Origin of the sequence: Pseudomonas sp. BGI-2 (assembly GCF_004310295.1) — a bacterium.
In the GTDB taxonomy this organism is placed as follows: domain Bacteria; phylum Pseudomonadota; class Gammaproteobacteria; order Pseudomonadales; family Pseudomonadaceae; genus Aquipseudomonas.
This window is the reverse complement of record NZ_SISB01000054.1, coordinates 1-40,636: the sequence shown is the minus strand read 5'-3', so window position 1 is coordinate 40,636 and position 40,636 is coordinate 1. Positions and strand designations below refer to the sequence as shown.

The window sequence follows — 40,636 nt, the reverse complement described above, 5'->3', positions numbered from 1 at the left end:
CGGTTTACGTTCCACGCTTCCTTCCCACACTCGGTCGCCCTCATGCAGTTGCGCTTCGCTTCATTCGCTGTGGCCAGCTCAAGAGAGGACTTTCACCTCTAGGATGGCGCCCATGCTGGGCGCACAAGTGACCCGCCGTAAGGGCGGAACCAATAGCCGCCGTTACCGCAGAAACGGATATGTCCCCCACCTCGAAGTCGGCAGCCCCCAGCCCAGCCGACGAACTGAACGCATCACTCATCATTTCGTTGGAACTCCCCATCACCCCCTTCGTCATCTGCAATGAGGGAGGCTGCACTCACTGCGAACTCCCGGAACGCTTGATTACAGACAGAAGGCGAGGGATGACATGAATACTTCAGACAGCACGACCGGGAGTCAGCCAGATAAGCCCAATTCCGCAGAGCCGGAGCCAGGCTTTGAACACTTGAAGGAGGACGTGACAGAAGCACTTGAGGGCGCGCGACAACAGGCAGACGCACAATTCGGCCAATACCGCGACACCGCAGCCGATCAGATCGAGGCCTTGGCCAAGGGAGCGAAATCAGTCGTCTCCGAACTCGAAAGCAAGGACACGCTCGGCATGTCCGATTACTTGGCAGACATGGCGGACTCCATGAGTGGCCTCGCCGGTAATCTGCGCGGAAAAAGCGCCGAACAGCTGCTCCATGACGGGGCCGAGTTGGCCCGCAGCAATCCGGGGCTGTTCATTGCCGGCAGCATTGCGCTGGGCTTCGGCCTGTCGCGGTTCCTGAAAGCCGGCAGTTCCCCAGCAGCAACATTCCCCGATGCCGACAACCCGGCAGCCGGTCACTCCATGCCACCGTCCGGCGGTTTTGGTGCACATCGGCCCTATGAAACCTCCGTTGCATCACGCAACGATCCAAGCCCTGGCATTACGCCGGCCTCACCGAATGAGCAAGACCACCCTTCGAACTTCGCGACGACCTCGACACCGGGTTCGACAAACTTCAATGGAGCACTGTGATGAACAGAGAAGAACCAGATTTTCCGGGCTCAAGACCCGTGTCTGCGCCTGATCATGACGCTTCCGTCGTCGGGCTGTTACGCCAGTTATCCCGTGAAGTGCCCGCGCTATTCACCAAGGAACTGGCGTTGGCCAAAGCCGAGCTTCAAGCCAGTCTCACGACGCTCAAAGCAGGGATTGCCGGTGTCGCCGGGGGTGCAATTGTGCTGTTGGCGGGGCTCATCATTCTGTTGATGTCCGCGGTCTACGGCCTCAGCACCATGATGGCGCCGTGGCTGGCAGCGCTGATTGTCGGCGTGGTGGTGATGATCGTCGGGTTCGCCATGCTGCAGTCCGGGAAAAAACAATTCGAGCCGTCCAACTTCAAGCCTGATCGCACACTGGATGCTTTGAACAAAGACCAGGAAGCGCTGCGGAGGAAAGTCTCATGAACAGTGAATTCGACACCGAGGCGGCAAAAAGCCCTGAAACCATCGAGCGTGAAATCGATGCCCAGCGGGCGAGTATCGGCAACATTGTCGATGCGCTGGAAAGCAAGTTCACCCCTGGCCAGATGTTCGATCAGGCGCTGTCGCTTATGCAGAGCAACGGCACGACATTCCTGACCAACCTGGGCACCAGCGTTCGCAATAATCCGGTTCCAGCTGTCCTGACATCCGTCGGATTGCTGTGGTTGATGATGAGCCAGAATCGCCCACCGTCACCCCGTCCAGCCTATCGCGTGGGCCCGGATCAGAACACCGTTGGAGAGTGGGCCGATGGCTTGGCTGACGGCATCGACAGTGCCCGCGACCATTTGCACCAAACGGCTGACACGCTCAAGGACGGTTATCAGAACGTCAAAGGCAAGGCTGCACACCTGGGCGATAACCTGGGTGCTGCCACCGACAACATCAGCCATGCCGTGCATGACGTCAGTGACCGATTGGTGCGCAATACACAGCTGCTGGGCAATCAGTTCAGCCAGTTGTTGAAGGAACAACCGCTGATGGTCGCCGCAGCGGGCATCGCGTTAGGCGCCATGTTGGGCGCGGCATTGCCTTCGACAGCGACCGAGCAACGCTACATGGGCAAAACCAGCGCAGGCCTTGCCGACAAGGTCAAGCAGCAGGCAAGGGAAGGATTCGAAGCCGTGCGCGACACCGTGACCAAAACCACCGATCACTCGGACGTAGAGACGAAACCGGAAGGTGAGTACCGCGCAGCCTCCGATACGCCAGCCGATGTGTCCCGAGGTTTGGGTACATAAAGGGCGGCGTGAAAGGCGGGAGGTCTGGCACACACTTCCCGCTTTTCTACCGATTGCCGAGGTCCGTTTAGCAACCGTCAGCCGCGACGCATTCTTTGTAGCAGTTGGCGAAGCCTGCGTTCGGCTGCGAAGCAGTCGTAAAATCAGACTATGCGGTGTATCAGGATACCCGCGCGACCAGGATTAACGACTGCTGCGCAGCCGAACGCAGGCTTCGCCAGCGGCTACAAAACGGCGTTAGCGCAGAAATTGCTTAACTGAGCGGCATCAGCCCTTGCGGGTATCACAAGACTGCAGTGCGCAAGCCGAGAAGAGCATCGATGGACAGACACCTGAAGTTTGGCATTGAAGAGGAATACTTCATCACGGACCTGGACACCCGGCGCATGTCCGAGAAGCCTCCCGACGCGTCCATCGAAGCATGCCAGGTGGTGTTGGGCGATTGCTTCGCGCACGAGATGTTCCGGGGGCAAATCGAAGTCGCTTCCCCCATCTTCACCAGCGTCGAGCAAGCAACGGAATACCTGTTTTCTGCCCGCACAAGGTTGCGGCAAACGCTCGAAGGGTACGGCTTGGGACTGCTCAGTGCCGGGAGTCATCCGTTGGCGGATTGGCGTCTGCAGCAGGCCACGGACCAACCTCACTTTCTTCAACTGTTCGAAGACTACCAGCGCGTAGCAAGGCGCAGCCTGCTGTCCGGCCTGCACGTGCATGTTGAAGTGCCAGGGCATCTGGATCGTATTCGGGTGATGAACGAAGTCTTGCCGTGGATGCCGTTGTTGTTGGCACTCAGCACTTCGTCACCCTTTTGGGACGGCGCCGACAGCGGCTTTATGAGCTATCGGCAGACGGCGTGTGATGAGTGGCCGCGGATGGGTATTCCGGAGTTCTTCGAAGATCAAGACGCCTATGACGCCTACGTCGCCTTGCTGATCCGCACCGGCACGATCAAGCAGGCGGGCGATTGCTGGTGGGGTTTACGCCCGGCCGCGAAGTACCCGACGTTGGAGATGCGGATGACGGACGCCTGTCCACGACTGGATGACGTATTGTGCATTGCCTCATTGTTTCGATTACTGGTTGCCCATGCCATTGATCAGCCCCGTCCGGGATCGAGCTATTCGCAAGCGTCGCAATGGATCCTCAAGGAAAATCGGTGGCGGGCGAAACGATCCGGCATCCATGCAGCCTTCATCATTGAAGGTTACGACCGGCCGTTCTCTGCCGGGCAATGGCTGTTCAGGGCGCAACAGATCCTTGGAGATACCGCGCAGAAGATGGGCGTGGAGAACGTGTTTGTTCAAGCCCGCCGGATTCTCCGGGATGGGACCAGTGCAGATCGGCAGCGGAGCGCCTATGCGCGAGCCTTGCGTGGTGGGAAGGATGTGCAAAGCGCTCTGTCGGACGTGGTGGGGCAGTTGCTGATGGAAACGTCGCAAGCGCCGTGCATCAGTGAAGTGGCGCTCGCAGTTTTTCAGCCCTGCAACGGCGGGGTCCGAGGCGGAACCAATCGCTTGGAGCCAACCGACTCAAACGCCGAAGCAAAGCGCAGCAGCGCTGAATCGTCATAGGCACGCCCGGCAAATGTCAGCCCGACTGGCATGCCGATATCCGCCATGACGCCCATCGGGACCGTGACCGTCGGAACACCGAGGTGACGAATGGCGAGGTTGCCGTTGGCGACCCACACCCCGTTACTCCACGCGATGTCCGCCGACTGCAGATCGACATCGGCATTCGCCGGCCCGACGTCGGCCACTGTCGGGAACAGCACCGCATCAAGGTTCAGCCGATCCATCCAGTCTTCAAGGTCGATTCGACGGGTCTCTTCCAGTCCGCGCAAGCCGTCAGGCACCGTGACGATCCGGTCCCACGGCGTGATGCCGCGCTCGGCCATCTTCACGTATTCATCCATGCCAGCGGCAAGGTCGTCTTCGCGATTGGGCAGGGTGCCCGGGTCGTGGGGGAAAATCAGCGGCCCGTCGACGTCGGCCAGACGGTTCAGTTTCGGATCACCGTTGGCCCGCAGGAAATCATCGAACGCCCAGGCCGACAGGTCCCACAACTCATGGTGCAGGAACTCCTTGGACACCAGGCCGCGGGTGAACACGGTCGGCGCGCCAGGACGATCACCTTCACAATTGGAGACCAGCGGGAACTCGACCTCGATCACTTCGGCGCCCGCAGCTTCAAGTGCCTTGCGCGCGTCTTGCCAGAGGCTGATCACGGTCGGACGGGTGTTGATTTTCTGCCCCGTCGGGCCACCGATGCCCGGCGCATCGCTGGTGCCCGCTTCGGGGTCCGCGTTGATGTACATGCGCGGAACGCCGAAGCGTTTTCCAGCAAGCACATCGGACTTTACGGCCAACTCGGCATAGGACGCAGGGCGCACCGAAGCGACACTCGGAATCGGCACCCAGGGTTGCATCCGCCACAGATCACCCCGTGTGTCGGGATCATTTGCCACCACCACATCGAGCACTTCGAGCAGGTCCGCCATGGTTCTGGCGTACGGCACGACCACGTCCATCGTCGGCGTCAGCGGCCAGTTGCCGCGCACCGAGATCACGCCGCGTGAAGGCGTATAAGCGCACAAGCCATTGTTCGAGGCCGGGCCGCGTCCGCTCGACCAGGTTTCTTCGGCAAGGCCGAATGCGGCGAAACTGGCAGCAGTTGCAGTCCCGGCGCCGTTCGAGGAACCCGAGGCAAAAGGGGCTGTCAGGTAGTCAGCGTTGTACGGGCTCTCGGCACGGCCATAGACCCCGCGCTGCATGCCGCCATTGGCCATCGGCGGCATATTGGTCTTGCCCAGGCAGATCGCCCCGGCGGCACGCAGCCGTTCGATGGTGAACGCATCGCGATAGGCAATCAGGTTCTTGAAGGCCGGACTTCCGGACGCCGCCGTGAGGCCCTTCACCAGATAACTGTCCTTGGCCGTGTAAGGAATGCCATCCAGCGGACCGAGCGTTTCGCCCTTGGCCCTACGGGCATCGGACGCCTGCGCTTCCGTGAACGCCTCGGGGTTGCGAACCACCACGGCGTTGAGCGCGGTCGGCGTGTCGGGGCCGTCGTAGGCGTCGATCCTGGCAAGATAGGCCTGGACCAGCTCAACCGCAGTGGTCTGGCCAGACTCCAGCGCCGCACGCAGTTGGGCGATGGAAACTTCGGTGACTTCGATCATGCTGTTGTCTCAAAATGGGTGTTCATATCGGTTTCTCGTTGCACGGCAATACGCGACAGGGTCTGGACTTGTAGCTTGGGCGTCTATTTAGCACTAAGGCGGGCGCAGAAGGAAACGGTGAAACGGTTTAGGCACTGTTTCGGGGGTGGCCGGGCACTTCCTGTTCCAGCCAGTCGAGGAACTCGGAGAAGACGCTTGAGCGCTTCACCCGCTTTGGATAGACCAGCGTGTAACGTCCACCCGTGATGATGCGGCCAGCATGCACGCGGGTCAGTTGCCCGGTGAGCAATTCATCGCGTGTGAGCACGGCGTCGACGAGCGCGATGCCCTGACCACATTTCACGGCGACGATGGCGGACTCCAGCGTGTCGAACGTCAGATGCGCGTTATCGGCCCCGGTCGAGCCCGGGTAGTACTCTTCCCAGCGGCGCCAGTCCAGGCGATCCATGCTCGAGTCCACCAGCCGCCCGGTCTTGAGCACCTCTTCCGGGGTCGTCCCGGCCAGCAATGCCGGCGAGCACACCGGAATCAATTCCTCTTCCCACCGAACACCAGTTGTCACTCGACAAAAAAGTCGTGGACGAAGCCAAGTATTATGGATTGCGCGCTGACCTCCTGGACCCTCAGGAGGTTCGGGAACTCGTGCCTTTCGCGGGCGATAACGTGTTGGCGGGCTACTACTATCATTTCGGCGGCCACGCCAATCCGCACCGCACCCTGCAGGCCTACGCATGGGCGCTGCAAAATCTCGGCGGCCGCGTTCTCGAACACACGCCTGTCGTCGCCATTGAACGCCAAGGCGACCACGTGACGGGCGTGCGCACGGCACAAGGCTTGATCGCCTGCGATCACCTGGTTTGCCGCCGGCCCGCATACCGGTGAATGGCCAAGCCCAACTTGGCGTAGAGATTCCGTTGGTCACCGCTCGAGCCGAGATGATCGTGACCGAGCCGCTGCCGTTATTGGAGGTGGGTGGTGTTGATGGCAACGGGCTGTATGGCCGGCAAACCCTGCGCGGCAACCTGGCGTATGGGGGTGGCCCGCACGAATGGGTCGAGCTCGCCGATCTGCGCGGCACACGTCCGCAGTCGACACCCCTGCAATGCAATATCGCCAAGCGGCTGGCCGAACTGTTCCCCAAAATCGCGCACAAACGGGTGATTCGCAGTTGGGCAGGGTTTATCGAAAACACCCCGGATGGTCGTCCCGTTATCGATCGTCCTGCGGCGCTGGATAACGTCACCGTCGCGACGATGTCCGGTGTCGGGTTCGGGCTCTCGCCGGCGAGCGGTCACGCCATTCGCGATCTGGTTGTCGACGGTGAGTGCAGTTTCGCCGACCTGTCCACGTTCTCGCTCTCTCGTTTTTGCGGCCCTCGAGTCGGACTGGCAAGCGATCCAGGGATGGCTGCCGTTGCCTATACCCGGGGCTTAGAAAGGCATTTTTGTACTGATGTTGAATCGTTCTGTTCGCAACCATCCTCCTGAAAAAAAGGATCGACCATGAAACGAATATTCCGAAATCTGGTTTTACTGGCCTCAATCGGCATGACGTTGAGTTCCTTCACAGCTCCGGCCAGCGCAGCAGACGACAAGCTGCGTTTCGGTGTGGCCGCCGAGCCGTATCCGCCGTTTCTGGTCAAGACACCCACCGGGCAATACACCGGTTTTGAACCCGACCTTATCCGGGCCCTTTGCGAGCAGATGAAAGCCGAGTGCGAGATCAAGGAAGTGGCCTGGGACGGCATCATTCCGGCACTGCTCGCCAACAAATTTGACGTGCTGTTCAACTCAATGGGCATCAGCCCGGAACGGCAGAAAGTCATCGCTTTCTCGCGTCCTTACTATGAGACGACAGGGATTTTCGTCGCCGCGAAAGACGTCAACCTGACGCTGACACCGGAAGGCCTGGCCGGTAAATCCATCGGTGTGCAGGGTTCGACCACCAACGCCGAGTTCATCCGCACCGCTTACGGTAAGGCATCGGACATCCGTATCTGCACCACGCAGGACGATTGCAACGCCGATTTGCTGGCAGGTCGTATCGACGTCATGTTTCTCGACAAGCTCGGCGACATCGATTTCCTGAAGTCCCAGGACGGGTTGGCGTACGAGGAGAAGGGCACCGGCAGCGTCAAGATGGACCCATTGCTCTATGGCCTGGGTATCGGGGCGCGCCTGCGCAAGAGTGACACCGCACTCAAAGAGCGAATCGATGTGGCGCTTACGCAGTTGCATGACTCGGGCAAGTACACGCAAATTTCGCAGAAGTACTTTCCGGTGGATCTCTGGTCTCACTGAAATCCAGCAGCGGGGAGCGCTTAACAATGTCTGGTTTCATCTAGCATCCGGCCGCTGCATCTGCCAATGCAGCGACCACCTGTTTCTCGATGTCCTTCTCATCGATCCCGCGACCGAAATGCTTGAGGTAGCGGCCCTGGCTGTCGAGCAGAAAAAGAGGGTCGAGTGGTCCATCATGTACTGGTCCGGTTTGAACTCGGGATTCTGGCGCAGCGGTGAGGACGCAGGCTCAGCAGAATGCTGTGTCGCACAACCGGTCAACGCCAGTGTCGGCAGGTATTTCCAACCCGCTGGTCGAGAGGCTGCGCCTCACTCGGCAAGACCGGCCGCAGAGGCTGATGGATCCTTCAAGGACGCCCGACGGCGCTCCTTGTAAACACTTCGACCGTTTGATTCAGAGGAGACGCAACATGGACCGATTCACCGGCGGCTGCCTGTGCGGCAATGTTCGAATCGAGGCGTCAGGACGGCCATACCGGGTCGGCCTTTGTCACTGTCTCGACTGCCGCAAGCATCACGGGGCTCTTTTCAATGCCAGCGCGATATTCCCTCAGGAGGCGGTGAAGATCGAGGGCGAAACCCGCGACTACGCCGGGCGGCATTTTTGTCCCCGTTGCGGCTCGTCCGTTTTCGCACGCACCGCCGACGAAATCGAAGTGAACCTGGGATCCCTGGATGCCCCTGATCAACTGATGCCAACCTACGAAAGCTGGATCGTGCGTCGCGAGTCCTGGTTGCCGGTGTTTGCGCTCATCAGACACTACCCGCACGATCGTGAGTGCACGGGGCGTTCTGAGGAGTAACCATCAAGCCTTGACCCAGCGTTGGCGGCTCCAGCTGCTCAATGAATCGACGGCGATGACCAGTAGCAGCATGGCCAGGATCACCGTGCTGGCTTGAGCTTCCTGGAACAGGCTGAGACTGACATAGAGCATTTGCCCCAAGCCACCGGCGCCGACGAAGCCCAGCACACTGGCCATGCGGATGTTGTTTTCCCAACGGTACAGGATGTAGGCCAGTAGCTGCGGCAACAGGTTGGGCAGTGTGCCGTAACAGAACGCCCAAACGGCATTCCCGCCCTGTAGGCGGATGGCTTCGGCCGGTTCTGGCGGGGTGTTTTCCAGTGCTTCGGCAAACAACCGGCCGAGTACGCCAGTGGTGTGCAGGGCCAACGCGAGAGTGCCGGCGTTGGGGCCGAGTCCGGCGGCCAGGACCATCAGCGCGGCCCATACCAATTCCGGAACCGCGCGCAAAGCGTTGAGCACCAGACGCGACGCACTCTGAAAAGGCCAGCCGAAACGCCCGGCTGCGGGCAGTGCCAACAGCAGACCGAACACCGCCGCGAGCAGGGTGCCGAGGGCGGACATGGCAATGGTTTCCAGGGCACCGTGGCCGATGGCTTGCAGATGACCCGCGCTCAGGTCCGGGCTGAGAAAACGTTGCGCATAGGCCCCCATCTGCTTCAGGTTGCCGGCGGCACCGAGCTCGCCAAGGTCGATGTTCAAGTAGATGAATGAAGCGGCGACCGCGATGCCGATCGAGAGGATCAGGGCCAGGTTGATCAGGCGATTCATGCCAGCCTCCAACGCAGCAGGCGGCTGAGTTGATCGGCGAGCAGCACCAGTAAGAGAAACGTCAGCAACAGACTGGCCACTTCACCACCGGCGAACATGCGCAACGACAGATCCATTTGCTGGCCCAGACCGCCGGCACCGACGAAGCCCATCACCACCGAGGCGCGGATGGCGCACTCCCAGCGGTACACCGTGTACGACATCAGCTCCGCCGCCACATTGGGCAGGATCCCGTAGCAAAACGCCGCGAGCCGACCGCTGCCTGAGCGCAGTAACGCGTGGGCCGGACGCTGGTCCACCGACTCGAAAATTTCCGCGTAGACCTTGCCCAACATGCCGCTGTAAGTAATGGCAATGGCCAGCACCCCGGCCGTCGGGCCGAGGCCGACGGCGCGCACGAACAACAGCGCCCAGACAATTTCCGGGACGCTGCGCAGGAAGATCAGTAAACCGCGAACTGGCCAACGCAGCAGCTGGCCGCCATAACTCGGGCGGCCCGCACGGGAGGCCGCCGACAGCGACAGGGCGCGACTGGCCAGCAGGCTGGCGGGAACGGCCAACAGCAACGCCAGGGCCATGCCGGCCGTGGCGATGGCCAGGGTCTGCAAGGTGGCTTGCAACAGCAGCTCAATGAACTCCTCGCCATGGGCCGGTGGCCAGAAGGCCGAGACAAACCGGACCATCTCGCTCTGACTGCCACTCGCCACTAAAACGCTGAGGTCCAACTCGCTGTAGCGGATGCCCGGCCACAGCAGGGCGATCGCCAGCAGGCTGAGCAGCAGACGGGGCAGGGCGGCGGGATCGCGGGTGGCAGACGTCAGCATCGGGGAATCTGCACACTCAAGGAAACGGGAGGCACCGGCGAGGATTGCAGCTGTTCGTTGGCGTAGAGCGTGTCGAGCAGCTCGCGGTCGACGTCGCTGGGCGCAAGGTCAAACAGGATCTGCCCGTCACGCAAGCCGATGATCCGCGAAAAGTGCGCCAGGGCCAACTCCACCGCATGCAGGCTGGCGACCAGGGTGACGTTGTGCTCCCGGGCATGGCGGCAGAGCACAGACAGCGTGTGCTCGGCCAACACCGGATCCATCGCCGAAACCGGCTCATCGGCCAGCAACACCGCGGGCGCCTGATACAACACACGGGCAATGCCCACGCGTTGTAGCTGTCCGCCCGACAGTTGCTGGCATTGCGCGAACAACTTGTCGCCGAGGTCCAGCCTGGCCAATGCCGCACGTGCGCCGGGAACATCCAGCGGATGCAGCAGGTTCAGCAGGCTCTTGCCCAGGCCCCACTGACCCAGTTTTCCGGCCAGCACCGCGGTGACCACGCGTTGGCGCGGTGGCAGGGGCGGCGATTGGTGGATCAGCCCGATGCGCGCGCGCAGACGCTGTCGCTGACGGGCAGACAGCTGCCACGCGCGCTCGCCGAGCACCTGCAACTCGCCGTTATCCGGTCGCAAAGCGGTGGCCAGCAGGTTGAGCAGGCTCGACTTGCCGGCACCGGACGGGCCGATGATTGCAACCTGTTCGCCTGCTCCGATGTGCAGGTCCACGTCACGCAACGCCTGGACGCCGTTGACGTGAGTCAGGCTGGCCTGGGTCAGACGCAATGTCATTTCAGCAGTTCGGCGGCGCGTGCGGCTTCCTCGATGCCTTTGTAATTGTCAGGACTGGTTTCTATGAACCGGCTGGCAGCCTGCAAATCGAGAATTTCCTTGTCCTTCGGGTTCGCCGGGTCGAGTGCGAGGAAGGCTGCCTTGATCTTCGCCGCCAGCGCCGGGTCGAGGGTCCCGCGCACTGTCCAGTTGTAGTCGAAGTAGGCCGGGGTGGTCGCAAACACTTTGACCTTGTTGGTGTCGACCTTGCCGGCAGCGACCAGTTTTTCCCACACGCTGGCGTTCAGGACCCCGGCGTCCACCTTGCCGGCCTGGACCCAGGCAACGGTGGCGTCATGGGCGCCGGAGTAGCCCACGCGGCTGAAGTAAGTTTCCGGCTTGATGCCGTCCTTCAACATGAAATAACGCGGCATGAGACTGCCCGACGTGGAGGACACCGAGCCGAAGGCAAAGGTCTTGCCCTTGAGGTCGGCGAGGGATTTGACGTTCGGGTCGGCGGTGATGAATTTGCTGGTGAACTGGGCGTCCTGTTCGCGCTGTACCAGCGGAATCGCATTGCCGGTTTTCAGCCGCGCTTGAACGAACGTGAAACCGCCCAGCCAAGCCATGTCGATGCGGTCAGTAGCCAGCGCCTCGACCACGGCCGGATAGTCACTCACTGGCACGAACTCAACCTTCATGCCCAGTTTTTGCTCCAGATAAGTGCCAAGCGGTTTGAACTTGCGCAGCAATTCAGTAGGGGCTTCGTCGGGAATCGCGCTGACTTTCAAGGTGTCGGCGGCCTGCGCCAACAGGCTGCCAAAAGACAGGGTAAAGCCGACGGCCAATGCCAGGGTACGCTTGAGCATGAAAGCTCTCCGGTGAATAAACAAAAAGAAATCGATGCGCCGGGCACAAGCTGATTGCTGCTTGGCGCTTTGTGAGGGTAGACGAAGCGCAGCGATATTAACCGCTTTTGACCTAATCAATATGTGTCGCGGAGGGTGGAAATCGACCCCGGAACAGACAAACTCGCTGCCCCTATCTGAATGCTTTGCGTAAATCATCAATGACCTGGTCAATTGATCGCCCTTGGACTGCCGGCGGCTCCGGGCTCTCTCCAAATTCACGCCAGATGAACAGCGTCAGTTCCGCTCCGTCAGTCAATGACTGGGCGTTTTCGAGGCTGGCGAATGTCTGCAAAAGCCTGTACCTGGCATCTTTCCAGAATAGCTCCTCGACCCAGGCGTACACGGGGATGAAGTGAAAGTGGATGGGGTAGCCAGGGTCATGACCGAATCGACTGATGTAGAGCCACTTCGGCTTCAGCTGCAATTCCAGGGTTTTCTGGATGTTGGCCAGCAGCCCACCCAACTCCGCCAGCGCTCGGTCGGGAAGTTCAGCCAGTGAGTTGACGTGAGTTTTCGCCCCCAGCATCACATAGCCGGGAAGCGCCGATGACAGGTGATGATTGAGAAGCCAGTGGGTGGTTTCAAGAATGATGAATTGGGGTGCTACTTCCATGTGCTGATGTCCATGATCGTGGGGCACGCAGAGTATCAAGGCATCGGCTGTTGTGAAGGGCGCTTCTGTGTCTATGCACTCCTCGCATCGGATTAATACCGATTCATCACTGTTCTTTCAAATGACCGAGGCACATTCTTTGCCGAACCCCGACGCCGTACTGTGCGTCTTTCTCACCTGACGAAGAGCTATAAAAATGAGCGTATTCACTCACGTTACAGTCGGTACAAATGACTTGAGCAAGGCCCGCGGTTTCTACGACAACGTACTGGGCGAACTCGGCCAGAAACGTATTGCAGACCTTGGCGACAACGGTTCTATCTGGGGCGAGAACGCACCGGCTTTCTTCGTTCTGAAACCGGCGAATGGCGCACCTGCCAGCGTCGGCAATGGTGTGACAGTCAGTTTCGAGGCACCGACGCGTGCCGCCATCGACGCTTTCCATGCCGCCGCATTGGCCGCTGGCGGGACGTGTGAAGGTCTCCCGGGACCGCGGGGCTGGGCGCCGAACGCCTACGCTGCGTATGCCCGTGATCTGGATGGCAACAAACTGGCTGCTTATTGCTTTAACCCTGTTTAAGCCTTGTATGAGGCTAATGCCGTTCACTTCAGAAAATCTTTAGTCGAGCAAAAAACTGTGGCGAGGGGATTTATCCCCGTTGGGTCGCGCAGCGACCCCAAAAAAGGGACCGCTGCACAGCCCAACATCAATTACCCGCTCAACACAGCAGACCGCACCTACTTGGGCAGATCAATTCTATCCAACACCCGGTTCGCCGTAATCTCCGCCACCATGATGCTGTTGGAAATGCCCAGCAGCGCATAACGCGATTCACCCTCCAGATGATCCACCAACTGATGGACCATCACATCGACCGAGGCCAGTGTCTCGACTAGAAAGACCGCCAGGGTTTCGGCCGTAGCCTCGGGGTCCACAGAAAACAGGGTGCTGCGTATTCGCGGGGTGGCTTTGATGTCGGCACTCGACGGGAAGTGGAAGTCGAGCGCCCGCTCGGCGGCTTCGTTGAGTTTTTTGGAGTCGGTGGATTCGTAGGGGGAAACGTCGTCCGTTTCCGGAGGGTTTGGCGTTGGTTTAAACATAGATGAAACTCCTAATTGAGATTAAGGAGCCCTCACCCTCGCTACCAAACGAGTGGGTGGTGGCCATACGCGGGTTGGTAGACCGGCAATTAGGACCCGGCGCCCCCGAAGGAGCCCTGCGCATGGCCACCATAAAAAACAGAGACCTGAAGAGGCCTGCAAACGGTGGCGCTATGCGCCTAATTGCCGGGCTACCAAACCCGATCGCTGATATTCAGCGACCTGGAAACGATAAAACCCAGGCCCAAGGCGCACAAGCCGGCGGATTCTGGCGCAGCCGTAGGCAACGGCGCAAGGTTATGTAGCTTTCAGGACGTAAACTTGATGGCGTTTAAACAAGCAATCTCCAGCCTGTTTAATAAGCGAGTGCGTACGCCTCGAGGCGAGCGAATCGAGGATCAGTTCCGGCCAACGACCAACTCGCCGAACCTGTCATGGGTCAGGCGCTAAAAGCCACGTATCCACCACCCGCCGATCCAGCTCCTCCCAATCCGCCATGCCCAACACCCGCGTGGTGTTCAACCCGCGTAAATAACCGCGCAGCTGATTGGCGGTGGCTCGCGCAACCTCCGGGGTGGGTGCGATTTCGCTTACCAGCACGGTTTCGTACTCGACCAAATACTCGGCCACCCGATCACGGAAATCGGGCAGGACAGCGTCGCGGATCAGGTCAAACGTTCTCAAGGAAAGGCCTCATCAATATTTTTCGGTTGTTATTGAGTGTGTACCAGTCTGCGGGGCACGCAACTATTGCTGGAAGTAATAGTGACAATCAAGAAACACAAGTTCTGCTTTGTCAGCAATGACCGGAAAATCGCCCCCATCGAACACCGCCCGTGACGCTGTCCCGTCGCGAGATGAGCGGACTATATATTTTTCAGGATGACCTCCATGCGCCCTTTGTTTGTGCCTGTCATGGCGTTTGCCTCTTTGTTGCTGGCCGGTTGCGCCTCCGCGCCGAACGACCCGACCCTGACCTTGCAGACCCACAAGACACCAGCCCAGTACGCTGACTGCGTCGTACCGAAATTGCAGGGCAGTGCGCTAAACCCTACCGTCTCGCAGACCCAGCGCAGCTACCGGATCGTGGTGCCGAGCAAAGTCTCCGCGGACAACGTGCTGGAAGCCTACAAGGCCGGCAGTGGCGGCAAGGTGTTCATCTACGAGCGGCACTTGCTGGCCTCGAACTTTCTGCCTTCGAGTTTTGGACGCGCCGCACAGGATTGCATCTGACCCGGCCCGTAAACGTTTTTCAAGCGCTCCTTTGGTTGGCCGCAACCAACCCATTTTTTGCCCCGCACCGCGTTTCGGTTGCGGGGCTTTTTTTTGCGTCGGCCCATTTGAATCGCCCCACACGACAGGGATCGCCTTATCCATATCGCACCGATGAAGGAAGGGTCCTGCGCCACAAAAAACCTGTTCTCAGGATGAAAATCAACGTAGTTTACGCGCCATAAATATAAGGACGTCTGGAGGGGTGGGTGGGAGCTTTTCGTCTGTTGTTGGCCGTTCTGGTGGCCGTTTCGCATATGGGCAAGACGGTCGCGGGGCTTAACCCAGGCGTGGTTGCCGTGATTTCCTTTCTGATTATCAGTGGTTTTGTAATGACCTCGCTCATCGAGCGCAACTACAAGGCGCCGGAGAAAATCGGCCTGTTCTACATGGACAGGGCCTTGCGGCTTTACCCTCAGTTCCTGTTCTACTTCCTCGCATCCTGCGCCGTGATTTATTACTTGCTGCCCGGCACGCCTCAAGCCGCCGAGCTGACGCTCAGGAATATCGCGCAGAGCCTGCCCATGGTGCCCCTCGGTTTCTACATGTTCGGGGTCGCGGGGTCGCTTGTTTTGCCACCGGCCTGGTCACTGGGGCTTGAGATGTGTTTCTACCTGGCGATCCCTTTCCTGATTATTTACAAGGCGAGGGGCGTTGCGTTTGCCTTGTCTGTCGCCGTGTTCATGACCGCCTGTTTTGGTTTCATCAACACCGATGTGTACGGCTACCGCTTGTTGCCGGGCGTCTTGTTCATGTTCCTGTGCGGCAGCTACCTGTACAAACCACAGGCGAAGGGCTTGGCAATCGCCGCCGGCACCGCCGTGGTGGCTGCCTTGATATTTGCGGCAATCGAAGCGGGACTGATTGAGCGCCGGCCGTTCAATGCGGAGGTGACTGCGGGCATAGCGTTAGGCATCCCGGCCGTGTACGTGCTGACGAAAATCAGGTTTCATCGGATTGACGAGTTCCTCGGCGACATCAGCTACGGCGTGTTTTTGAACCACTTTGTGGTGATGTACTTCCTGCGCGCTTTCTGGCCCGTTGCCTACGACGCGCACATCGTTGCCGCCGTTCTGATCCTGTCGTTCGGATTGAGCTGCGTTTCGTACTACTACATCGAACGGCCGGCCCTGAAACTCCGTCATGCGCTTCGGGGTGGCGCGAGGTATGGCGTGGGTAAACCGCAAGGCGGTGAAACAGCGGCTTAGTGCGTGTGGTGGTTGGCGTTCGTAGAGCGCAGGCCGAGTGGCAATCAACGGTGGTGCCTTGCGCTGAATTGCGGCCTTCTGGGACTACTGACCGCTTGTTGCGTCCGGACCTCCGTCCGGTCCAAGGCAGCCCGTTCCCGCTGGGTGTGGAGGCCGGGCGGAGGTTCCAGGCGTTGCGGGCAAGCTATCGAGAAATGCCGCAATCTGCCGAGTGCCGCGCAAGTGCAGCGTAGGAATGTGCGGACCCACGGCCAGGCGCACCGCCTCGATACCTGGGCGGTAGCCGCGATCGAAATTCCATACGAAGTTCAGAAAGGTCAAGAACTCCCGGTCTAGCTTCTCTGTACAGCCCGCTGCAAGGTCTGGGCGAGGGCGGTTCATTACGCTGCGCATGATCACCCGGGTGAAACAGGTGAGCCGCGGTGTATCGAGCCAGATGATCAGGTCGGCACGGGGCAGGCGAAGGTCGAAGGTTCTCCGCGCATAGTTACCTTCACATCCAGGCATCCGCTGCGATCGCTTCGCGGACCCGCACGCGGAATTGCTCAGCGTCCGGCTCGACCCAACCGGGCTCCCAGAACAACGTGTCCAGGTGCACCACGGGCAGGCTCAAGCGCTTGCCGAGGGCGCGGGCGAGGGTGGATTTGCCGCTGCCGGCATTACCCAGAATTACAATCCGTTGCATGGGGACATCCTGTCGCGAAAAAAGCCGGCGATTGTGCAGGTTTTGGATGGCCAGTTAAAGGCAGAAGTGGCACGGGACTGCATCAGGCTAAATACGAGTTCAGTTAACGCGATCTGCGGCACCGTTGTGCTGAAGAACCGCATGGTCATGGCACCCATGACTCGCACGCGGACGTCCGAGGGTGACGTCCCGAATGAATTGATGGCCGCCTACTACGGGCAGCGAGCCAGTGCCGGCCTGATCATCACCGAGGCAACGGACATTGCGCCGTCCAGCAATGGCTACGCCATGACCCCCGGCATCTATACATCAGCCCAGCGGCAGGGCTGGCGTCTGGTGACGGATGAGGTTCACCGCAATGGCGGCACGATATTTGTGCAACTGTGGCATGTCGGCAGGATGGCCCATCCCTCGCTCATGCCGAATGGCGAGGCGCCTTGGGGGTGACCGAGGAAAGGGCTGAGTCGCAGGTGTTCGCTCACGACCCGGATGGCAAGTTGGCCCATATCCCTGCGGGCAAGCCCCGGCGCCTGAGGCCGGAGGAAGTGATGGCTTTGGTTGGCACCGTTATGCATGCCTGCATCCATGCACAGAGGCTGTATTTGACGGGGTCGAAATCCACGGCGCCAACGTTTATCTGTTCGAGCAGTTCATGAACTCGGTGCTCAACACGCGCACCGATTTGTATGGAGGAGCTAGCGTAGAAAACCGCACACGGTTCCTGCTGGAAGTCGTTGAGGCGGCGGTGCGTGAATTGGGTCCAGGGTGCGTAGGTGTCCGCCTGTCGCCGTTCGGCAAGTTCAACGGCATCCCGGCGGACCCTCGCACCGAGGAAACCTTGCTGTACGTTGCCGAGCGTTTAGGTCGTCTTGGCGTTGCCTATCTGCATCTGGTCAACGAGCTGATACCTGAGGCGAACATGGAAGTTGCCGAGTTCAAATCGCAGCACCTCGACCACGCGCTGCTGGCCAAGGTTCGGGCAGCGTTTCCTGGCGCAATCATCTGGTGCGGCGGATTCACTGATCGAAAAAGCGCTCGGGATGCGCTTGATACCGGGTTGGTGGATTTGATCGCCTTCGGCAGCCCCTATATCGCAAACCCGGATCTGGTTGAGCGTCTCAAACACGGCTGGCCGTTGGATGAAGCGGACCGGTCAACTTATTACACCCGATGCGGGGAGGTGGGTTATACGGACTTTCCTGCATATTCCCTAGGTCGTGCTTCACGCCGGGTAGGCTGATAGCAGCGGTGGGGCGAGCAGGCGTTTGGTACTGGGTGGCTCTGCGAACGCCTGCTGGTCGCCGCCGTTGTCGGTGGGTCAGGCACCGCAATGTGTGTTGACGAACCTGCGTATCAGCGAGCTAACCAAAGCGGTGACCATGAGTGCGCGGCGCCGTCCCGAACATTTGTTCGAGAGACTATGTGACGTCGGCTGGGTTTGTTGGGCATGCCCGAGTCGGCGTGATCATAGTCGGCGTGTTCATAGTCAGCTTTTGGCCGATTGTTACTTTCGCGACGGGTTGCAAACGACCCATTGCAGTCAGTCGGATAGGGAGTAATCAGACGGTAATGCTCCCGACTTTTAAGTTATTTAGTAGAGAAAATGCCTGGCATTTGCAGGTGCTTGTAAATCGCAAGGAACCTCACGCTACAGATGAAGACTAGGGTTACCCAACCGCTGACCCAGATTGAGGGAATGGAGTCGCGCACCAGTACATAGAGAATGCAGCCGAGCAAGATTGGCGTGGCGTAGATCTCCCGTGACATCAGCAGCGAGACCCTGCCGGCCAGGGCGTCACGAACGATGCCACCCCCAATGCTGGTAAGGACACCCATCGTCACCGCCACAGGTTCGGTGTAATGCAAGCCCAGCACCTTCTCGGTGGCGACGATGGCGAACAACGCTCCGGCCAAGCCATCGAGATACAACAGCAAGCCTGACTGTTTTTGCATCCGTGAGGCGAGGAAAAATGTCACCAGTGCAGCCGCAAGGGCGACCCAAACGTAGTTGAAATCGTCGATCCAGAAAATCGGCACATCAAGCAGTAGATCGCGAACGGTTCCTCCGCCGATGGCCGTGATTACACCCAGTACAACGGCACCGAAAATATCGACATCGACCTTTCTGACTGCCAGCACACCGGTGATGGCGAAGACCGCCGTGCCGACCATCTCCTGAAGATAAAGCAGCATCGATCACTCCGTTCTCAGGTTGCCCATCAGGTGGTCGATTGCGATGTGTGCATGCAGCCTGACGCCTGTCTGCAAGGCGTCGTCATTGGCATAGAAATGTGGGTTGTGGTTGTAGCTGATGCCGCGCCCGCCCGGTATTGGCACAATGGCACCGTCTTTGAATTCGGCGTCCTGCACCCCGAGCAAGACATATAACCCGCCATACCGGTTAACGAACACTGAAACGTCGTCGTAGCCCAAGGTAGGCGCTGTCTGCACCAAGTTCTGCGACCCTACGACCGACTCTAAGGTAGGAATCGCAGCATGCACCCACTTCGCTTCGTTATGAACGGCCGGCACGTGCTGGAGAAATTCGGTCTCGGCCACGCATCCCTGGGCTTGAGCCAAGTGCGAGGCCAGTTGTTGCAAGCGCTGGCAAATATCACCCATGTCTGACTCCACGGAGCAACGCACCGTGCCCAGCAGTGTGACCGTCTCGCCAATTATGTTGAATCGGCCCTGATCTTCGATGTGCCCAAAACTGATGGTCACCGGGTTGTAGGCGGGCACTTGCCGGTAGATTTGCGCGGAGGCGCTGATGATCTCGGCAGCCACCGGCAAGGGGTCTTTGCCCATCCACGGGGTTGAGCCATGAACCTGTTGCCCGGTGATGACGATGCGTACGATCACCGACGCCGCATACTGATTGCCGATCCGATAGGCAACCACGCCATTCGGCAGCGGCCCAACGTGCATGCCAAACACCATCGTCGGCATCGGGTTCGCCAATGCCTGGGCATCATCCATCGCTGCCGCGCCACCGGTTTCACCCAGCGGCGGGCCTTCTTCAGCGGGCTGAAACACGAACAAGATCGTGCCGGCCAAATGCTCCCTCACACTGACCAATGCGTCGGCAGCCCCCATCAGCATTGCGGTATGGCAATCATGGCCACAGGCATGTGCAACCGGAAATGGCCCACCCGGATAGTCGTCGTCCACGACGGTAGAGGCGAAATCGATATCAACCAATTCTTTGACCGGTAGCGCATCAATATCGGCGCGCAATGCGATCACCTGATCACCGGGCTTGCCCCCGTGCAACACCCCGACGATGCCATGCCCTGCAATGCTGGTCCTTACTTCATCCAGCCCGAGTGAGTGCAAGTGCTCTGCAATAAAGCGCGCGGTGTTCACTTCGCGATTGGAAAGCTCGGGGTGAGCATGCAAATGATGTCGCCATTCGATCACTTGATCCGCCAATTCTTCAATGCGCTGGTCGATGAGCTGGTGAAGGTCTGTTGCAGGACGGGTTTCGCTACTGACGATGTGCCCGCAGACACTCTCAACATGACCTACACAAGACATACTTATTGCTCCCTGGTTCTGTCACATGCGCCTGCATGGCGCGGATCGTCGTAAAGATAGCCGACTATTTACGAGACATGTTTCTCGAAGGGCATTTGTCTGGGTAATCGGGAGGCTAACGGGGGTCGAGGGTAAGGGAATGTCTGCTCTTGGCCCGATTGCTGTCCGTCACGAAGGCCGCAATCGACCCGAAGCTCTCATCCCAGCGAAGTCACCAAGCTGGTTTCGATACCCGCCATACTCTCCGGCGGTTCGTTGATCAGCACGACTGCATCGTCACCCTGGTTCAGATAGATCAGGTAGTCGCCGGTCTCGAAGGTGATTTTGAAGGCTACAAGGCGAGTCTCCTGGTCCCATCCTTTGTCGACAACTCCTTCAACCTCAATGATGATCTTTCCTTCAAGAGAGCGGGCGGATAAGCCGCAAAGCAGATTTTCTCTACGCCACGAACAGGCGCTAGCGGCTTCAAGCTCGAAGGGCGCGGGGGGGGGGGCAGGTCTGATTGGTCAGCTCCAACACTTTCCCCATCAGCTAGCAAGTACATCGATACGGTCTGATGTTCGCCAAACCGCCATACTAACGATCCTATGTCTTCCGGACATTTCTCATCGTTGAAGTAGTACGGGTCATGCAATAACACGGAAAGTCGCTGACCCAGCAGCAAACGGGCATTTCCTAAGTCCTGGGTCATCCTCTCGCGGGAGGCTACATAGCGTTTAAACACTGAGCAGTGCCTCTTTAGCTAGTGAGAAGAAGTCGCAGATTCTAGCCGGGCAAATCGTTGAACGTCTCCTTATGGCTGCGGATTCAACCGGTCGATCCAGCCCAACCTGAAACAGCAGGCACAAAAACCACGTCAAGGCTGCCCGCACTCGCCGGGTTACACTCTGTCCCGATTCCTGATCCTGCTGCGGAGACGTGCATGAAAGTTGGTGTGATTTCCGATACCCATGGCCTGCTCCGCGCTGAAGCAATTGCTGCCCTGGCGGGTTGTGAACGGATCATTCACGCGGGCGACATCGGCAACGCCGACATTCTTGAACAACTAAAGGCTATCGCCCCCCTGTACGTTGTCCGCGGAAACAATGACCTGGACGCCCCGTGGGCAGAAAATCTCCCCGATCTTCTTCGTTTCGATCTCAACGGATGGGAGACGCTGTTGGTGCATGACATCGCCGATGTCCCAACCGAGCTCGAGTCGAGTACAAAACTGGTGATCACCGGCCATTCGCACAAGCCACGCATCGATTGGCGCGGCGATCAGCTCTATCTCAATCCGGGCAGCGCGGGACGGCGGCGTTTCAAGCTGCCGGTGACTCTGGCGCTGCTGGAGGTGCTCGACACCTCCATTGAGCCGCGCCTGGTCTCGCTGCTGGAGTGATTCTCGCGAACCGCGCTGAAGCAATAATGGGACTGGGTCTGCTCACGAAAGAAAAACGGCTCGTTCAAGAAAACGAGCCGTCGTTGTGCAGTTGCTTATCGGGGAAACTGCCCGGACATCAGAGCAACCTCACAGGTGATCCGCATCAATCACAGCCTTGGCAAACGCCTGCGGATCTTCCTGCGGCAGGTTGTGGCCGATGCCGCCGCTGATCAATCGGAACTCGTATTTGCCGGTGAAGCGCTTGGCGTAATCCTCCGGAGCAGGGTGCGGTGCGCCGTTGGCATCGCCTTCAAGGGTGATGGTCGGCACGCTGATCGACGGCGCGGTGGCCAGCTTCTGCTCAAGCGCCTCGTATTGAGGCTCGCCCTGGACCATGCCCAGACGCCAGCGATAGTTGAAGACGGTGATCTCGACATGATCGGGGTTGTCCAACGCCTTGGCGCTGCGGTCAAACGTGGCGTCGTCGAACGCCCATTTCGGTGAAGCCAGTTGCCAGATCAACTTGGCGAAGTCGTGGGTGTTTTTCTCGTACCCGGCGCGACCGCGGTCGGTGGCGAAGTAAAACTGATACCACCACTGCAACTCAGCCTTGGGTGGCAGCGGGTTCTTGCCGGCCGCCTGATTGCCGATCAGATAGCCGCTGACCGAGACCAGCGCCTTGACCCTTTCTGGCCACAGCGCCGAGACGATGCCAGCGGAACGCGCGCCCCAGTCGTAGCCACCGAGTACGGCTTGTTTGATCTTCAGCGCATCCATGAAGTCGATGACGTCACTGGCCAGCGCGGCCGGTTGGCCATTGCGAAGGGTTCTATCAGACAGGAAATGCGTATCGCCGTAACCACGCGCATACGGCATCAATACGCGATAACCCTTCGCCGCAAGCAGCGGCGCGACTTCGTCATAGCTGTGAATGTCGTACGGCCAGCCGTGCAGGAGAATCACCACCGGCCCATCGGTCGGGCCAGTTTCGGCATAAGCCACGTTCAGCAGTCCTGCCTTGATGTGCTTCAGCGGGCCGAACGGAGAGGGTGTTGAATAAGTGGCGTCGGCCTTGATCGCCGTCGGCTGTGCGGCGGCGGGCGTTTGTGCGTGGGCCGCGCCGAGCGCGCCGAACAGGGCAAACGCCAGCATCGACGAATTGACCAAGCGGCGGCGGGTGTTGCCGATGTTGTTTTGCATTGCCATCTTCATGCTGATGTCTCCGTTGCAAGCCGTTGGCCAGGGGATCTGGCTGAGCCCCTTGAAACCTTGAGTGCATTTGAACGCGGTGACGTATCTGGCCTGTGTCGAATCCCGGGACCGGTGAAAACTGATGTATCAAGAGGATAGCCAGACACAATGTGATGCACAGTGGCGCATTGAAAATTCGCGATATTGGCGCTGTGTTGCGACCCGACCGACGCGTACTCTTTTCCAGATCAACGGGCCGATCTGTGACAGCTTCGCTTTGAAGTGGACAGTGCTAATGCCGCGCGAGATTTCTTGCGAGGCCTTCACATCGCCGAAGGGGACATCGAGAAAGTCTGGAACGCCGTGCCGCTCCATACGACACCGGGCATTCCAGAGCACATGCATTCAGAGATCGCCCTGGTGCAGGCCGGCGCGGGGATGGACATGGAGGGGCGTGGGTTTGAGCTGTTCACAGACGAACAACGCGAAGCGGTGATCGCCGCCTGGCCCCGCGACACCGACTTTGCCCATCAGATGATCGACGCGTTTTATCACGGGCTGCGGTATCGGGCCCAGAGTACATTCGGGACCTTCAACGACGATTTCCTTGCCTACAAGGATCCAGGTTTCGAGCGGGTGAATCTTTGCAGCGTCATCTTGGGCTCAAGTTGGGAGCGGTGAGTTTTCCACTCAGCGCACCAGGCTTTTTGGCCGGGATACGTCGCGAGTGCGGATTGGTAGACACTTGTTCGCTCAAGCCTTGGTATTCCAGGCCACCGCACACAGAGCCAGTCCTGCCACATTGAGGGTGACGGGATTGAAGGCATCACGGAGCATGGATGGATTGAAAATCGCGACATCCAGCAGCAGGCCAGCCAGTGCGGTCGAGGCGACAATCAGCGGCCAGGCAATGCGTGGCGCGAGCAATATCCATAAGGCCAGGGCAATTTCCGCAACCCCGGCGGCATAGGCAAACAACTCCACCTGATGGATGCCATGGGCTTGAATCATGGTCCGCTCGCCAGGACTCAGCCACAGTAGCTTGGGCACCAGACCGTGGTAGGTAAACATGAACGCCAGGCTTCCCCGGGCGATCCAGTGGGTGCGTTTCAAGGTGCTCACGTGGGCGTTTTCAAGAATCGACGCTCATGGTCGGGATTGGGCAGCAGGCACGTGTCGTATTTCCCAAATAGCCGATATCGATTCAGCGCAACGCGATCGTAGGCCCAATCTCGCAACCTGCGCGGGCAGGCGCGCAACAGCCTCAGCGGGCGCCAGGCACCGGGCAGTTGGGCGATGACTTCGAAGACTGCATCCGAGCGCACCCAGTAGTGCTGGTCGCGGATCACCGCCATGGTATCGAATTGATCCAGAGGCAAACCGGCCCACGCCAGCAGCGCTTGCCCCTCGGGCGATTGCACTGCCGCCAGGCGGACGCGCCGATGGAGGTCGTGGCGGATCAGGAACCTTGCCCAGCCATTGCATAGCTTGCACACGCCGTCGAACAAGACCACGGTCTCGCCGGGTTGGAGTAATGGCGCGGGTGAGGGCCGGATTCTGGACGCTTGCATAAACATCGGTCCGTATGGGAGTGGTATCCCGGATCATACCCGCGTGCCAGGGCGAAAGTCTTTATGGGAAGCGGCAGCCTCTATCGAGACTGCCGCTGTCAGCGCGGGAACCCCCGTTTAAGCGGTTTTAATAAACCTGAGGCACGATGATTTCCGGTGGTGTCGGATTGCGCGAATAGTCTTCCTGGCGTTCGCGTTCCGGGAGTTCAATCATCGCCTGTTGCACCTCTTCATAAGGCATTTGCCCGAGCAGGTGACTGATGCAGTTAAGCCGGGCTTTTTTCTTGTCGTCGGCCTGCACCACCCACCACGGTGCTTCAGCGATGTGGGTGCGTTCGAGCATGATTTCCTTGGCCTTGGTGTAGGCTTCCCAGCGCCGACGGGACTCCAGGTCCATGGGGCTGAGTTTCCATTGTTTGAGCGGGTCATGAATACGGCTGAGAAAGCGCAGATGCTGTTCCTGGTCGGAGATGGAAAACCAGTATTTGATCAGCTGAATACCGGAGCGTGCGAGCATCCGCTCGAACTCCGGCACAGTGCGGAAGAACTCTTCATATTGGTCGGCGTTGCAAAACCCCATGACCTGCTCGACTCCTGCGCGGTTGTACCAGCTACGGTCAAACAGGACGATTTCACCGGCGGCCGGCAGGTGTGAGACGTAGCGCTGGAAGTACCATTGAGTCTGTTCGCGGTCATTGGGCGCGGGCAGGGCGGCAACCCGGCAGACCCGGGGATTGAGCCGCTGGGTAATGCGTTTGATCACCCCACCTTTACCCGCCGCATCACGTCCTTCGAACAGAATCACCACTTTGTGCCCGGTCTTGACCACCCAACTCTGCAACTTCACCAGTTCGCCTTGCAGACGAAACAGTTCGCTGAAGTAGCGTCGTCTCTCTTCCTTTTCGTCGTTGTCGCTCAGGTGCTCGTCAAACAGCGCGTTGAGGTCGTGTCCGTCCTCCCGTAATTCCAGTTCCAGCTCCTCGTCACTGTGATCGAGCAGCTCGCGATGGATGCGTTGCACCAGGGTGTCATTGGTTAAAAGCATGGCTGGAACTCCTGACGAGGGTGGAAGTGCCCATGCTAGGCCGGGGGATATGACGCAGACGTGACGATGAAGGGGCGGGGCCAATAAGGTGCGGTGTCATCTTGGTGTCACCTAAGGCATGGCAGGATCATCGCAAACCGTCTTGAACACCCAGCGCAACCCCCGCCCGCGGGTTGATGAATCTGCCAGGAATCCCACCATGAAAGGAGACGCCTCCCTGTTTGCGGCCATTGACCTGGGCTCCAATGCGTTTCGCCTCATGATTGGCCAGTCGGTCAAACGGAACCAGCAGATCGTGATCCAGGAAGTCAAAACCCTGCGCGAGCCCGTCCGTTTGTCGGAAGGATTCCAGGGTGGCGCGCTGGATGAGTTGGCGTTGGATCGGGGGTGGCAAGCGCTCGCGCGATTCGGCAAAAAACTGCGCGGCTTTGAGGCCGGACGGGTGCGGGCCGTGGCGACCAGCGCGGTGCGCGAAGCCGACAATGCCCAACTGTTTCTGACCAGTGCCGAGCGTCATCTAGGTTTTCGGATTGATGTGATCTCCGGGCATGAAGAAGCCCGGCTGGTGTACGCCGGTGTTGCCCATACGATACCGAGTGCCGCGAGTATGCGACTCGTCGTGGACATTGGCGGCGGGTCCACCGAGTTGATTCTGGGGCAGGGCACACAGCCGCTGTTGACCGAAAGTATCGCCATTGGCAGCGGCACTTTTGGCACGCGTTACTTTCAGGGTGGATGTATTACGGCTCTGGCCCTACTGGAGGCTGAACGTGTGGCCACGGTGCAATTTGAAAAGGTCGCACGTCGTTACCGTGCACTGGGTTGGCAGCAGGCCATCGGTTCTTCAGGCACCGCGCGGATGCTCGCCAAAGTCCTCAAGGCCAACGGCTTGAATGACGATGGCCAAAGCGGAATCACCTACGGCGGCCTGCTGCGCCTGTCGTTGCGCCTGCTTGAAGCGGGGCATGTCAATCATCTCAAATTGGCGGGCTTGCAAACCCATCGCCTGAGTACCTTGCCGGGCGGTCTGGTGGTCATGCTGGCCGCGTTCAAGGTCTTTGGCATTTCTCAGATGACACCGTCCGAGGCGGGGTTGAGGCTCGGGGTGCTGCATGGGTTGATGGCCAGGCACTGACTGGATGCTGAGCGCCAGGCTTTACCTGGGCGCACACCGTCAGTCAGCGAGACTCAAGCGGCGGGCGAGCGGCAACTATCCTGAAGCGGGCGAAACCACCCTGACGGAGACAGCAAACCCATGAAGAAGGAAACCATCGGCGTAAAGGAAGGAGAGGGACACCTCGCGAACGACTGCACGCGCCGAACCGGCGAAATGAGCGCCAAGGGCTAACGCCGATCAGATAAGCAATGTTCTGCGACAACGCAATTTCTGTAATTGGATGGACTCGCCCAAGCCGAGGCGTCAATGCGCCACGATGGCAGTCTAAACAGCCAACGACAGCGAGGGCGAGTCCATGAAAAAGCATACTTCGATTGATCAATCCCTGTCTTCTTCCGATTTGTCGGCCTGCACAACCGTGGCGGTCGATCTGGCCAAGCAGGTCTTTCAGGTCGCCGGTGAAGACGTCCTCGGCCAGGTGCACTACGAGCAACGGATCAAGTCGCGCGAGGCGTTTTATGAGTTTCTACGCCAGTTGCCGCCTCATGTCGTGGTTCTGATGGAGACCGGTCCGGGTGCTCAAGCCTGGGCCCGGCAGCTGCAAGACCAAGGCAATCTGGCCCGGATTCTTCCAGCCGGTTTGGTGGCCACCCATCGCAGCGGGCCTAAAAATGATCGCAACGATGCGCTGGCGATTCTGCGGGCTGGTCGCGATGAAAGATCTACGCAGTGCCGGTCAAAAGCGTTGCGGCGCTGGCAATGCAGGCGTTGCATCGCGCCCGCCAAGGCTATGTGCGTCGACGCACGGCGGTGAGTAATCAGATGCGCGGCCTGCTGCTCGAGCATGGCGTGGCCTTGGCGCAGGGCGATGTTGCGATCAGCCAGAAAATTCCGCGGGTACTGGAAGATGCCACCCAGCCGGTGCCGGGCCTGTTGCGTGAACTGATCGACGAACTGTTGGCCGAGTGGCGCCATTTGGGCGAACGCATCAGCGTGCTGACGGGGCGCCTGGAAGTGGCCGCCAACGCCGACATGACGGCGAAGCGACTGATGACTGTGCGCGGCATCGGCCCAGTCACTGCCACGGCACTGGTGGCCAAGGAAACCAAGCCTGAGCGATTTCCCAATGCCCGCAAGTTTGCCGCGTACTTTGGCATGGTGCCTGACCAGCACAGCAGCGGGCAGACGGTCAGGCTGGGGGACATGACCAAGCGAGGCGATGTTTATTTACGCAGCCTGATGATCCAGGGAGCCCATGCGGTACTGCAACAACTACGACCTGATTCCCAGCAGCCCGATGACCGCCGCTTGTTGCGCTGGATGAGCCGACTGGGCCGTAAGGAGGCTGCGGTCAGGTTAGCCAACCGCAACCTGCGAATCGTCTGGGTGCTTCTACAGAGCTGGCGAAGCCTGCGTTCGGCTGCGAAGCAGTCGTAAACCCAGAGTGCACGGTATGCCTGACACACCGCATTGCCTGATCTTACGACTGCTGCGCAGCCGAACGCAGGCTTCGCCAGCTGCTACGGATCGCGTGACGGCTTAACCGACGGGCATTAGGCAAGGGGACGGGGTTTTTCATGATCCTAAAATGAATTCGTTCTCAATTCTCCAGTTTTGATGATGCATTGGAGAGTTGATATGAGTAATTGATATAAAAAACTGTCATTTATTGCAGGTGCGGCTAAAAATCTTTTGCTTGATAGTTAAATCTGTTTCTTATAGTTCAAGCGCTCGCGAAGTTGAATCAAAATTCACAAGGTAAGAACCATCGGAAGCCAAGAGTTTTGGTGTCCGCACTTGAAAAAAGGAGAACTGCAAAATGGATCTTAATGTTTATGCAAATCAAGACTGGCAGAGTTTTGGCACGGTTAGGGAGGATGGTAATCTGTATGCAGACGGACTTTGGAACTTCAACAAAGATGACCGAGGTCGAAAGTGTGGAGCGAACGGTAACAATTCTAGTGGCCGCTACTACGTCATGAACGCAGATCCGAGCTGCCCTTTCCCCTCAGGGAGAATGGGTCAGCTCGTCATGAGGTCGGGCAATACCGTCACAGGTTATGAGAATTATTTTTCCTTGAAGGCAGGTCAGATTTTTGAACTGCGCATTAACGACGGCGGGCTCAACGATAATGAAGGTTCTCTGCTACTTAGGTTTGTGCCCAGCTCCGTGAGTAAAGAAATAAAGGACCGGGTAAACCCTGACAGAGAGCCTGGCCACTACTGGATTAATGCATAAAACAGAGGGGTGGGTTTATTTATGACTCTAAAATAAACCCGTCACCATTTGTCGCAGGGCCGTTGTATCCGCTCTGCGCCGAGGATCAGAAGCCCCGACAAAGTCGGGGCAAGCATCTGGAGTGGTTAGCCGCTATTTTGCGACTTTCATACTCGCTCTATCAGGTCGTGGCGTAACCGCTTTGACCACATCATCAATCACCGCCTTCCCCATTGCCGTCAAATAGTGCGCGGCCCACGAAAAACGGTCCGTTTCTCTGTCATAGGCGGCGTCTTTTGTAAGCGCCTTGGCCAGGAACAGTAAATCTGAAGCCATTGCCAGTGCTGCATCGACAGGAACGCCGGCGCTGACGTGGAACAGGGGACGGTCTACGCAATAGATGCAGGGGGTGAAGCCAATGGTTTTTGCTTCTGTTGGTTCGGTCATTGATCACCTCCATAGACGCAAAGGTGAATAGGTGACGAGCAGCACCGCTCAGAAGACTGGTGAGTGAGAAGACGTGTTTCGGACGGTTTTAGTTTGTTCATTATCAGTTCCCTTGATTGGAGGAACTGCCACTTAGCTGTCTCAAAAGCGTGGGTGGCAGCCGTGCGTGGTGTGAGACCCGGCAATCAAGGTAACCGGTAGGCCCGAAAGCCTTCCACGCACAGCCGCCATAAAACCTGATCGCTGACGAAAAAAAAACGCCGCAATAGGTTCTGTGGCGCTTTGCGCCTTGATTGTCCCCGGGGTCTCACGCCCGATCGCTGAATGTGCAGCGACGTCTGGAGAGTATCCCGACAAAGATAGGACCAACAAGGCGGTAGCAAGGCAAAAAGAGCACAAAGTGTACCCCCTTACGCAACTCTCGGATTTTGCCTACAACTCTGACATGAAGCCACCCAATATTCTGAAAAGAGCACCGCCAGCGACGAAGACGGCCCGCTGCTCGGCGAGGTGGCAGCGCTGGCTCCGGTGCAACGCACATGTCCAAGCCCCAAATGACAGGCGAAAAAAAACCGCCTTTGCGGGTCGGTTCTTTTGTAAGCCTCAGTTTGCGGCTGGGGCTTGGTGCGTCTCACGGGCAACACTAGCGTGGGGGCACAGTATTAACCTCTGCTTATCCTTGCAACGTTATTCAGCTTGCGGCGGATGAAGAACTCCGGATCGGCGTTCATCATTCGTTCCGGGGGCGGTGCGTCCTGGGTCATGAAAAACCAGTGCCAGGAAAATTTCCCCCACTGGCGCGTCACGTTGTTCAGCAAATAATGCTGCGGCAGCATGTCGACGAAGCCGGCCTTGAGCAGCTTGTCGCCGTGGTCCAGGCACATGCTACAGCACCCGCGCGCCACGGTCGTGACCGGCGGTATAGAACTGCTCGAAACCCAGCGACTGCACTTCGACCTAGTCCTGGGCCATGGCGCGGAAGGAATAATCCGAATGATCACCGCCCCTTTCCGGTTTGGAGCTGTCGCCGTATCCGCGCAAGTCGGTGCACACCACGGTGAAATCCTTGGCCAGGCGCGGCGCAATCTTGTGCCAGGACAGGTGCGACTTGATCATCTTCGGCTTCCTGGCTTCGATCATCGGCTTGATTCCGCTGATGTTCACCCACGACCTCATCATCTGCGCCTGTGGCCTGAGCTTCTCGTTCTTCTGATCGGAACTGGCGGACTCGCCGCTTTGGGTCATCGGCACCGAGGTGTCCCACGAACACTCCGCGACCTCCAGCGCCTGCACCTTCACGGGCATGGCCCTGGCGGGTGCCGTGTCGCCGGTGGTGATCGGTTGGTTGCTGGATATCACGGGGAATAACTGGGCGGTGGCGTTTGGTGCTTCGATCGCCGTGGTACTGCTGGGGCCGGTGTTGGCGATGTTTATCAAACTGGACGATGAGCCTGCTCTCAAAGCTGAGCCACAACGTTTTTACCCTCCAGAACCGGAAGCCGCCGCCAACCAAGGGGCGGCAATCGCCTGCTTTAGCTGATACCAATTGGCCACCTCTTCCGTTAGAGTGTGCGCCGCCCGAGAGATGGATCCCGGGCAACATCTCATGGAGTTTCTCAGTGAAGTACCTCAGTAAAGTGGTTGCCGTTACTCTGTTCGGTCTGGCTCTGGCGGGTTGCACCGGCACTCCGATGAACACTCAGCACTATGAAAGCAGCCAATACACGGTGATCGGCCACAGCGAAGCGACGGCCACTGGCCTGTTGCTGTTCGGCATGATTCCGATCCAGCAAAACAACCGTTTTGTTCGTGCCCAGAACGCGGCGATCAAAGCCAAGGGCGGTGACGCGATGATCAACACCCAAGTGCAGGAAAACTGGTTCTGGGCTTGGGTCCTGACCGGCTACACCACCACGATCTCCGGTGATGTGGTCAAGCTGAAAAACGTTCAGTAAGCGCAGAGCACCGCCTGTTGGCTGTGGCGAGGGGTAAACCCCCTCGCCACATGGAGGGTGAGTTGGGGCGCTCAGTGGCGTTGCGTCACGCGAGCCTGCTGCGCCACCCGATTCCTACCCGACCACTTCGCCTGATAGAGCTGCTGATCAGCGCGTTTGATCAGTGCGGTCGTATTGCTATCCGATGACTCGGCAAGCCCGATGCCGATACTCACCGTGACGTGCCCGACCGTGGCAAAAGTGGCCTCGGCAATCGCGGCGCGGATCTTCTCGGCAACGACCTCGGGGCTCTCGGGTTCCTCGACTTCCGGCAACAGCACCGCAAACTCCTCGCCACCGTAACGGGCCACAAAGTCAGTGGCGCGGGTGGTGTCCTGAATCAGCCGGGCGAGTTGGTGCAGCACTTCATCACCGACCGCATGGCCGTGGGTGTCGTTGATTTGCTTGAAGTGGTCAGCGTCTATGAACAGCAGCGCGAAGGGCCGGCCGGTGCGTTGAAACAGCAGGTTGCACTCGTCCAGTTTCTCGTCGAATCGCCGCCGGTTGTACACGCCGGTCAGCGCGTCGTGGGTGGCCAGTTTCAACAGATCGGCATTGGCCTGGGTGAGGGCGGCTGTGCGTTGCGCGACCGTGGCTTCCAGCGACGCATTGGCCTCCTGCAACTCGCGCTCCTTGCCGAGCAAGGACTGCGTCATGCCCTGGAGGGATTGGCCCAGTTGGGCAATTTCTCGCACCGAATGATCACGGGGGAAGGTCACGCCGGGTTGTTGGCTCTGTACCTGTTTGGCCGACTTCGCCAACTGCTCGATCGGGCGACTGAGGTACAGCGCGAGGTAGTAGGCCACCAGACCGAACACGATCGCGGCGATGACACCCAGCCCCAGCAACTTGTACAACAGGATACGTGCGGGTTGAAGCGCAATATCCAGCGGCTGCCGTACCGCGATGTACCACGTCAGGTCGGTGCTTGAAGGAGTGGGCACCGCGACAACGCTGGTCAGGTAACCGTTGCCCACTGACCAGCCAGAAGTGTCGGAATGGTTTTCCCGGGCCACCGGCATATTCGGCATGAGTTGCCCCATGAGCGATTCCGGGTAGAGCACTTTGCCGTTGTGGTCGACGATCAGCGCCTCCACTTCAGGCGTCATGTCCTTGCGCAGCACCGCCGCGTCAACAATCCGCGTCACCCAACTCCAGTGGGCATGAGCGCCCAGCACACCGATCACCTGGCCCTCGACATTGCGTATCGGCGCGGCGAAATCGATGAAGCGCAAAGGTTCACCTCTGGCGGTTCCCGGCAGCAGTTTGGCCAGCAACACCGCCTCGTGAGGATCACCGGTGTATGCACCTCGTAACCCGGCCTGAAACCAGGGGCGCTCCTTTACAGATTGACTCACCAAAAGGCCATTCACGGCTTGCCGCACACGTCCGCTGGCGTCCGCCACGCCCATCCAGGCGTACTCGGCGCGGGACTGCGAACGCAGCTCCATCGAGGTCAAGATATCCGGATCGTCCAGGTCACCATGTTTGAAAAACGGGGCCCGACTGAGCAGGGACACTTCGAGCTGACGTTCATGCAACTGAGCGCCCAACAGCTCGGCTGCGGACCTAGCCGTGCTCAACAACGCATTGCCGCTCGCTTGCTTCATCTGCTCGGTGGCGATGTGGCCCACGTAGAATCCCACGCTTACGAGCGTGAGCAGCGACAAACCGGCAAACCAGAGAGTCAGGTGGCTTCGCAGACTGGCTTTGATCATGGGGGCCTATCTGAAGTTTTTGGAGTCGTGGCATGGTATGCGCAATGGTCGGGTGGTTGCCAGTGGCGGCGCTTTCATGGCCCTGGTGGATCGGGCGCTGGGGAGCCGCCCAGGTCGATGTCGCGAAACATTCGCCAGCGCGATGACGTGAAGCAGATGCAGCGTTACAAACCTGACTGGAAGGCGGTCAAACCGCGTTTTTGAATTCCGTCAGCAACCGCTCAATCTGCGCCAACTCCCAGGTGCTGAGCAAACTGACCGGGTCTGTGCCGTAACGTTGCCAGCGGTCGAGTTCACCCTTGCGGCCGTCCGGGCTCTGGCAACGTTGGCAATGCAGCAGGCGATGGCCGTCGAAGTCGAGGCTTAGCCGCCAGCCTTCGATATCGACGTGCATGTGGCCGGGCTCGGGTTGTTCGGCGAGGCGAATTAGAGGCCGAACTTCCATGGCGGCGTCGCGCAACTGTTGGTAAACCTCGCGGGCGGTCAGGGGGGGCTCAGAGGTCTCCGGTTAAATCGCGGCAAGCATGGATGCTGGGTGCACAGGATAGAGTCTGCGCTTGCCGCTGTCAGCGGATAACGGGCGCCTCAAACTTCTTCGAGGGTCTGCGGACGCCGGGCAGGCTGACCTTCCTCAACACGAAGCTCATGGCTCATGTCGTTGCAGCTTTGCGACCAGTCTGTCAGCCACTGTGGCATCGGTGGCGATTGTTCCGCCAGGCCCAGCTCCCGGGCAAACTCGCCGGGTGCGACCGTGCCTTTGCCGGCGCGAAAGAGACCGCGCATTACGACCACGCCAACCACGCGTCCTTTGCTCATGAAACGGTGCTCCATGAAGCTCCACTTATCGTCCCAACCAAGCATCCGGGTGTGAATCTCGAACGCTTCGAACAGCTTCAGCTCACGCCGGAATTTACCCCAGGTATCGCCAACGATCGGCACCGCCTTATTGCGCAGCGCCACCCGAAATGCGCCGCTGCGCAGCACGTAGTCCATGCGTCCCAGGTCGGCCAGGGTGAAATAGCGGCCATTGGTGACGTGGCGGTTGAGGTCGAGGTCGAGCGGCCAGACGCGCAGGCGGATGACGGTGGTGGCCATGGCATCAACCGGTTTGCGCCACGGGCGACGAAACAGCATGAGGAACAGTCGAAACCAGAGATTCATAAGTACGCCGATGATTGAGTGACCGGTGCACTTTAGGGGGGAGGGATCAGATAAGGTAGGTGCGCAAATGACTTTTTTCATGCGAAAAGCGCAATTGGATCATGTATGCACGTCACTCTTTTACTGGCGGACCAATGCTCCGCTGCCAGCGCCACCATGGCCCTGGAAGTGCTCAGCGCCGCCAATCTGTTCGCAGACTCGGCGGGCGCACCTTTTGAAGTCGTCATTGCCTCCCTTGATGGCAATGATGTCGCCGCGTGGGGAAGGGCAGACACTGCGCGTGGACCTGTCCACCAACGAGGTCCCGCGAACCGATCTGGTGCTGATTCCCGGATTTCTCTTCACCCTGAGGGACGCCTTGCCGGTGTTTTCGGCCTATGGGCCATGGCTGCGTCAACAGCACGCGCAGGGGGCCGTTGTGGCTTCAATGTGTACGGCGGCGTTCATGCTGGCCGAAGCAGGTCTGCTGGATGGCGTTCGGGCAACCACGCATTGGGCGTTTGCAGACCTGTTTCGTCGGCGGTATGCCGAGGTCTGTCTGGAGGAGACGCAGATCCTCTGCGAGGACAATCGCGTGATCACCAGCGGCGGCGCGAGTGCCGCCATGGACCTTTTGCTGCACCTCGTGCGCCGGTTTGCCTCATTGGATCTGGCGCAGAAATGTGGCAAATATTTGCTCGTCGACACGGTGCGCAGCGAGCAATCGGTGTGTGTCATGTGGTCTATGCCGAAGAGTCACGGGGATGGCGACATCCTGCGGTCGCAAAACTGGCTGGAGGCACACTTCGATCAGCCGCTGCTGATTGACGATGTCGCCCAGCGCTTCGGGTTCGGCGTGCGCAACTTCAAAAGGCGCTTCAAGGAGGCCACCGGGTACACGCCGATTACCTACCTGCAAACCCTGCGTCTGGAGAAGGCCAAGCAGCTGCTTGAGTCCACGCGAATGACTCTGGACAGCATCACGTACGCAGTGGGCTACGAAGATGGCAATTCATTCCGTAGACTTTTCCGCCAGAGGGTGGGGTTTCTGCCGGCGGCTTACCGGAAGAAATTTCAACCGGGTGCGAGTTGATTCACGAGCGATAAGCCACAGATGATTTGGAGCAGGACATGAAGAAAACCGCAGCACTCACCTTGGCCTTGGTGCTCAATGCCGGGTTGTTCAGCGCGCAGGCACACGCGGCCGGCGATGCTGAAGCGGGTGCGACACTGTTCAAACGCATATGCGGCGGCTGCCATCAGGTCGGGGAGTCGGCACGGGGCTCGTTCGGCCCGCAACTCAATGGCATTTTTGGACGCCCTTCGGGCAGCACCACGGATTACCAATATTCCGACGCCATGAAATCAGCCGGCCTCGTCTGGACCCGCGAAACCCTGACTGCGTACCTTGAAGATCCAAAGGAAGTGGTTCCGGGCACCCGCATGATTTTCTGGGGGCTCAGCGATCTGGAAAAGATCGAAAACCTGTTGGCGTACCTTCAGACCTTTCAGCCGCAATAGGCTTCCCGACGTTCGCCAAGGATCAATAAAGCGATGCAACGAACCACCTCGCGATTGCTTTTTAGGCCACCGCAAACCGAAGACCTGGCCAGCCTGTTCGCAATCTACGGCGACCCTGCGACGAACCAATACAACCCGGCCGGGCCTTTGACCCATATTGACCAGGCTGAAACGCTGCTGAATGACTGGATTCGCCACTGGGCCATTCACGGCTACGGACTGTGGACTATCGCCACCCGTGCGGCTCCGGATGGCGTCATTGGTTACGGCGGTATTGGTTTGCGCAAGTACGGTGATGTCGAGCGGCTGAATCTTGGGTATCGATTTGCCGTGTCCGCCTGGGGCCAGGGGTATGCGACTGAGTTGAGCAGGGCGTCGCTTGAATATGGATTCGACGAGCTGAAGGTGGCTGAGGTTTTAGCGCTGGTCAGGCCCGCCCACAGCGCCTCGACAGGCGTGCTGGAAAAAATCGGCATGCAACGTGTCGATGTGCTGGACGACGTACCGGGGCAGCCGCCGAGTTTTGTTTACAGGATCAGTCGCTCCTTGATTGGGGACTGATTTATTTTTGCGCATGAAAAAGCCCGGCTGGTCAGGCCGGGCTTTTCATTGAGTACCGCGGTGAGGCTATTCATTTATGCAGCGTGGCTTTCGATCAGACGGTCGGAGCCACCCTCTGCTACACGACTTTCAATCAGACGATCCGAGCCGCCTTCAGCGACAAACGGGTGAGCAGAGGTAGCGGCAAAAGCGTTAACTGCAAAAACCGAGAAAGCGATGCTGAGGAGGATTCGGCGTTTCATGAGGGTGTGCTCCGGGGTGTAGTTGTTTGGTATGGAGCCGATGTTACGCCGCGGATTTTTTATGAGAACTTCATTGAGTTGATGGAGACTATCGACGTAGGCAATGGATGACAGAACGGTCAAGGCGACCGCGTATACCATGGCAATCGATACGTGGGAAAGCGCCTACAAAAAACTCACGAAACGGATATTTCACACTCATGAATCGAACTTGATAACCGTCAGTGTGGCGGTTTACTTCGTTAGGATGTGTCAGTTTTTGACCGGTATTGACTTCGATGTGTCAGGGGTAGACTCTTGGCGTCGATAGGCCTCGTAGCTGAAATCGGATCGAAATCGTTTTGCTGAATACACTCAAAGATCATTGTTTATCTCTAACGCAGAAAAGAAACGTCGTGGCTTGTCTGGCCATGGATGTTGTTTTTCATGGGCGGAAATAACCCGTTTTTTTAGCTGTGATCTGTCTGGAATGCCCGGCAGGCGCGGTTTCGGTGTGTGTGATTGCGCTGGCAAGATGATGTCGGCTGATACGCCTGTTTTACATGATAGATAGTGATTAGTTCTAATGATCGATACTTTGCCGTTGGATTGGCTTGAGACATGCGGCAGGTAGAAGTCAATAGATAATATTCCATGGACTTGCACTTACATGATGTAGGTGCAATCAATCGATAGAAGTGACCTTGTTCACTTCTGGAGGCAAGGATGCACGACCAAGTTACGTCTGAATATTCTGTTCATCTGTGTATTCATCAGCTATTTGAGGCGCAGGTTGCGTGTAGTCCTGAGGCAACGGCACTGGTCTTTGAGGGCGAAGTGCTCAGCTATGGCGAACTCAACGCCAGGGCCAATCGGCTGGCGCATCGGCTGATTGCTTTGGGCGTCAGGCCTGACCAGCGCGTGGCGATCTGTGTCGAGCGTTCTGCGGCAATGGTTGTTGGCCTGATGGCGATCCTGAAGGCGGGTGGCGCCTATGTGCCGCTCGATCCGGAGAACTCGGGGGCGCGACTGGCGTTCATTCTTGGCGATACGGCTCCGGTTTTGGTGCTGGCTGACGCGGCCGGGCGCCAGGCGCTCGGGGACGCTTTGCAGGCTCATACCGTCCTTGATCCCCGAGATGTCCAGACCGAAGCGGACACCAGCCCTGAAGTCAACGGCCTTACCCCCAAAAACCTCGCCTATATCATCTACACATCGGGCTCAACCGGACAACCCAAAGGGGTCATGGTCGAGCATGCTCAGGTGGTGCGTCTGTTCGATACGACACATCCATCCTTTGGTTTTGAGGCCAGTGACGTCTGGTGCCTGTTCCACTCTTTTGCTTTCGACTTCTCGGTCTGGGAATTGTGGGGCGCCCTTCGTTATGGCGGCACGCTGGTGTTGGTCCCGCAGGCCATCACCCGTTCTCCGCAAGCGTTTTACCAGCTGATTTGTGAGCAGGGCGTCACTGTCCTGAACCAGACCCCGAGCGCCTTCACAGCCTTGATGGAATACCTACAACCGTCATCGGACCATCTTCGTTACGTCATTTTTGGCGGCGAAGCGCTGCGACCGTCGACCTTGCGCGACTGGTATGGCGTGCGTGAAGAATCTTTCCCGCAACTGGTCAACATGTACGGGATCACCGAAACCACGGTCCACGTCACTTACTACCCGCTGACTTCATCGGATGCGCAACAAGCCGACAGCGTGATCGGTCAATGTCTGCCGGATTTGAATCTCTATCTACTCGACGCGCATGGCCAGCCTGTTCCGATGGGGGAAGTGGGTGAAATGTACGTCGGTGGCGCCGGTGTTGCGCGCGGCTATCTGAACCGACCCGAACTGACGGCAGAGCGTTTCCTGCACGACCCTTTTGCGGGGAAGGCTGACGCGCGGATGTACAGATCGGGGGATCTGGCCCGTTATCTTCCGAACGGTAATCTGGCGTTTATGGGTCGCAATGACGACCAGGTGAAGATCCGCGGTTTCCGGATCGAGCTGGGTGAGATTGCCGCCAAATTGGCCGAGCATCCCTCCATCCGCGAGGCGGTGGTGGTGGCGCAAGGCGAGGAGACCGACAAGCGTCTGGTGGCTTATGTGTTGATGCAGTCCGAGGTTCATGACGCATCGGTAGATTCTGAAACTGGCTTGGCGCTGGCGGCAACGCTCCGTGATTACCTGAGCAGCCGTTTACCCGACTACATGGTGCCGTCTGCCTTTGTGCGGATGGAAAGCTTCCCCCTGACGGCCAATGGCAAACTTGATCGCAAGGCTTTGCCTGTTCCGCAGGAGGATGCTTTTGCCCGTGAGGCCTACGAGGCGCCGCTGGGCGAGATAGAGGTCCTCCTTGCCGGGATCTGGTCGGAGCTGCTTGGCGTTGAACAGGTCGGTCGCCATGACAGCTTCTTCGCCCTTGGCGGCCACTCACTCATGGCCGTGCGGCTGGTCAGTCGCATAGCAGCCTTTGGGGCTGAATTACCGCTTGCCACCTTGTTCGCCTCTCCAACGCTCAAGGCTGTGGCGTTGGCGATTGAGGCCCAGCGCAACGCTGGCGCTGTGGCGCGTGCATCGATACGGACCCTCTCTCGCGATGAATCCTTGCCGCTGTCCTTCGCTCAGCAGCGACTGTGGTTTCTGGCCCAACTCGACAGTGGGATCAGCGACGCCTATCACATCCCTCTGGCCCTGAGATTGCGCGGCCAGTTGAACGTGACGGTCTTGAAGCAGGCCCTCGATGCACTGTGGTCGCGCCATGAGGCATTGCGCTCGGTCTTTGTCACCCAAGAGGGCGAGGTTGAAGTGCGTCTGCTGGCCAGCGACCAGGGTTTGCCATTGCGCGAGATTGATCTCCCTGGATCGGACGCAGAAACCGAGCTGGCAAGGCTTTGCACCGAAGAGGCTCGGGCGCCCTTTGATCTCGCTACTGGCCCGCTGATTCGGGCTTGCCTGATCCGGGTACCGGTCGCCTCATCCGCAGATGAGCATGTATTGCTACTCACGCAACATCACATCGTCTCGGATGGCTGGTCGCTCGGCATTCTTTTGCCTGAGTTGAGTGCGCTGTACTCGGCGTTCAGCAACCATCAGGCCAGTCCATTGTCGCCGCTGGCAATCCAGTATCCGGACTATGCCGCCTGGCAGCGGCAATGGCTGTCGGGGGAGCGTTTGAATGAGCAGGCGGCTTACTGGAAGCAGGCGCTGGCCGATGCACCAACGCTGCTCGACCTGCCAACAGACCGGCGTCGGCCTGAGCAACAATCCCTTGTGGGCGCCTCTGTGCCGATCGAACTCAGTGCAGAGCTGACAACGGCCCTCAAGCGTTTCAGCCAGCAGCAGGGTGTGACGCTGTTCATGACCGTGTTGTCGGCCTGGGCAGCAGTGTTGTCACGCCTGTCGGGGCAGGAAGATATTGTGATCGGCGCGCCAAGTGCCAACCGGGGCCATTGCGACATCGAGCCGCTGATCGGCTTCTTCGTCAACACACTGGCGCTGCGGATCGATCTTGGCGACAACCCGAGCGTTACCGACCTCATTGCGCGAGTACGCGAGCGGGCACTCAAGGCTCAGGATCATCAGGATCTGCCGTTCGAGCAGGTGGTGGAGATAACGCAGCCGCCTAGACGATTGAGCCATACACCACTGTTTCAGGTGGTATTTGCCTGGCAAAACTACGATGCCGGCCAATGGGCCTTGCCCGGCCTTGAAGCCAGCCACGTGGGTTCTTCTTATGAGGTCGCGCGGTTCGATCTAGAGCTGAACCTGGCCGAGGCGGGCGATCGAATCGTCGGGGCTCTTGGCTATGCGATGGCGTTGTTTGACGCAGCCACGATCGAGCGCCACGTGGGTTATCTGAAGACTGTCCTTGCCGAGATGACCCGGGATGCCAGCCAGACTGTCGCCAAAATAGACCTGCTTGAGGCGTCTGAGCGCACCTTGTTGCTCAAGACGTGGAACTCGGTGGATGAATCCTGCCCGGCTCATCTGTGTATGCATCAGCTATTCGAGGAGCAGGTTGCGAGCAATACTGAGGCAACCGCACTGGTCTTTGAGGGCGAGACACTCAGCTATGGCGAACTCAACGTCAGGGCCAATCGGCTGGCGCATCGGCTGATTGCTTTGGGCGTCAGGCCTGACCAGCGCGTGGCGATCTGTGTCGAGCGTTCTGCGGCAATGGTTGTTGGCCTGATGGCGATCCTGAAGGCGGGTGGCGCCTATGTGCCGCTCGATCCGGAGAACTCGGGGGCGCGACTGGCGTTCATTCTTGGCGATACGGCTCCGGTTTTGGTGCTGGCTGACGCGGCCGGGCGCCAGGC

Annotated in this window: 44 protein-coding genes and 4 pseudogenes; 25 read left to right on the top strand and 23 right to left on the bottom strand. The window is 58.9% G+C overall.

Going from position 1 to position 40,636, the window contains the following annotated elements; genetic code table 11:
* Positions 1 to 349 precede the first annotated feature (349 nt).
* The 4 genes from EYC95_RS27175 (at position 350) to EYC95_RS27160 (ending at position 3,808) form a co-directional block, all read left to right on the top strand.
* Positions 350 to 988: a hypothetical protein gene (locus EYC95_RS27175; RefSeq protein ID WP_131063067.1), complete on the top strand. Its 639-nt coding sequence runs from the start codon at positions 350 to 352 to the stop codon at positions 986 to 988.
* Positions 988 to 1,419 (top strand): phage holin family protein, encoded by a 432-nt coding sequence (locus tag EYC95_RS27170; protein ID WP_131063066.1) that lies wholly within the window; start codon positions 988 to 990, stop codon positions 1,417 to 1,419. Before EYC95_RS27175 ends, EYC95_RS27170 begins: the two co-directional genes overlap by 1 nt.
* Positions 1,416 to 2,237: a DUF3618 domain-containing protein gene (locus EYC95_RS27165; RefSeq protein ID WP_131063065.1), complete on the top strand. Its 822-nt coding sequence runs from the start codon at positions 1,416 to 1,418 to the stop codon at positions 2,235 to 2,237. Before EYC95_RS27170 ends, EYC95_RS27165 begins: the two co-directional genes overlap by 4 nt.
* A 320-nt stretch (positions 2,238 to 2,557) precedes the next feature.
* A complete protein-coding gene (locus tag EYC95_RS27160) occupies positions 2,558 to 3,808 on the top strand; it encodes a carboxylate-amine ligase (RefSeq protein ID WP_131063064.1) in 1,251 nt (416 codons plus the stop codon).
* Here the strand turns inward: EYC95_RS27160 and EYC95_RS27155 are convergent.
* Positions 3,712 to 5,418 carry an amidase gene (locus tag EYC95_RS27155; protein ID WP_131063063.1) on the bottom strand — a complete coding sequence of 569 codons (1,707 nt, stop codon included), beginning with the start codon at positions 5,416 to 5,418 and terminating at the stop codon, positions 3,712 to 3,714. The genes EYC95_RS27160 and EYC95_RS27155 overlap by 97 nt on opposite strands.
* A gap of 127 nt (positions 5,419 to 5,545) precedes the next feature.
* Positions 5,546 to 5,950: a LysR substrate-binding domain-containing protein gene (locus EYC95_RS27150; protein WP_165557514.1), complete on the bottom strand. Its 405-nt coding sequence runs from the start codon at positions 5,948 to 5,950 to the stop codon at positions 5,546 to 5,548.
* 23 nt (positions 5,951 to 5,973) lie between these two features.
* Between EYC95_RS27150 and EYC95_RS30415 the strand changes: the two genes are divergently transcribed.
* From EYC95_RS30415 to EYC95_RS27130, 4 genes are all read left to right on the top strand, one after another.
* Positions 5,974 to 6,300, top strand: a complete 327-nt coding sequence (locus EYC95_RS30415; RefSeq protein ID WP_218568860.1) for an FAD-binding oxidoreductase — start codon at positions 5,974 to 5,976, stop codon at positions 6,298 to 6,300.
* A gap of 53 nt (positions 6,301 to 6,353) precedes the next feature.
* Complete coding sequence (locus EYC95_RS30410) at positions 6,354 to 6,905, top strand: FAD-binding oxidoreductase (protein ID WP_218568859.1); 552 nt, start codon at positions 6,354 to 6,356, stop codon at positions 6,903 to 6,905.
* Positions 6,906 to 6,920: 15 nt separating this feature from the next.
* Positions 6,921 to 7,718 (top strand): transporter substrate-binding domain-containing protein, encoded by a 798-nt coding sequence (locus EYC95_RS27140; RefSeq protein WP_131063062.1) that lies wholly within the window; start codon positions 6,921 to 6,923, stop codon positions 7,716 to 7,718.
* A 410-nt stretch (positions 7,719 to 8,128) separates the two neighbouring features.
* Positions 8,129 to 8,521, top strand: a complete 393-nt coding sequence (locus EYC95_RS27130) for a GFA family protein (protein WP_131063061.1) — start codon at positions 8,129 to 8,131, stop codon at positions 8,519 to 8,521.
* A 3-nt stretch (positions 8,522 to 8,524) separates the two neighbouring features.
* Here the strand turns inward: EYC95_RS27130 and phnE are convergent, their stop codons facing one another.
* The 5 genes from phnE to EYC95_RS27105 form a co-directional block, all read right to left on the bottom strand.
* Positions 8,525 to 9,292, bottom strand: coding sequence for a phosphonate ABC transporter, permease protein PhnE (gene phnE, locus EYC95_RS27125; RefSeq protein WP_131063060.1), 768 nt, complete (start codon positions 9,290 to 9,292; stop codon positions 8,525 to 8,527).
* A complete protein-coding gene (locus EYC95_RS27120; protein ID WP_131063059.1) occupies positions 9,289 to 10,116 on the bottom strand; it encodes an ABC transporter permease in 828 nt (275 codons plus the stop codon). The genes phnE and EYC95_RS27120 overlap by 4 nt, the downstream gene beginning before the upstream one ends.
* Positions 10,110 to 10,907 carry a phosphonate ABC transporter ATP-binding protein gene (locus EYC95_RS27115; RefSeq protein WP_131063058.1) on the bottom strand — a complete coding sequence of 266 codons (798 nt, stop codon included), beginning with the start codon at positions 10,905 to 10,907 and terminating at the stop codon, positions 10,110 to 10,112. The genes EYC95_RS27120 and EYC95_RS27115 overlap by 7 nt, the downstream gene beginning before the upstream one ends.
* Positions 10,904 to 11,755, bottom strand: coding sequence for a putative selenate ABC transporter substrate-binding protein (locus EYC95_RS27110; protein WP_131063057.1), 852 nt, complete (start codon positions 11,753 to 11,755; stop codon positions 10,904 to 10,906). The genes EYC95_RS27115 and EYC95_RS27110 overlap by 4 nt, the downstream gene beginning before the upstream one ends.
* Before the next feature lie 172 nt (positions 11,756 to 11,927).
* Positions 11,928 to 12,410 carry an HIT family protein gene (locus tag EYC95_RS27105; protein ID WP_131063056.1) on the bottom strand — a complete coding sequence of 161 codons (483 nt, stop codon included), beginning with the start codon at positions 12,408 to 12,410 and terminating at the stop codon, positions 11,928 to 11,930.
* A 196-nt stretch (positions 12,411 to 12,606) separates the two neighbouring features.
* Between EYC95_RS27105 and EYC95_RS27100 the strand changes: the two genes are divergently transcribed.
* Positions 12,607 to 12,990, top strand: coding sequence for a VOC family protein (locus tag EYC95_RS27100; RefSeq protein ID WP_131063055.1), 384 nt, complete (start codon positions 12,607 to 12,609; stop codon positions 12,988 to 12,990).
* A gap of 158 nt (positions 12,991 to 13,148) precedes the next feature.
* Here the strand turns inward: EYC95_RS27100 and EYC95_RS27095 are convergent, their stop codons facing one another.
* Positions 13,149 to 13,511: a DUF6124 family protein gene (locus EYC95_RS27095; RefSeq protein ID WP_131063054.1), complete on the bottom strand. Its 363-nt coding sequence runs from the start codon at positions 13,509 to 13,511 to the stop codon at positions 13,149 to 13,151.
* Between the two features lie 432 nt (positions 13,512 to 13,943).
* Positions 13,944 to 14,195, bottom strand: a complete 252-nt coding sequence (locus tag EYC95_RS27090) for a hypothetical protein (RefSeq protein ID WP_131063053.1) — start codon at positions 14,193 to 14,195, stop codon at positions 13,944 to 13,946.
* A 207-nt stretch (positions 14,196 to 14,402) separates the two neighbouring features.
* Between EYC95_RS27090 and EYC95_RS27085 the strand changes: the two genes are divergently transcribed.
* Complete coding sequence (locus EYC95_RS27085; RefSeq protein WP_131063052.1) at positions 14,403 to 14,744, top strand: hypothetical protein; 342 nt, start codon at positions 14,403 to 14,405, stop codon at positions 14,742 to 14,744.
* A 248-nt stretch (positions 14,745 to 14,992) separates the two neighbouring features.
* On the top strand, positions 14,993 to 15,991 hold the full coding sequence (locus EYC95_RS27080) for an acyltransferase (protein WP_131063051.1): 999 nt from the start codon (positions 14,993 to 14,995) through the stop codon (positions 15,989 to 15,991).
* A gap of 84 nt (positions 15,992 to 16,075) precedes the next feature.
* Here the strand turns inward: EYC95_RS27080 and EYC95_RS27075 are convergent.
* A pseudogene (locus tag EYC95_RS27075) lies at positions 16,076 to 16,676 on the bottom strand (AAA family ATPase).
* A gap of 147 nt (positions 16,677 to 16,823) precedes the next feature.
* Between EYC95_RS27075 and EYC95_RS30405 the strand changes: the two are divergent.
* Both EYC95_RS30405 and EYC95_RS30400 read left to right on the top strand, forming a co-directional pair.
* Positions 16,824 to 17,123, top strand: coding sequence for a hypothetical protein (locus tag EYC95_RS30405; RefSeq protein ID WP_305955878.1), 300 nt, complete (start codon positions 16,824 to 16,826; stop codon positions 17,121 to 17,123).
* 130 nt (positions 17,124 to 17,253) lie between these two features.
* Entirely contained in the window at positions 17,254 to 17,916 is a 663-nt protein-coding gene (locus tag EYC95_RS30400; RefSeq protein ID WP_218568861.1) for a hypothetical protein, read from the top strand.
* Positions 17,917 to 18,263: 347 nt separating this feature from the next.
* Here the strand turns inward: EYC95_RS30400 and EYC95_RS27065 are convergent, their stop codons facing one another.
* Complete coding sequence (locus EYC95_RS27065) at positions 18,264 to 18,869, bottom strand: trimeric intracellular cation channel family protein (protein ID WP_256657008.1); 606 nt, start codon at positions 18,867 to 18,869, stop codon at positions 18,264 to 18,266.
* Between the two features lie 3 nt (positions 18,870 to 18,872).
* Complete coding sequence (locus EYC95_RS27060) at positions 18,873 to 20,213, bottom strand: amidohydrolase (protein WP_131063050.1); 1,341 nt, start codon at positions 20,211 to 20,213, stop codon at positions 18,873 to 18,875.
* Positions 20,214 to 20,362: 149 nt separating this feature from the next.
* Here EYC95_RS27060 and EYC95_RS30260 point away from each other — a divergent pair, with 149 nt between their 5' ends.
* Entirely contained in the window at positions 20,363 to 20,632 is a 270-nt protein-coding gene (locus EYC95_RS30260) for a hypothetical protein (protein ID WP_165557513.1), read from the top strand.
* Positions 20,633 to 21,135: 503 nt separating this feature from the next.
* On the top strand, positions 21,136 to 21,594 hold the full coding sequence (locus tag EYC95_RS27050) for a metallophosphoesterase family protein (protein ID WP_131063049.1): 459 nt from the start codon (positions 21,136 to 21,138) through the stop codon (positions 21,592 to 21,594).
* A gap of 129 nt (positions 21,595 to 21,723) precedes the next feature.
* On the opposite strand, the gene EYC95_RS27045 is transcribed toward EYC95_RS27050, so the two are convergent.
* A complete protein-coding gene (locus tag EYC95_RS27045; protein ID WP_131063048.1) occupies positions 21,724 to 22,788 on the bottom strand; it encodes an alpha/beta fold hydrolase in 1,065 nt (354 codons plus the stop codon).
* A 291-nt stretch (positions 22,789 to 23,079) separates the two neighbouring features.
* Here EYC95_RS27045 and EYC95_RS27040 point away from each other — a divergent pair, with 291 nt between their 5' ends.
* On the top strand, positions 23,080 to 23,448 hold the full coding sequence (locus tag EYC95_RS27040) for a hypothetical protein (RefSeq protein ID WP_218568857.1): 369 nt from the start codon (positions 23,080 to 23,082) through the stop codon (positions 23,446 to 23,448).
* A 72-nt stretch (positions 23,449 to 23,520) separates the two neighbouring features.
* On the opposite strand, the gene EYC95_RS27035 is transcribed toward EYC95_RS27040, so the two are convergent.
* From EYC95_RS27035 to ppk2, 3 genes are all read right to left on the bottom strand, one after another.
* Positions 23,521 to 23,838: a DoxX-like family protein gene (locus tag EYC95_RS27035; RefSeq protein WP_371928439.1), complete on the bottom strand. Its 318-nt coding sequence runs from the start codon at positions 23,836 to 23,838 to the stop codon at positions 23,521 to 23,523.
* Positions 23,839 to 23,885: 47 nt separating this feature from the next.
* Positions 23,886 to 24,338, bottom strand: a complete 453-nt coding sequence (locus tag EYC95_RS27030; protein ID WP_131063046.1) for a thiol-disulfide oxidoreductase DCC family protein — start codon at positions 24,336 to 24,338, stop codon at positions 23,886 to 23,888.
* A gap of 127 nt (positions 24,339 to 24,465) precedes the next feature.
* A complete protein-coding gene (gene ppk2 / locus EYC95_RS27025; protein WP_131063045.1) occupies positions 24,466 to 25,383 on the bottom strand; it encodes a polyphosphate kinase 2 in 918 nt (305 codons plus the stop codon).
* 199 nt (positions 25,384 to 25,582) lie between these two features.
* Between ppk2 and EYC95_RS27020 the strand changes: the two genes are divergently transcribed.
* The 3 genes and pseudogenes from EYC95_RS27020 to EYC95_RS27010 all read left to right on the top strand — a co-directional run bounded on the left by EYC95_RS27020 (position 25,583) and on the right by EYC95_RS27010 (position 28,739).
* The gene (locus tag EYC95_RS27020; protein WP_131063044.1) at positions 25,583 to 26,518 is read left to right on the top strand and encodes a Ppx/GppA family phosphatase; all 936 of its coding nucleotides are present in this window, start codon (positions 25,583 to 25,585) and stop codon (positions 26,516 to 26,518) included.
* Between the two features lie 382 nt (positions 26,519 to 26,900).
* Positions 26,901 to 27,937 (top strand): annotated as a pseudogene (locus tag EYC95_RS27015) (IS110 family transposase).
* A gap of 382 nt (positions 27,938 to 28,319) precedes the next feature.
* Positions 28,320 to 28,739: a hypothetical protein gene (locus EYC95_RS27010; RefSeq protein ID WP_131063043.1), complete on the top strand. Its 420-nt coding sequence runs from the start codon at positions 28,320 to 28,322 to the stop codon at positions 28,737 to 28,739.
* Between the two features lie 132 nt (positions 28,740 to 28,871).
* On the opposite strand, the gene EYC95_RS27005 is transcribed toward EYC95_RS27010, so the two are convergent.
* From EYC95_RS27005 to EYC95_RS30785, 3 genes are all read right to left on the bottom strand, one after another.
* A complete protein-coding gene (locus EYC95_RS27005; protein WP_131063042.1) occupies positions 28,872 to 29,165 on the bottom strand; it encodes a DUF3077 domain-containing protein in 294 nt (97 codons plus the stop codon).
* Positions 29,166 to 29,827: 662 nt separating this feature from the next.
* Positions 29,828 to 30,049, bottom strand: coding sequence for a hypothetical protein (locus EYC95_RS30790; RefSeq protein WP_256657007.1), 222 nt, complete (start codon positions 30,047 to 30,049; stop codon positions 29,828 to 29,830).
* A 73-nt stretch (positions 30,050 to 30,122) separates the two neighbouring features.
* A complete protein-coding gene (locus EYC95_RS30785; protein WP_256657009.1) occupies positions 30,123 to 30,410 on the bottom strand; it encodes an alpha/beta fold hydrolase in 288 nt (95 codons plus the stop codon).
* 10 nt (positions 30,411 to 30,420) lie between these two features.
* Between EYC95_RS30785 and EYC95_RS30780 the strand changes: the two genes are divergently transcribed.
* Positions 30,421 to 30,705: a hypothetical protein gene (locus EYC95_RS30780; RefSeq protein WP_256657006.1), complete on the top strand. Its 285-nt coding sequence runs from the start codon at positions 30,421 to 30,423 to the stop codon at positions 30,703 to 30,705.
* Positions 30,706 to 30,784: 79 nt separating this feature from the next.
* A complete protein-coding gene (locus EYC95_RS26990) occupies positions 30,785 to 31,120 on the top strand; it encodes a hypothetical protein (RefSeq protein WP_131063041.1) in 336 nt (111 codons plus the stop codon).
* 71 nt (positions 31,121 to 31,191) lie between these two features.
* On the opposite strand, the gene EYC95_RS26985 is transcribed toward EYC95_RS26990, so the two are convergent.
* The 3 genes from EYC95_RS26985 to EYC95_RS26975 all read right to left on the bottom strand — a co-directional run bounded on the left by EYC95_RS26985 (position 31,192) and on the right by EYC95_RS26975 (position 34,038).
* Positions 31,192 to 32,877, bottom strand: a complete 1,686-nt coding sequence (locus EYC95_RS26985; RefSeq protein WP_131063040.1) for a sensor domain-containing diguanylate cyclase — start codon at positions 32,875 to 32,877, stop codon at positions 31,192 to 31,194.
* Positions 32,878 to 33,064: 187 nt separating this feature from the next.
* The gene (locus EYC95_RS26980) at positions 33,065 to 33,322 is read right to left on the bottom strand and encodes a hypothetical protein (protein ID WP_131063039.1); all 258 of its coding nucleotides are present in this window, start codon (positions 33,320 to 33,322) and stop codon (positions 33,065 to 33,067) included.
* Positions 33,323 to 33,462: 140 nt separating this feature from the next.
* Positions 33,463 to 34,038 (bottom strand): thioesterase family protein, encoded by a 576-nt coding sequence (locus tag EYC95_RS26975; protein ID WP_131063038.1) that lies wholly within the window; start codon positions 34,036 to 34,038, stop codon positions 33,463 to 33,465.
* 105 nt (positions 34,039 to 34,143) lie between these two features.
* On the opposite strand from EYC95_RS26975, the pseudogene EYC95_RS26970 reads away from it, so the two are divergent.
* From EYC95_RS26970 to EYC95_RS26960, 3 genes and pseudogenes are all read left to right on the top strand, one after another.
* Positions 34,144 to 35,110, top strand: a pseudogene (locus tag EYC95_RS26970) (GlxA family transcriptional regulator).
* A 38-nt stretch (positions 35,111 to 35,148) separates the two neighbouring features.
* Entirely contained in the window at positions 35,149 to 35,538 is a 390-nt protein-coding gene (locus EYC95_RS26965) for a cytochrome c family protein (RefSeq protein WP_131063037.1), read from the top strand.
* 33 nt (positions 35,539 to 35,571) lie between these two features.
* The gene (locus EYC95_RS26960; protein ID WP_131063036.1) at positions 35,572 to 36,099 is read left to right on the top strand and encodes a GNAT family N-acetyltransferase; all 528 of its coding nucleotides are present in this window, start codon (positions 35,572 to 35,574) and stop codon (positions 36,097 to 36,099) included.
* A 77-nt stretch (positions 36,100 to 36,176) separates the two neighbouring features.
* Here the strand turns inward: EYC95_RS26960 and EYC95_RS26955 are convergent.
* A pseudogene (locus EYC95_RS26955) lies at positions 36,177 to 36,341 on the bottom strand (phage infection protein); the annotation flags it as partial.
* Positions 36,342 to 37,157: 816 nt separating this feature from the next.
* Between EYC95_RS26955 and EYC95_RS26950 the strand changes: the two are divergent.
* On the top strand, positions 37,158 to 40,636 hold a 3,479-nt coding region (locus EYC95_RS26950; protein WP_256657005.1), incomplete at its 3' end, for an amino acid adenylation domain-containing protein.

Bases quoted from the DNA above. Each gene is read 5' to 3' on its own strand.
- EYC95_RS27065 (WP_256657008.1), bottom strand. From the start codon at position 18,869: ATGCTGCTTTATCTTCAGGAGATGGTCGGCACGGCGGTCTTCGCCATC.
- EYC95_RS30405 (WP_305955878.1), top strand. From the start codon at position 16,824: ATGGCACCCATGACTCGCACGCGGACGTCCGAGGGTGACGTCCCGAAT.
- EYC95_RS27120 (WP_131063059.1), bottom strand. From the start codon at position 10,116: ATGCTGACGTCTGCCACCCGCGATCCCGCCGCCCTGCCCCGTCTGCTG.
- EYC95_RS30410 (WP_218568859.1), top strand. From the start codon at position 6,354: ATGATCGTGACCGAGCCGCTGCCGTTATTGGAGGTGGGTGGTGTTGAT.
- EYC95_RS27010 (WP_131063043.1), top strand. From the start codon at position 28,320: ATGGATCTTAATGTTTATGCAAATCAAGACTGGCAGAGTTTTGGCACG.
- EYC95_RS27060 (WP_131063050.1), bottom strand. From the start codon at position 20,213: ATGTCTTGTGTAGGTCATGTTGAGAGTGTCTGCGGGCACATCGTCAGT.
- EYC95_RS27095 (WP_131063054.1), bottom strand. From the start codon at position 13,511: ATGTTTAAACCAACGCCAAACCCTCCGGAAACGGACGACGTTTCCCCC.
- EYC95_RS26980 (WP_131063039.1), bottom strand. From the start codon at position 33,322: ATGGAAGTTCGGCCTCTAATTCGCCTCGCCGAACAACCCGAGCCCGGC.
- EYC95_RS26965 (WP_131063037.1), top strand. From the start codon at position 35,149: ATGAAGAAAACCGCAGCACTCACCTTGGCCTTGGTGCTCAATGCCGGG.
- EYC95_RS27005 (WP_131063042.1), bottom strand. From the start codon at position 29,165: ATGACCGAACCAACAGAAGCAAAAACCATTGGCTTCACCCCCTGCATC.
- EYC95_RS27175 (WP_131063067.1), top strand. From the start codon at position 350: ATGAATACTTCAGACAGCACGACCGGGAGTCAGCCAGATAAGCCCAAT.
- EYC95_RS27035 (WP_371928439.1), bottom strand. From the start codon at position 23,838: ATGTTTACCTACCACGGTCTGGTGCCCAAGCTACTGTGGCTGAGTCCT.
- EYC95_RS27140 (WP_131063062.1), top strand. From the start codon at position 6,921: ATGAAACGAATATTCCGAAATCTGGTTTTACTGGCCTCAATCGGCATG.
- EYC95_RS27020 (WP_131063044.1), top strand. From the start codon at position 25,583: ATGAAAGGAGACGCCTCCCTGTTTGCGGCCATTGACCTGGGCTCCAAT.
- EYC95_RS27100 (WP_131063055.1), top strand. From the start codon at position 12,607: ATGAGCGTATTCACTCACGTTACAGTCGGTACAAATGACTTGAGCAAG.
- EYC95_RS27130 (WP_131063061.1), top strand. From the start codon at position 8,129: ATGGACCGATTCACCGGCGGCTGCCTGTGCGGCAATGTTCGAATCGAG.
- EYC95_RS26975 (WP_131063038.1), bottom strand. From the start codon at position 34,038: ATGAATCTCTGGTTTCGACTGTTCCTCATGCTGTTTCGTCGCCCGTGG.
- EYC95_RS27045 (WP_131063048.1), bottom strand. From the start codon at position 22,788: ATGAAGATGGCAATGCAAAACAACATCGGCAACACCCGCCGCCGCTTG.
- EYC95_RS27050 (WP_131063049.1), top strand. From the start codon at position 21,136: ATGAAAGTTGGTGTGATTTCCGATACCCATGGCCTGCTCCGCGCTGAA.
- EYC95_RS27165 (WP_131063065.1), top strand. From the start codon at position 1,416: ATGAACAGTGAATTCGACACCGAGGCGGCAAAAAGCCCTGAAACCATC.
- EYC95_RS26960 (WP_131063036.1), top strand. From the start codon at position 35,572: ATGCAACGAACCACCTCGCGATTGCTTTTTAGGCCACCGCAAACCGAA.
- EYC95_RS27085 (WP_131063052.1), top strand. From the start codon at position 14,403: ATGCGCCCTTTGTTTGTGCCTGTCATGGCGTTTGCCTCTTTGTTGCTG.
- ppk2 (WP_131063045.1), bottom strand. From the start codon at position 25,383: ATGCTTTTAACCAATGACACCCTGGTGCAACGCATCCATCGCGAGCTG.
- EYC95_RS27030 (WP_131063046.1), bottom strand. From the start codon at position 24,338: ATGCAAGCGTCCAGAATCCGGCCCTCACCCGCGCCATTACTCCAACCC.
- phnE (WP_131063060.1), bottom strand. From the start codon at position 9,292: ATGAATCGCCTGATCAACCTGGCCCTGATCCTCTCGATCGGCATCGCG.
- EYC95_RS27160 (WP_131063064.1), top strand. From the start codon at position 2,558: ATGGACAGACACCTGAAGTTTGGCATTGAAGAGGAATACTTCATCACG.
- EYC95_RS30790 (WP_256657007.1), bottom strand. From the start codon at position 30,049: ATGTGCCTGGACCACGGCGACAAGCTGCTCAAGGCCGGCTTCGTCGAC.
- EYC95_RS26985 (WP_131063040.1), bottom strand. From the start codon at position 32,877: ATGATCAAAGCCAGTCTGCGAAGCCACCTGACTCTCTGGTTTGCCGGT.
- EYC95_RS27115 (WP_131063058.1), bottom strand. From the start codon at position 10,907: ATGACATTGCGTCTGACCCAGGCCAGCCTGACTCACGTCAACGGCGTC.
- EYC95_RS27170 (WP_131063066.1), top strand. From the start codon at position 988: ATGAACAGAGAAGAACCAGATTTTCCGGGCTCAAGACCCGTGTCTGCG.
- EYC95_RS27105 (WP_131063056.1), bottom strand. From the start codon at position 12,410: ATGGAAGTAGCACCCCAATTCATCATTCTTGAAACCACCCACTGGCTT.
- EYC95_RS30785 (WP_256657009.1), bottom strand. From the start codon at position 30,410: ATGACCCAAAGCGGCGAGTCCGCCAGTTCCGATCAGAAGAACGAGAAG.
- EYC95_RS27110 (WP_131063057.1), bottom strand. From the start codon at position 11,755: ATGCTCAAGCGTACCCTGGCATTGGCCGTCGGCTTTACCCTGTCTTTT.
- EYC95_RS27155 (WP_131063063.1), bottom strand. From the start codon at position 5,418: ATGATCGAAGTCACCGAAGTTTCCATCGCCCAACTGCGTGCGGCGCTG.